40 protein-coding genes, 1 pseudogene and 1 riboswitch are annotated in these 45,116 nt (G+C 58.1%); of the genes and pseudogenes, 13 read left to right on the top strand and 28 right to left on the bottom strand.

Going from position 1 to position 45,116, the window contains the following annotated elements:
• Positions 1–375: 375 nt before the first annotated feature.
• Positions 376–1,131: an SDR family oxidoreductase gene (locus tag HNQ39_RS29350; RefSeq protein WP_184204172.1), complete on the bottom strand. Its 756-nt coding sequence runs from the start codon at positions 1,129–1,131 to the stop codon at positions 376–378.
• A 52-nt stretch (positions 1,132–1,183) separates the two neighbouring features.
• The gene (locus HNQ39_RS29345) at positions 1,184–2,158 is read right to left on the bottom strand and encodes an alpha/beta fold hydrolase (RefSeq protein WP_221290468.1); all 975 of its coding nucleotides are present in this window, start codon (positions 2,156–2,158) and stop codon (positions 1,184–1,186) included.
• 171 nt (positions 2,159–2,329) lie between these two features.
• Here HNQ39_RS29345 and HNQ39_RS29340 point away from each other — a divergent pair, with 171 nt between their 5' ends.
• A complete protein-coding gene (locus HNQ39_RS29340) occupies positions 2,330–2,719 on the top strand; it encodes a winged helix-turn-helix transcriptional regulator (RefSeq protein ID WP_184204171.1) in 390 nt (129 codons plus the stop codon).
• Between the two features lie 142 nt (positions 2,720–2,861).
• On the opposite strand, the gene HNQ39_RS29335 is transcribed toward HNQ39_RS29340, so the two are convergent.
• The 14 genes from HNQ39_RS29335 to HNQ39_RS29270 all read right to left on the bottom strand — a co-directional run bounded on the left by HNQ39_RS29335 (position 2,862) and on the right by HNQ39_RS29270 (position 20,577).
• A complete protein-coding gene (locus HNQ39_RS29335; protein WP_184204170.1) occupies positions 2,862–3,959 on the bottom strand; it encodes an IS1096 element passenger TnpR family protein in 1,098 nt (365 codons plus the stop codon).
• A gap of 14 nt (positions 3,960–3,973) precedes the next feature.
• A complete protein-coding gene (locus HNQ39_RS29330; RefSeq protein ID WP_184204169.1) occupies positions 3,974–5,206 on the bottom strand; it encodes a hypothetical protein in 1,233 nt (410 codons plus the stop codon).
• Between the two features lie 337 nt (positions 5,207–5,543).
• Complete coding sequence (locus HNQ39_RS29325) at positions 5,544–6,500, bottom strand: ParB/RepB/Spo0J family partition protein (RefSeq protein ID WP_184204168.1); 957 nt, start codon at positions 6,498–6,500, stop codon at positions 5,544–5,546.
• Complete coding sequence (locus tag HNQ39_RS29320; protein ID WP_184204167.1) at positions 6,475–7,431, bottom strand: AAA family ATPase; 957 nt, start codon at positions 7,429–7,431, stop codon at positions 6,475–6,477. The genes HNQ39_RS29325 and HNQ39_RS29320 overlap by 26 nt, the downstream gene beginning before the upstream one ends.
• A gap of 889 nt (positions 7,432–8,320) precedes the next feature.
• Positions 8,321–8,620, bottom strand: a complete 300-nt coding sequence (locus HNQ39_RS29315) for a hypothetical protein (RefSeq protein WP_184204166.1) — start codon at positions 8,618–8,620, stop codon at positions 8,321–8,323.
• A 242-nt stretch (positions 8,621–8,862) separates the two neighbouring features.
• Positions 8,863–10,068 carry a DUF5666 domain-containing protein gene (locus HNQ39_RS29310; protein ID WP_184204165.1) on the bottom strand — a complete coding sequence of 402 codons (1,206 nt, stop codon included), beginning with the start codon at positions 10,066–10,068 and terminating at the stop codon, positions 8,863–8,865.
• A gap of 68 nt (positions 10,069–10,136) precedes the next feature.
• Positions 10,137–11,363, bottom strand: a complete 1,227-nt coding sequence (locus HNQ39_RS29305; RefSeq protein ID WP_184204164.1) for a S8 family serine peptidase — start codon at positions 11,361–11,363, stop codon at positions 10,137–10,139.
• Entirely contained in the window at positions 11,356–13,890 is a 2,535-nt protein-coding gene (locus HNQ39_RS29300; protein ID WP_184204163.1) for a CHAT domain-containing protein, read from the bottom strand. The genes HNQ39_RS29305 and HNQ39_RS29300 overlap by 8 nt, the downstream gene beginning before the upstream one ends.
• Positions 13,887–14,393 carry a hypothetical protein gene (locus HNQ39_RS29295; protein ID WP_184204162.1) on the bottom strand — a complete coding sequence of 169 codons (507 nt, stop codon included), beginning with the start codon at positions 14,391–14,393 and terminating at the stop codon, positions 13,887–13,889. The genes HNQ39_RS29300 and HNQ39_RS29295 overlap by 4 nt, the downstream gene beginning before the upstream one ends.
• A 59-nt stretch (positions 14,394–14,452) precedes the next feature.
• A complete protein-coding gene (locus HNQ39_RS29290; RefSeq protein WP_184204161.1) occupies positions 14,453–15,010 on the bottom strand; it encodes an RNA polymerase sigma factor in 558 nt (185 codons plus the stop codon).
• 75 nt (positions 15,011–15,085) lie between these two features.
• Positions 15,086–16,366 carry a hypothetical protein gene (locus tag HNQ39_RS29285; protein WP_184204160.1) on the bottom strand — a complete coding sequence of 427 codons (1,281 nt, stop codon included), beginning with the start codon at positions 16,364–16,366 and terminating at the stop codon, positions 15,086–15,088.
• Between the two features lie 179 nt (positions 16,367–16,545).
• The gene (locus HNQ39_RS29280) at positions 16,546–18,417 is read right to left on the bottom strand and encodes a multicopper oxidase family protein (protein ID WP_184204159.1); all 1,872 of its coding nucleotides are present in this window, start codon (positions 18,415–18,417) and stop codon (positions 16,546–16,548) included.
• 53 nt (positions 18,418–18,470) lie between these two features.
• Positions 18,471–19,910: an ATP-binding protein gene (locus tag HNQ39_RS29275; protein WP_184204158.1), complete on the bottom strand. Its 1,440-nt coding sequence runs from the start codon at positions 19,908–19,910 to the stop codon at positions 18,471–18,473.
• Entirely contained in the window at positions 19,903–20,577 is a 675-nt protein-coding gene (locus tag HNQ39_RS29270; RefSeq protein WP_184204157.1) for a response regulator transcription factor, read from the bottom strand. Before HNQ39_RS29270 ends, HNQ39_RS29275 begins: the two co-directional genes overlap by 8 nt.
• A gap of 171 nt (positions 20,578–20,748) precedes the next feature.
• On the opposite strand from HNQ39_RS29270, the gene HNQ39_RS29265 reads away from it, so the two are divergent.
• From HNQ39_RS29265 to HNQ39_RS29250, 4 genes are read left to right on the top strand one after another with little or no spacing between them, the layout of a single operon-like run.
• Positions 20,749–21,870: a TolC family protein gene (locus HNQ39_RS29265; protein WP_184204156.1), complete on the top strand. Its 1,122-nt coding sequence runs from the start codon at positions 20,749–20,751 to the stop codon at positions 21,868–21,870.
• Positions 21,867–23,441: an efflux RND transporter periplasmic adaptor subunit gene (locus HNQ39_RS29260; RefSeq protein WP_184204155.1), complete on the top strand. Its 1,575-nt coding sequence runs from the start codon at positions 21,867–21,869 to the stop codon at positions 23,439–23,441. The genes HNQ39_RS29265 and HNQ39_RS29260 overlap by 4 nt, the downstream gene beginning before the upstream one ends.
• Positions 23,438–26,536, top strand: a complete 3,099-nt coding sequence (locus HNQ39_RS29255) for a CusA/CzcA family heavy metal efflux RND transporter (protein WP_184204154.1) — start codon at positions 23,438–23,440, stop codon at positions 26,534–26,536. The genes HNQ39_RS29260 and HNQ39_RS29255 overlap by 4 nt, the downstream gene beginning before the upstream one ends.
• Positions 26,533–26,823, top strand: a complete 291-nt coding sequence (locus HNQ39_RS29250; protein WP_184204153.1) for a P-II family nitrogen regulator — start codon at positions 26,533–26,535, stop codon at positions 26,821–26,823. Before HNQ39_RS29255 ends, HNQ39_RS29250 begins: the two co-directional genes overlap by 4 nt.
• 2 nt (positions 26,824–26,825) lie before the next feature.
• Here HNQ39_RS29250 and HNQ39_RS29245 read toward each other — a convergent pair whose 3' ends face one another.
• Complete coding sequence (locus HNQ39_RS29245) at positions 26,826–27,530, bottom strand: VIT1/CCC1 transporter family protein (protein ID WP_184204152.1); 705 nt, start codon at positions 27,528–27,530, stop codon at positions 26,826–26,828.
• 195 nt (positions 27,531–27,725) lie between these two features.
• Between HNQ39_RS29245 and HNQ39_RS29240 the strand changes: the two genes are divergently transcribed.
• The 3 genes and pseudogenes from HNQ39_RS29240 to HNQ39_RS29230 all read left to right on the top strand — a co-directional run bounded on the left by HNQ39_RS29240 (position 27,726) and on the right by HNQ39_RS29230 (position 29,545).
• A complete protein-coding gene (locus tag HNQ39_RS29240) occupies positions 27,726–28,313 on the top strand; it encodes a ferritin family protein (protein ID WP_184204151.1) in 588 nt (195 codons plus the stop codon).
• 19 nt (positions 28,314–28,332) lie between these two features.
• Positions 28,333–28,429: riboswitch (NiCo riboswitch) on the top strand.
• Between the two features lie 291 nt (positions 28,430–28,720).
• Positions 28,721–28,843: pseudogene (locus tag HNQ39_RS30935) on the top strand (QcrA and Rieske domain-containing protein); the annotation flags it as partial.
• A gap of 174 nt (positions 28,844–29,017) precedes the next feature.
• Positions 29,018–29,545: a hypothetical protein gene (locus tag HNQ39_RS29230; protein ID WP_184204149.1), complete on the top strand. Its 528-nt coding sequence runs from the start codon at positions 29,018–29,020 to the stop codon at positions 29,543–29,545.
• Between the two features lie 42 nt (positions 29,546–29,587).
• Here HNQ39_RS29230 and HNQ39_RS29225 read toward each other — a convergent pair whose 3' ends face one another.
• From HNQ39_RS29225 to HNQ39_RS29180, 10 genes are all read right to left on the bottom strand, one after another.
• Entirely contained in the window at positions 29,588–29,911 is a 324-nt protein-coding gene (locus HNQ39_RS29225; RefSeq protein WP_184204148.1) for a hypothetical protein, read from the bottom strand.
• A gap of 25 nt (positions 29,912–29,936) precedes the next feature.
• Positions 29,937–30,350, bottom strand: a complete 414-nt coding sequence (locus tag HNQ39_RS30930; RefSeq protein WP_425503626.1) for an IS1 family transposase — start codon at positions 30,348–30,350, stop codon at positions 29,937–29,939.
• 41 nt (positions 30,351–30,391) lie between these two features.
• Positions 30,392–30,664, bottom strand: coding sequence for an IS1/IS1595 family N-terminal zinc-binding domain-containing protein (locus tag HNQ39_RS30925; protein ID WP_425503625.1), 273 nt, complete (start codon positions 30,662–30,664; stop codon positions 30,392–30,394).
• Between the two features lie 244 nt (positions 30,665–30,908).
• The gene (locus tag HNQ39_RS29210; protein ID WP_184204146.1) at positions 30,909–34,049 is read right to left on the bottom strand and encodes an efflux RND transporter permease subunit; all 3,141 of its coding nucleotides are present in this window, start codon (positions 34,047–34,049) and stop codon (positions 30,909–30,911) included.
• Positions 34,046–35,635, bottom strand: coding sequence for an efflux RND transporter periplasmic adaptor subunit (locus HNQ39_RS29205; RefSeq protein WP_184204145.1), 1,590 nt, complete (start codon positions 35,633–35,635; stop codon positions 34,046–34,048). The genes HNQ39_RS29210 and HNQ39_RS29205 overlap by 4 nt, the downstream gene beginning before the upstream one ends.
• Before the next feature lie 5 nt (positions 35,636–35,640).
• A complete protein-coding gene (locus HNQ39_RS29200) occupies positions 35,641–36,927 on the bottom strand; it encodes a TolC family protein (protein WP_184204144.1) in 1,287 nt (428 codons plus the stop codon).
• Positions 36,928–37,016: 89 nt separating this feature from the next.
• Positions 37,017–38,036: a YncE family protein gene (locus HNQ39_RS29195; RefSeq protein WP_184204143.1), complete on the bottom strand. Its 1,020-nt coding sequence runs from the start codon at positions 38,034–38,036 to the stop codon at positions 37,017–37,019.
• 100 nt (positions 38,037–38,136) lie between these two features.
• Positions 38,137–39,378, bottom strand: a complete 1,242-nt coding sequence (locus tag HNQ39_RS29190; RefSeq protein WP_184204142.1) for a histidine kinase dimerization/phospho-acceptor domain-containing protein — start codon at positions 39,376–39,378, stop codon at positions 38,137–38,139.
• Positions 39,379–40,062, bottom strand: a complete 684-nt coding sequence (locus HNQ39_RS29185; RefSeq protein ID WP_184204141.1) for a winged helix-turn-helix domain-containing protein — start codon at positions 40,060–40,062, stop codon at positions 39,379–39,381.
• A gap of 25 nt (positions 40,063–40,087) precedes the next feature.
• Entirely contained in the window at positions 40,088–40,492 is a 405-nt protein-coding gene (locus HNQ39_RS29180; RefSeq protein WP_184204140.1) for a PepSY domain-containing protein, read from the bottom strand.
• A gap of 452 nt (positions 40,493–40,944) precedes the next feature.
• On the opposite strand from HNQ39_RS29180, the gene HNQ39_RS29175 reads away from it, so the two are divergent.
• Genes HNQ39_RS29175 through HNQ39_RS29155 form a run of 5 tightly spaced genes read left to right on the top strand, consistent with a single transcriptional unit; the run spans position 40,945 to position 44,342 of the window.
• Positions 40,945–41,676, top strand: coding sequence for an SDR family oxidoreductase (locus HNQ39_RS29175; protein ID WP_184204139.1), 732 nt, complete (start codon positions 40,945–40,947; stop codon positions 41,674–41,676).
• 4 nt (positions 41,677–41,680) lie between these two features.
• Complete coding sequence (locus HNQ39_RS29170) at positions 41,681–42,151, top strand: SRPBCC family protein (protein ID WP_184204138.1); 471 nt, start codon at positions 41,681–41,683, stop codon at positions 42,149–42,151.
• Positions 42,152–42,155: 4 nt separating this feature from the next.
• Positions 42,156–42,914, top strand: coding sequence for an SDR family NAD(P)-dependent oxidoreductase (locus HNQ39_RS29165; protein ID WP_184204174.1), 759 nt, complete (start codon positions 42,156–42,158; stop codon positions 42,912–42,914).
• Positions 42,911–43,819, top strand: a complete 909-nt coding sequence (locus tag HNQ39_RS29160) for a sigma-70 family RNA polymerase sigma factor (protein ID WP_221290465.1) — start codon at positions 42,911–42,913, stop codon at positions 43,817–43,819. Before HNQ39_RS29165 ends, HNQ39_RS29160 begins: the two co-directional genes overlap by 4 nt.
• A 40-nt stretch (positions 43,820–43,859) precedes the next feature.
• Positions 43,860–44,342: a DinB family protein gene (locus HNQ39_RS29155; protein ID WP_184204137.1), complete on the top strand. Its 483-nt coding sequence runs from the start codon at positions 43,860–43,862 to the stop codon at positions 44,340–44,342.
• Between the two features lie 97 nt (positions 44,343–44,439).
• On the opposite strand, the gene HNQ39_RS29150 is transcribed toward HNQ39_RS29155, so the two are convergent.
• On the bottom strand, positions 44,440–44,925 hold the full coding sequence (locus tag HNQ39_RS29150; RefSeq protein WP_184204136.1) for a VOC family protein: 486 nt from the start codon (positions 44,923–44,925) through the stop codon (positions 44,440–44,442).
• Between the last annotated feature and the right edge of the window lie 191 nt (positions 44,926–45,116).

Here is a 45,116-nt window from a genome sequence, read left to right as displayed (position 1 = left end):
GATTTCGAGGCTGCTCTGGCTCTACTAGATCCCACTTGTCATCCAACTACACTCCCGGCAAGGATACCAGCTTTATGAAATCGTCCGTACAGTTGCTCAAGCCACTCCATAGCTCTTTGCCACGTCCGGGCGATGCCCACAGCTCCAGGTAGAGCTGCACGTAACTGACAACCCAGAATTTTTGTCTATGTGGGGAGACGTATGATACCACCTCCAGAGAGCGAGCAAGAGGCCCCCGGAAGGTTCCCTGGTGGGCCTCTTTTTTGCATTGCTGGCCCCGAGCTGCGCGGCGTTCGATTGAGACTTGTACGAAAACACCACACTTCTGTGTCAGACTATTGGGAATCTTTGACGGCCCAGTCCTTTCATAATGCTTCAAATAGGCGGATTCGCTATCAGATCGGCATTGAATGCATTGATCAGAGCATGCTCGCCGGGGCCGGGGTTGGCTCGAAGCGGACGAACCGCCTCGACCACAACTTCAGGAACATCCGTTGCGAGCCCTTGCATAGTTTCGTAGATGAACGCATCGACCGGCATGGCGCGGGGATCACCACTCTTCCCGATGAGGTTGGTATCCACCCAGGGCGGTGCGATTTCCTGCACGATCACGTTGGTGTCGCGCAACATGAAGCGTTGGGATAGCGCATAGGAATGCAGGGCGGCCTTGGTGGCGGAATAAACCGCGCTGAGAGCCAACGGAAGGTAGGCTAGGATAGACGTGTTGTAGATGATCGTGGCATTGGGCTGCCGCTTCAGATGTTCGATGAGCGCCGATGTCAGCAGGATAGGCCCTAGCAAATTAGTCTCGACCAAGCGGCGCGAGGTCGCTGCGTCAATCTGACCGGCCGCATTGTCGAAAGGCATGATGCCCGCATTGTTGACCAGCACGTTGAGGGTGGGATAGCGGGCGATCAGGGTTTGCGCCGCCGCCTGGATGCTGACCGAGTCGGCGACATCCAGCTCAATGGCCTCCATGCCAGGGTTAGCGGCCACGACTTCGTCGAGCAGAGCTTTGCGCCGCCCGGCGATGATGACCTTGTTGCCGCGCTGGTGGAATGCTTCCGCGAGGCCGCGGCCAATGCCGGAGCCGCCGCCGGTCACGAGAATGGTATTGTCTTCGAGTTTCATGATGGGTTCTCTGTGGTTCGTTGATAAGTGGGTAGCGGATGCATGAGGCCGCTCAGGCCTTGCGTGTGCCCTTGATGAATGCCGCGATCTGGGTTGCTGCGGCTTCCGGATACTGGTGATGCGGGCCGTGGCCTGTCTTGGGGTAGGTAATCAGACTGACGCTCGGCAACTGGCCGTTGAGGGCATACCAGTTCTCGATCGGGAAAATGATGTCGTGGTCCGCACCCAGATGCAGGATGGGGGTCTTTGTGGTCTTCAAGAAACCGAGGATCTCGTCCGACGGAAAGGCGGGATTGCGCGGTGTGGTCCCGATCTGGCTGATCGCCCAGTCGGCCTGTACGTCCGGGCTGCGGGGAATCTTCTGTGCCATGATCCGCTCGAAGGACCGCTTCGAGGCGGCACGACTGCCCTCGTCTGCGGGTTCGAAGAAGATCGTGGTGAAGTTATCCAGACCGATGCCAGGTACTGCAGCGGCGTCGTAGAACAGTTGCTCCGCCTGCTTGACGAGCTTGCCGGGCGGCGTCGTCGCCAGCAGAACGGCATGGCTGACGTCTTGGCCGAACATCGCCAGATAGATCTGCGCAACGATGCCGCCGATGGACCAGCCCGCGATCACGATATCTTTCAGCCCGAGCGCATCGACCAGGTCTTTGGCGTCTTTCACCATGGCCGCCGGGTTATAGCTTCTCTCCCCAGTGGACAGACCCAGCCCTGAATAGTCGAAGGTCACCACCTGAAATCCTTGCGCCGCGAGGGCGTCAATGAAAGCGGGGTCCCACAGGCCCAGCACACCGCGGAAGCGATTGCACAGCACGATGGGTTTACCGGTTCCAACGGAGCGGTAGGCCAGCTTGCGGCCGCCGACCTCGACGAAGCGCGTTGATGCCACTGCTGAATTCGTGTCCGTCGTGCGTCCGCTCTGCGCATTTGCGTGCAAAGGCAAGGAAACTGCTGCCGCCATTGCGGCACCCGCGACGAGTAATTGACGGCGGGATTTGGAGTCGGGGGCGGGAAAAGAGTCATTCATGTTATTGATTCGCTTTTGGTTTTCGTAGTGTTTTTGAGGCAAATCGAAAGCTTTGCTCTTGCTTGCGGCAAACGGGGTAGCGTGTGCCGAAGCCGAGTCACTTGCAATTCACAAGTCACATCTTACACCCATCACTTGCAATTCGCAAGTAACTAGGCTAAAATTTTGTTCATGAAGAAAAACAAACCATCCCCCTCTTGCCCAGAAGGCTATCGGTCAACGTGTCCGATAGCTAACGTGCTAGACATCCTGGGTGACAAATGGACGTTGCTTGTCGTGCGCGACTTGCTGTTGTCGGGCATGCACCGTTACAGCGAGTTCCAGTCCTCGCCCGAGGCGATACCAACCAATATCCTGGCAGAGCGCTTGAAGCGTCTAGAGGCAGCCGGCCTCGTTAAGAAAGAGTTCTATCAGGACAATCCCCCACGAGCGGAATACTTCATCACCCGAAAAGGAGCCGATCTCGGCCTGGTGTTGCAAGCGTTGGGGGAGTGGGGACATAAGTACATCCCCGGGGTAATCCTCCCCAAGGAGTTCATTGAGCCAGAGATTAGAGATTGACGTCGAAAAAAACGGGCACAAAAATAGAGCACACTGGAGAGTGGAATATCCCCAGAAATTTGTCTGGTAGGTTAAGCGACAGGCTCCAGATTCAAGGTACCAAGAAACCGTTTCTTAAAATGTACATTGTGGGGCGAGGAGATCAGTCGTAGCTAAGCCCTCTGTTCGTCACAGCAAGATCAAAAGCGGTAGGGTCGAAGCTAGGACCGGCCCACTCAAGCCACTCAAATAGTTCCCGCTGAGAAACTGGACTAGAACCACCAGCAAGAGCCGCAAGGATCTCCTGGTAGCTCCCAATACCACCACAGTCCTCAGGAGGCCCGCAGCGCTCACCAGCGAGGCACCGAGGCCACTTCACTTCAGACTCCACACACTCCTCGAGCACAACCTCATGACACCAGTAGTCTCCAAGGTCGTAGACATAGCGTAGCTGGCTTCCCACCTCGGGCAACGCACGAAACAAACTCAACGTCTGATCACTACGATCCGGCCCTCCATCCAGGTCGAGCGCAAACTGGTAGCGAATTCCGTAAGTCAACGCAGCATCGTCCTCCCCAATCGTGAACTCATGCAAGTGGCAGCCCTTCCAAGAAAACGCACTCTGGATCACATGGTGGAGCTGGTGCAGGCTCAGTGAGGCAGGAACCAGCAAACGCCGCCAGATCGGGGGATCTGATTCCTGGATCGTCACGCAAAGCTGGAGGGCATAGCGCGACTCCTCAAGCACGGTGGCTGGGTCGAGTAGTTCACGCGCAACGTTATTAGGCCGGAAGTAGTCTCTCTGACCGGTGATTCCCACTAGGTAGCGTCCCAGGTAGAGCGCGATCTCCTCAGGATGCTCCTGACGCTCTTGGCTGTAGTCAATCACCTGAAGGAACTGGGTCATGGTTCCCATGGTGGCACGGCACCGATCTGCTCCCGTGGGTAGAATCTGAACCTCTCCCATCGCGGCGAGCTCCTGCTCGATGGCCTCCGATGAGATGCAGAGCGCTTCTAGTCGGTGTCGTACGGCTTCCAGGAAGCGCGCAGGCAGTGTCTGTAGGGGCGCGGCGGGGAAGAGTACTGCCAGCCTTGCTCTCTGGCTGATGGCCAGCACCAGGTGCTTTGGGCGGAGAGGAAGGTAGGTTGCATACCAGTCTCCCAGCTTCGCAGTTGACGCCGTAGGGGTGCCGGGCTTGGATTGTTTGGCGGGTAGCTTCAAGCGATCCAAGAGCTTTTTCGTGCAGCGTAGATTCGTCACAGGGGATAGGTTTGTCATAGAGCTTGACCTGCTGCCTTCCACTTTTTGTACAAGTCGCGCCTCTTCTCAGGGCGATCAAAGACGGCTAGGAGGCGCTCTCGGCTCGCCTGGCTGACTTTTCCCATCTCGGCTTCATAGCGCTTGCGCTCGGCCTCACAGAAGCTCAGGAAGGCTTCGTAGGGTGCCCCCCCCTGGCTCTCCAGCACAGCCAGCTCGGCGGCGAGTTCGGTAGCCGTGAGCGGCGGCGCAACCACCTCTGTGATCGCCTCTTGTGGCGCTGGCTCCTCTTCCTCGGCGAGAAGGCTCTCCTCGCCACCAAGTCTATCTTCACCTCCAAAGAGTCCCTGGCGAATGGCATTGCCCACGCCAAGATCAGCCTGCTTCTCCGCAATGGTGGGAACGAAGACTTCACGCTTTTCCAGCTCCTGAACGCAGATCCTGTCGAAGTAGGCTCCTGGGCGGTCTAAGGCTTGCCTTGCATTGCCACTCAGACGCCTTCGTGTGGCTCGTAGAGCCGCGTTCCAGGCTTCGAGCGTTCCTTTCCCTTCCGCGATCTCCCAGAGCTGCTGAAATCGCCGTAGGCTCCCTTCGTCTCCTGTCAGGGCGATGAGCTCTGAGACGGCTTTATCTCGTATGGCATATATGCCCCTTCCCCCCTCGTTGGGCGTTGAGGGAGCTGGGCTTGGTACTTCGGCCTCGCTAACGTTCAACGATTTCTTTACAGATACATCCGTATCTTTCTTTTTCTGGGAATTTCTTTCTTTATATGGGGGGCAATTTTTGACCGGGTCAGATTTTGACCCGGTCAATTTTTGACCCCCTCCCTCATCTCCCTCCCGCAGGGATGTTTTTGGTTTGCTTGGTGCATCGTCAAGGGCTCTGCGTTGACGCTCAATAGCAGCCCGCTGGCGTGCTTCATCACTCCAGCGTAGAGCATAGCGGGCACCACTTGTGGCATAGGTTTCCGCCGTCTCGATGATCAACTTTGCTGTCAAAGCCCCTCGGATACCATCTCGTGCAGAGTTGCGTGAGAGCTTAGCCCGGCGCTGAATATCTGCTACAGACAGCTCTGCCTCAATGCGTTTCTCTCCCGTGAGAGGATCTGTCCAGCCTAGAGTTGCTCGAATGATGGTGGCAACAACCGAGACAACACACGGCGGAAAGTTTGGCACGACGTAGTCAAAGAATTGATTAGGAGTTGGGGTAAAGTTGGCCTCTAGCGGTTGGAAGCCTTCAAAGTCGCTCACGATATCCTCCCTTCTGGAAAGCCTGAGGCTCTCCGTTTCTGTCGTCGAAGTGCAGAAAAATATCGGGGGACATCACACGATGTTTTTTCAACGAGTTGCTTCTGTCGTGGTCTTTCGTCGTACATGGAAAACTCTCGATTTGGGGCAACTTTGTCAATTTGAATTGACAAAGTTGAGGTGCAGGTAGTGGGGCGTGACATCCTTAAGGTTCTCCGTGCTGTCGGGGGACATCCCCCGACAGCTACGTGAGCTCTAAAAACATCAGCGGGGAGGATCGTAATCCTCCCCGCTGATGTTTCAGGGTGTTGTCGATGGCTCGGCCATCTTGCGTTTTGCTTCATTGGTCTGCCTCCTCCGTTTCTGAGGAGGCTGCTTGATAGCTCTCCAGGGCACGAAGGAGCTCCGCGTACTCTTCTTGTTTGAGCTTTCCTGCAGTGATTGCCTGGAGGGTCTTCTGGATAAAGGGACGTGCTACTTTTGCAACGGGGGCTACTTCTGGCTCAGGAGTAGCCTCACCCTTTAGAAGAAACTGGATACGCTCGCGAAGTGCGACAACGGAGAGGCCAAAGCTACCTGTGCGACGACCTTCGGGGCGTGCGGCTTCTTGGGCGAGCTGGATGACTGTCTCTTCGCCTAGTTGGGCCTGGGCACGTTGGAGAGCAATACCGTGGCTACCAGAGAGCCGTCCGGATTCAATCAACGTCGCTATAGACATAGGAAGGCTTGCTAGATGGAACAGATCATGGATGCGAGCACGGCCAAGTCCTACTTCTTCTGCGACTGCTTCCCAGGTAGTGCGAGCATTCTCTTCTTTGCGAATATCGTAGAGCTCTCGCAGAGAGCGCCCTTTCTCGATATCGTTGAGATCTGCACGAAGGATGTTTTCTGCAAGCTGTGCTGCTCGAACTTCGTCATCGCGCAGCTCACGAACTCGTGCTGGAATGCGCACCAAGCCTGCCATACGAGACGCTCGCCAGCGACGCTCCCCACAGACAAGGCGATACTTGCCCAGCGGGAGAACGGGCGGACGTACTAGGATGGCGGAGATAACTCCACGCCTTGCAATATCTTCTGCTAGAGCTCGTAGCTCTGGTTCCTCAAAGGTGCGCCGTGGTTGCAGAGGGTCAGGCTCAATATCATCGAGGAGGAGGTCCCGTGCATCCTCAGGGATACCTGCATGACGACGATCCCCTTCCTCGAGCAGAGCCGATGCCGCCGCCGCTGTCTGTGCAAGTCCAAGAGTTAGCCGCGCGGTACGATCCGATGAGCTAGTTGCCAACGATTTCTGCGACACTTCGCGTCACCTCCTCAGCAAGTTCAAAATAAGGATCTGCCTCTGGCTGGCGCGAGAAAACGATGGGCTGGCGGGCTGCTGTTGATCCATCTACAGCAGTACGCTCTGGGATGACCGTATCAAACATCCGGCGTCCAAAGATTTGGACAGCCATATCGCGGATTGCGGCGGAGTTAGCAGTAATAGTTCGTTGCCGGTTGAGAACCGCTCCAAGGACATGGATGGGATGGCGTGAGAGCTCGGCGCAGCCTTTGCGAGTATTCAGGAGTTGACGAACTCCCTCAAGAGCGAAGGCTCCATCGATAGGGACAAGCAAGGCATCTGCTGCCACCATAGCGTTGATCGAGAGTAGACCAAGAGAGGGCGGTGCATCAATTAGAATAAAGTCGTAGTCACTGCGCACACTATCAAGTGCTTTGTCGAGCTTAAGCTCACGCCCCATAGCACTGTGCAACATCATCTCAGCAGCGGCTAGGTTCAAGTGGGATGGAGCAAGGTAGAGGTTAGGATGGTAGCTCACGCGACGAATGACTTCGGTAAGGGTCTTTGAAGGACCTGCTGCCTCAAATCCAATCACATCTGCGATAGATGATTCAATGTCGTTCCAGAGGACATCCAGACCAAAGGAGCAGTTTGCTTGAGGGTCGAAGTCAATGATCAGGACGCGGTAGCCCTGAGTTGCCAATGCTCCCCCTAGGTTGATTGCCACTGTCGTTTTGCCAACTCCACCCTTTTGGTTGACGAGGGCGATAGTGGCGCTCACCTTACGGCGCTTGCCACCGAGCAGCTCGCGGAGGCGGCTGATATCGTCTGGGGTGTAGATACGCCGATTGCCGATTCGCTTGGAAGGACTAAGGTCTCCCCGCCGATCCATACGACGGAGAGTCTCCGCAGAAACACCAAGCACCTGCGCTGCTTGTGTCGCTGTCAAATCTTCAGTTGTTTTAGCCCTGCTAGCCATATGCTTTTGCCTAATTGAGGGAATGGCTTCCCCTCGCCCTCGGAGAACGAACTCCAGATTGCCTGTCTGGATTGCTAGTCATTATAACTCACACTCTTCTATTTTCTTATCATCTGTGGGAAAAAGAGAGGATTTTTTTTGATGGTTTAGTTTCTGTAACTGAAAACCTTGGTGATGTCGTGGGATATATTCACTGGTTGTTGTGATGTGATTTTTCGTCACCTGATTGCCCCCTTGCCAACGAGGCAACTTTGTCAATTTGAATTGACAAAGTTGATGCTCTGCGGGGAGATTCTCTATTATTTCAGGGGGTATCAGATGAAGTGCCCTGCATCTTCGCTGAGTGTCACCGAGGTCCAGCCCTCGCGCAGGGAGGTCGTGATCCATATCTTGTCGCTGCCAACGTGGGGGAGGCGACGCCAGAGCTTGTAGATGCTACAGGCAAATCTCTGATTCAGGATGCCCTCTTCATTGCTTTGGACTGTTTCCTCGTGCTCCTCGCCGTAGTCTGTACCAGAGACATGGCGCGAGAGCAGCGCCTCAATGGAGGTTCGAGTCTGATCCAGAAAAGTAAGCGCGGACTCTGACGCGGTGACAGTTCCAAGGGGGAATCTTTGGTGGCCCTCACGAAGCCGAATGGGACGATGCTGGAACGATATCTACTAGCCATGGCTTACCACGCGCTGGGTGCCTCTCCCTAAACGCCCGTCGGTTCCGAAGAGCTGATTGGACCTACTAATGGCCCCTGCCATCCGCTTCAAGCCCCTCCTACCCGCCAGAGAAAAATGAAGGGTTGTAAGGAGAGGCCCGTATAGTATTGGAAATTACGCCCATCTCCCCCTGTGGCACTTACCCAGCCTCAGCTACCATCATCCCCGAGAATACGAAGCCAGTACTTGGTATTTGCTTGCGCCTGGAAGGTTGTTGGCAGATCGAAATGGTAATCGTACATCGCGATGCCATTGAAGGTTCCTACAGAAGCTCCTGCTAAGCCAGCCACGTTGTAGGCGGCAAGGGCTGTGTTACCATTGGTATCTGGTGTGGGCACTAGGGGCTGGCTACCCCCTGCGATAGAGGGATAGATGGCGATGTTGAAGTTTTTTGTCGCCGAGGCACTACCACGCCAGTCGATCTTTGCGATATCGGCTGTGGATGTCAACAGGAAGCTGTCCCAGGTGTAGACATCGGAGTCGAGGCCATCGGGGGCAAACCAGGACGATTGGATCAGTGTGGCCCCTACCGTAATGGGGGCTTGTGAGTACAGAACTTGTGACCAACTAGGGCTACCGAGACCGAGCCATAAGACGCAACTCGCAAGAGGTAGAACCTTTTCCACTTCTCCATAGAAGACCTCCTCAGAGGTGCCAGGGAAGCGAACGTCTCCCTGGCACACTGGCTCATCTAATCGTCGTTGCCATCCACTTTCCCATCGCCGTTGTGGTCGTCTTGGTCGTGGTGGCTCTCATTTTCCCAGCCGCCATCGTTGCTCTCGTTCTCAACCTTGGCCTTGGCTGCGGTGAGGGTATTGGTAGCGGCATCGTAGGTGCCCTCGACCTCGACCTTTGCCGCCCCCGTTAGGAGAGCAAAGAACTCCGCCGAGGTCTTTGTGCGGCCGCCGTCGGTGCGGAAGATGGTTGTTGGAGAGGTGACTACGTTGATGGTCGTCACGTTGGGGGCGAAGCCCTTGGCCTTGCGCAGTGTTACCGAGAACGTTCCCGCTGTGGCCGAGACGGAACCGACGCTTCCCTTGATCTCAGGGGCGTGGCTTCCCTCACTCTCGTTGCTGTCCTCGCCAGCTCCCTTGACCTCGATCTTGGTGGCGACCAGTCGGTCGGTTGTTGGGTTGTAGCGCCCCGTCACCTCGACAACCTTGCCATTGTCTAGACTACCGCTGCCGTAGATCGCGGTTGCGGCGGTCGTGGCAACCGTCACGCTCATCCCACGGCCCCGGTTGAGGACAAAGGTCTGGGAGGGGGCGCTTCCGGAGAGCTCGCTCACCGCCCCCTTGTAGTCCTCATGCTCATGGCGGCTGGGGTCGGAGAGGCCGCTATGGTCGCCTTCCACCACCGAGGGCGTGAGCTTGCCGTCTTTCAGGATAAAGTTCGCCAGGTCGAAGTCGATCACCACCGGATCACCTGTACTCCCTAGGGCACGAGGTGCCGGGAAGTTTACCGTCACTTGCGGATGACCCGCGCCATCGAGTGGGAGAGTGCTCGACAAAGGCATCGGTTCTACGACTGTTTTGCCGTGCTCAACTAGGCGCATCTCGGAGCCCAGTGCAAAGCGCACTCCGGTGTAGTTCCCCGCGGGGACACTGGCATCACCGAGAAAAGCGAAGCGGGCTCCGGTTGCATCCCTGAGCGTCTTGAGGTCGATCTGGCGACCCGTGGGATCATCGAAGACCACGATCGGAGCGCCACCCCCTTCGGGAAGCAGCTCCACTTTGTAGATCGTCGCCCAGACCTGGTCGTAGTCCTCGCGGAAGCTATCGGTGGCGAGCACTGCCACCTTACGGGTTCCTGTGGAGCTGCTGCCACTTCCACCGCCGCCACAGCCAACAAGGCTTATCGCTCCTAAAAGTACACAGATCGCTGTCAGTCGTTTCATCGTCTTACTCCAAAATGTAGATTCGCAGTAAGAGAGACCACGTGCCTTAGGAAAAATACAGGCTCTGATTATTTATCTTTTGCCTTCACCAGTGCCGCACGAAACTGAACCAGACCTTTACCGAGCTGCCCGGTGAGTGCTGGGTTTGCCTCGTCAACGGAGAGAGCAGAGCTGCGAATACAGCTCTCGATGTCATCGGACTTCAGCTTGGGATAGCTTGCGAGAATAAAGGCGGCCTCGGCAGCGACGCAGGGAGTGGCAAACGAGGTTCCTGACCAGCGGGCGTAGCCGCCTTGCCACCAGGAGCTCTCCATTCCCGTTCCCGGGGCGACCACATCGACCCAGGGGCCGTAGTTGGAGTACTTACTCTTGGTGCGGTCGCTCTCTACGGCGGCAACAGCAAGGACATGCTCGGCGGCGGCAGGATAGGGGCCGGCCGAGACATTCTCATTGCCTGCGGAGGCGACCAAGATAGCCCCTTTCTCTGCCAGTCCACTAAACACATCATCGAGCACGTCGGAGCGCCGCCCGATCCCACAGCTTAGGTTGATCACCCGTGCGCCATTGGCAAGCGCGTACTCGATTCCTTTGGTGATGGAGAGAAGCGAGCCCACGCCATCGGCATTGAGGACACGAATCGGGAGAATCTTGGCGTCGGGAGCCAGGCGTGCGATAACCCCCGCAACCATCGTGCCATGCCCCATCCCGCGATTGTGGGTTCCATCGGCGACCTCGCCTTCGTCACTGCTACCCGTAATCCCGTTGTAGCCAGGCAATAGCCGACCTTGGAGGGCCGGGTGCGCTCGTGAGACACCCGTATCCAGAACCGCGACAATGATGGGAGCTCCCCCGGCCCGTCCTCGGCCAAACGAGCCGGGAGGAGCGTCGATCATTCCGCGCAGGTTGGTATCGAAGCTGGTTAGTGGGTCTGCCTGGAAGTCGGTGGGGAAGTGGAACGGATCACCATTGGCAGGTTCGGGAGCTAGTACTTCATCGTCGTCCTCGGCGGAGAGCACCTCGGAGTCACTGGAGAGACGTGTCTTGAGGTCGTCGCTTCCGATCAGAGCGTAGATATTGCTTCCCGGAACCTGCTCCTCAACTGTGGCCCCGTAGCGGCTTGCGAGAGCTGTGATGGAGACACCTGTCTGGGGGCGTACCAGAACCGTACTCCGATTTCCCGCTGGAGGTGTTGGAGTCGGTGTGGGTGTGGGACTGGGTGAGGCTCCTCCGCCCCCGCAACCCGACACGAGCGCGACCAGGGCAAGTAGGCCAAGAGCAAGCGAGGGCTTAGCCACAGAACACCTGAAAGGCTGCCCAGTGGTAGGGGTGTGGGAAGTGCATGCGAATCGCTTGCTGGGCACTTCGCAGTGCTCCCGAAGGGGTATGTCCTTGTTTAACTTGCTCATAAAATCTCTCCATCAACAAACGTGTGGTAGCATCATCGGCATTCCAGAGGCTTGCGACAATTGACTGTGCCCCCGCAGCCAAGAACGCACGAACCAGCCCAAATGACTCGCTTCCCCCAACGGTTGTTGCCAGACCGGTTTGGCAGGCCGAGAGGGTGACGGTTTGTGCGGATAGCCTCAATCCGTAGAGGTCGTGGGCTAGAAGCCAGCCATCGGCAAGCTGCAAGCCTGAGAATAGTGGGTTGTCTGCACGGAACAGAGCGTGCGTCGCCAAGTGAATGATTTGGCAGTGCGGCGCAAGGCGCGTGAACGCTTCGCCTGTTGCTGCTTCCCCAAGGCATAGGTGGGGGTCCGAGAAGCACGCCGCAACTTGCCGTGCCTCATCGAGGGCAGCAGGGATCTCTGGGGCATCTAAGCCCATCACCAGTACTTCCGCGTCATGTGGTGACGAGAGCGGCTCGCGCTCCTTCCACAGCGCGATTCCCGTGGCCAGGGTGCACTCGAAGCGCTCGGTGAGTGGCTCGACACCATCCCAGAGGGCCGCGAGTGGGAGCCCTTGGACACTTGAGTGCGGCACGAACACCAGCTTCTCTTTGTTTGAGAGAAGAGGTTTAAGGGGGCGAAAGATTAGGTCGTAAAGCTCGCCTAAGATGCTCTCCACCTCACCCACTCCGGAAGTGCGAGGGCGCTGGAGATGGAAGCGTAGCCGCCGACCAGCAAGGACGAGTGCGCGCTGGGGGCAGAGCTTGGGCAGAAAGGCGATGGGCTCTCCCGCACGCAAGACAAAGGCATGAACGAAGTCGGCGGTTCCGTAGTAGGCGATAAGCGCCTCATCGGGCTTGAGTGCCAGCGTGTCCAGCTGGATCGTGAGGGCGGTCGTGGGGAGGGTAGCACTCTGGTGGAGTTCCTCCTCATGCAGAGCTTGGTGGTAGGTCTCCTCCAGTGCACGGAGGGCTTCGGTTGTCGGAACGCCCCCAAAACGGCGCGACTCGTCGGGAAATCCATTGAGGCGCTGGTAAGCCTCGCTCAGCTCGTGGCGAAGCCTTGCCAGGCGCTCGGAGGTGGGGAGCGCACTAGGGGCTGCCTGCGCCAAGCGCTCCAAGACCAGCCGGGAGCGGGAGCGCTCTAGGACAAGCAGCGCCTCTGCCCGATCCGCGGTGCGCCCTCGCTCCAGGAGCGCATCGATCAGCTCCATGTAGAGCTGGGCTTTATCTGTTAGGAAGGAGACATGGAGCTCTTCGGGGGCGGCGAGCTGGGTGCGTACGGACTCAAAGACAGTTACTGCCTCGCGTCGTGCCTGGATCGCGTCGTTTGGCTTTCCCCGTTGTGCGTAGACCGATGCCAGGGCTCGCCACGCGCGGCACTCCAGCCAGCCACGCGACCAATTTTTGGCCGTGCGTACAATCGCCAGGAGCTTGCGGGGGGAATCACCCGCAAGAAGCAGCCTTGCCTCCGCCGCCCAGCCCTGTTGCCCGGAGCGGACGAAGAGGCGCACCGCTTTCTGTGCCTCCCGTACTTCGCCGGTGACCTGCGCTCGAAGCAGTGCGATTCTCCCCAGGAAGAAGTGGTTTTTCTGAGCGCGAAAGGTCAGCTCTGCGCCCTCGAGGTCATTGAGGGCGAGTGCCGTCTCTCCCAGAGCAAGCCGAACACTCGCCCGCCCGAGCCGTGCCCGCGCTGCCTCGTAGGGAAGCTCAAGCGCTGCGAGTGCTTCGGTGTAGTCGTGGCTGGCTTCGGGGAGGAGCTGGAGGGCGTGGTAGACATCGGCGCGGTCGGCGGTACACTTTGCGGCTTCGAGCTCCATCCCGCTTGTTGCCTGAAATACCGCGCGGGCATGGCTCAGGGCCGTGAGTGCAGGGCCATAGCTGCCCGCGAGAAAGTGGAGGTAGCCCTGGTTCGCCTCGGCCATGGCGGCCAGTGGCTCCAGTCCTTCGGCAAGAAAGCCCTCGCGCGCACGGGTGAGACGCTCCTGTGCCTCCGCGAGCCGTCCGAGACACGAGAGGCAGTTGGCGGCATTGGCCTCAGCACGTGCCAGGAGCGCACGGCTCGCTCGGCTGGCAAAGACCTCTGAACAGATATCGAACTCTGCCAGTGCTTCGGAGTGCCTATCCTGACGGTAGAGCAGGTTGGCGATATTCATCCCCGCCCGAGCAGCGTCTTCTTCGTAGCCAGCAACAAATAATGTCGCGGCAAGCTCACGTCCGAGGGAAATTCCTTCATCTTCGCGTCCTAGCACCCCCAGTGAGTCAATCTTACCGATCAGTAGCTGCGCCTCTAGTACGGGATCTTGTGCAGCGCGGGCACAAGCAGCCACGCGGTCGTAGGCAACGAGCGCCTCGACATGGCGGCCCTGCGCCCGAAGCTGCTGAGCTTCCTGGCGAAGGGAGCCTGCTTGTTGTGCTAGCGATGGCTCACTCATACCTGTCCTACCGGCACCTCCGGGACAACGATACTCATGCCATCGGGAAGCATAAGGCGGACGGCATAGCGGCCCGGTGGGACACTGTCAAAGTGAAGTTCTCCCTTGCCCCGCTCGGTTGCGGCGAGCTCTCCAGGCTCTAGGGTTGCTTGGATCCCTTCGACTGGTACTTCTTCTGACGTGAGAAGCTGGCCGATCAGGAACCAGTCGTCTTGTGCAAAGGGCTCTTGAAAAAGGCGAAAGGTCAGGTCGCCCACTTCAAATAAGAGCTCCCGCGCCTCGTTTGTGGTTGCTCCTCGGGCTGCTGCCAGGGCTTGTGGCCCCCGAAAGCTATCTAAGACCAGTCGGGCGAGCTGGACCAGGCTGGTTTGTTGGTCTGGCTGGGGGGTGTAGAGTCGAAAGAGCTGGCGTGCGCGTGCCACTGCTGACTCTGTGAGGGGCTCTAGAGGGCCTGCTGCCCTCGCCGCTATTAGTCGTGCTTCAAGCTCGGTCTCATCGCTCATGGGTTTATCTTCCTACCTGCTCTAAGAGAGACAGAGAGGCGCGTGAAAAATACAGCACCTTAGTATCCCAGTTTCTCCAGCTCAACGCGCAGGCGCTCCAAGCAGCGTGCCCGGTTTGGCCCGACACTGCCCACAGGCCAGCTGCGCTCCTGGGCGATAGCCTCATAGCTGGGCGCAGGTTCGGTTAGGTAGAGTGCGATAAGAAGCGTCTGGCACCGCTCTCCGAGCTGCTCCAGGCCACGCTCCAGTAAGTGCCGGTCTTCAAGCGCGGCAAGCTGTTTCTCGGGGAGGTCATCGGTGGCCTCTCGCTCCGTGGTAGGAAGCTCGCTTGTGGGCCGCTGTCGCCGGAGCCAGCGGAGTGTCTCCCGCCGCGAGACGGCCATAAGCCAGCCGGTGAGCTTCTGACCCTCCCGCAGGCTTGTAAGGTTCTCCAGCAGCAGTATGCAGACACTCTGAAAGACATCTTCGGCATCCAGCGATGACAGCCCCATGCGCCGGATGGTGGAGAAGATCAGGCCACCGTGCCGACGAAGCAGCTCATCCCAGGCAGCCTCGCTACCTGGGATGCACTCTGCAACTAGCTCAGAATCCGTCAGACTCCGATAGTTTTTACTCAAACCAATCCGCATCTTTTTCCCATTATGGGTTCTATCAAGGCGATTGTGAGAGAACCATGAGAGAGCTAAAACCTCCTAGCGGGGGATGACAGTCACGGTTGCCTTACTGGGGGCTCCTGCCAGGGTGGCACTGACGACTACAGGCGTTGCCGCTATGACGGACCCTGCGGTCAGCTTGAACTCGCCACGCTTCTCCCCGGCGGGAATGAAGACGGAAGGGGGGACACTGAGCACGCCCGGGTTGGCGCTGGTGAGGCTGATCGTGACACCGCCTGCAGGCGCTTTTCCGCTCAGGACGACCTTGCCATCGGCGAGCTCACCGCTCTCCAGGGTGCTTGGATTAACGGTGAACTGTGCGATCTGGAGGCCGGTGGGCGGTGGCGGCGCAGGAGCTGGGTTGATCGTCAGGTTCGCTCCCACCGTTGCCCCATTGAGAGTTGCGCTGAGGTTGGCAACCGTGGTTGCTGCGACCGACGTAGTCGGGATCGCGAAGCTGGCACTGGACTGGCCCGCAGGCACCAAAACAGAGACCGGGACACTCGCGGCCGTGGCGCTGGAGGTAAGGGCGACGCTCAGGCCGCCTGCGGGAGCTGGTGCGTTCAGTGTGACCGTGCCAAGCGACGATGCCCCACCAATCAGGGAAGTGGGTGAGAGGACAAGCGAGGTCGGAAGAATCGAGCTTGGGCTGACATAGTCGGTGTCAAACTGCATCACCACTCCCGCCCCGCCAAAGTAGCCTATCCGGCCCGTCGCATAGCGGTAGTCCGTCATGACGTAGTTGGTGAGATCGCTGGCAGCAATGCAGTCCACCTGTGCGTTCCAGAGGTTCTCGGAGAAGCTGTAGTCGATGACCTCCACCAGGAGATTTCCCTGCCCTGGGGTATAGGAGAACGGCACCTGGAAGGGAATCTTGAAGTCGAAGTTATGCGGACCGCCGTAGTTGGTTAATGTCGTCGAAAACGTGATTGGCCCACTGTAGACCAGAGTTCGATCTGTTGAGCTGGCGTAGTTATCGGCAAAGGTAGCACTGAGACCTGCGACAGTCGTTTTCGTGGTGCTCACGTAGACCTCAACATGGCTCAGAGTCCAGGTATAGGAACCAGTAAAGAGGGACTTGCCAGGCCGGAACGCCAGTGAGCTTAGGGTATGGGTCTCATTGGCCGGCCAGAACTGGGTACTACTAAAGATCTGCTGGTGATGCGTCCCTGCGGCTCCTGCAACTTCCCACTCTGCATTCGCATTGGTATAGATATTTGGAGCAACAATGCTCTGTGCAAAGGCTGCATGGCCAGATCCCGTCAAGCCAAAGGTAAGCAGTGCCCCCAGAACAAAAGCGCGTCGGTTTAGTCGTTTCATCGTATATCCTCTCATCTCAATCACCCTAAGGTGCTGAATTCACGTAAGAGAGAGAGGGAGAGCGAACAAAAATACAACGTCAAGCAGTGTAAAACTACACTCTGTCGAGAAACGATTAGCTTGCCCGCTGGGACATATTGTTTTGTCCCAGCAGGCAAGTAGGTATCTGCGATCGTGAATCAGTGGTTATGATCGTGACCCGAGGAATGGCCATGGCTCGGCATAAAAGGCATCGTCTCCTCAGACATGACAACAAAGGGGCGCATCATCTCATGATCCTCATGCTCTAGAATATGGCAGTGGTACATATACTGACCAGAAAATCCTTCAAATGGAACCGCAATTGAGACTAGCTCACCTGGATCAACGCGCACAGTATCTTTCCAACCGATCTCTAACGGTTGTGATGTGCCCTTAGATATAATGGGGCCTTGGTTCGCAATCTTGCCATCATTGTATTCAAAATTTTGGGGATCAAAACCAGTGCGCCGGAGCATTTGGAACTGCACTAAATGGATGTGAAAGGGATGAGTATCTCCTGTGAGGTTGATGATATTCCATACTTCAGTGGCATTTTCAGCAACCATCCATGGGTTTCCGTCACGGAACATCCGTGCTGTGATCCGATAGTCTACTGAAGGAAGGGGATTTGCTGGGTCGTCAGGATGGATATCTAGAGGTAGGTTCAGCATTCCGTCAGGAGTCGGCGTCTGTGCTGGACCTACCTTTTCCAACTCTAGAAAGGTCAGCATTCCGAAGGTGTTGGTATCTTCAACTAAGGCAACAAGTCGGTGATTATGATGGTGGGGTAAATCACCGTGAGTCAGCGCCTTAAACTTTGATAACGGAGCGGGAAGATCGAGGCGCTGGCACTTCTTGCCCTGCACCCGGAACTCCATCACTTCGGGAAGTACCAGTAGGTCGCTGGGCGCGGTATCCCCCGGTTTAGGAACATATTGATTACCAAAGGGCGAGAGGGCGGTATTCAGAAAACGAAGCTTGGTCCCGGCAGCGACACTGGTAAAATCGATGATCAGATCCACACGCTCTGCAGGTGCGATGACAATCCGCTCAACGGGTCTGGGGGCACCAAGAAGGCCCCCGTCCGTACCAATCTGCTGCATAGTCACGTTCGGTACAGGAGAATTATTCTGATCGACCAGAGCAAGCGCATACGTCCGGGCGTTTGAGCCGTTCAGAAGGCGAAGCCGATAAGGGCCAGGCCGAACGTCGACGTGGGGCCAAACGGTTCCATTCACGAGAGTGTAGGGGCCAAAGAACTCCATTGGGCCTTTATCCCCCGCAGCGTTGAGAGGAAGATCTTGGACGATATGCAGAAGCTCGCCGGTTAGGTCTCCGTTAGCTTTGGTCAGAAAGTTACGATCCTGAATCACCAGTGGCAATTCGAGAGGCGTTTTGGGCGAACGTGCCTTTTTCGTGAGGCCATGCGAGGCGCGAAGGGCGCTCATGACTTTGTCGTCATCGGCATCACGGATAATGTAGAACCCAGCAAGTCCCGAAAAGACATTGAAGCGCGTAACTCCCATGGCATGATCGTGGTACCAGAGAAGAGTGGAGCGCATGTCATTTTCATAGACACACGCCTGTGTTTGACCTAGATGGTGGACATTATCGGTCCAGCCATCGCTGTCGGGGGATGTCTTGCCACCATGAAGGTGCACTACCGTATGAGCGTGGAGATCATCAATATGGGGAGTGATCATCACTTCATCAGCATCGGAGCTCAAGGCAATGCCTGCCACATTGGAGTGCCAGAGATCCTCATCTCCTGGAACTTGCTTAGATCGTGCTGCCGTTAGTGGAATCGTCCCTGTAAGTTGGTTTTTCCACTCCACAGTAAGCTTCTGGCCCCGTCGCACTTCGATTATCGGGCCAGGAGCGGAGCCTTCATAGGTCCATAGCGCTGTGGTATTGGGAAGCTCCGAGTGAAGACGCAAGCGCGTTCGCACCATCGCGATCTTCAGCTTCCCGCGTTTAATGATGAGCTTTTTCGGAACCGTGAGCGAATCTTTGTAAGGGGTCAGTTGCATTTTTCAAATCCTTCAAGCTATTTAACATGATTATTGCAATAAAAACCTTAAGCCTAGGCCGTAGTGAATCCATGCCGAGGGATAGTCACACTAAAACATGCGCCTTTACCTACCACGCTTTCCACAGTGATAGTCCCTCCATGTGCCTCGACGAGCGAGTGAGTAATGGCAAGTCCCAGCCCCAGCCCACCCGTGGCGCGGTTTCGCGAGACATCGGCGCGCCAGAAACGCTTAAAGAGGTGAGGAAGATCCTCGGGGGAGATTCCCGGTCCTTGGTCACGAACGGTGAGAACTGCCATTTTGTCCTGTTCTGTGAGAGTTACCTCAACTTTACTCTCCGTTGGTGCGAAGCGGAGCGCATTGTCGATCAGGTTATCGAGAACCTGTCGCAGACGTGTCGGATCGCCCTGAAGGTTGAGGCTCTCTGGGGTCGTCGGGCAAAGATGAACCTGCTTTTCCGTCGCGTTTGCCTGATGGGCTTGAAGCGCCTGGCCGATCAGCGCGACAAGGTCAACCGGCTCTTTTGCCAGAACCACAGTTCCTGCTTCTGCACGGACGAGGGTCAGGAGGTCGTTGACCAAGACATTGAGACGCTTGATTTCAGGGAGGCAGATACTCAGCGTTCTCTGGTAGGACTCATTGGTTCGAGGGCGACGCAGGGAGACCTCGACCAGGCCCCGGAGATTGGAGACAGGGGTTCGTAGCTCGTGCGAGGCGTCCATGAGAAACTGGCGCTGCGCGTCGATCATTGTCTGGCGCTCGGCAAAGGCGACATCGAGCTGGGAGAGCATCTCATTTAGCCCGTCGGTGAGGCTCACCAGCTCGTCGTCCTGGGAAAGCTGGGGGATGCGCTCATGGAGTGTCTCACCACCAATGTGCCGTGCCCTCTGGGCTAACTCCTCCAGAGGGTCGGTCAGGCGCAGGGCAAGTCGCCGGGCACCCCAGGTGGCTCCCAGTCCACAGGTCGTCAGTGCCAGGAGCAGCGTCGCTCCCAGCAAGCGCAAAGACTGTTCCATGGGGGCATAAGGTACAGCGCAGATGGCGATATAGGGACGGCCTTTCAGATCCTTGAAGGGGTAGTAGACGGCACGTAGTGCTCGCCCATCAAGGTAGATATCCCCAAAAACAGCGAGTCCGCCGCCGGTGCTTTGAAGTGCTTGCTGGTCTAGTTTGGGAAGCTGACGAGGGAGAACATTGGCCGTATGAGCAGCTAAATCCCCGTGCTCATCCCGGATGAGAGCGTATTTTTCATAGCCCGCTGCGCCGTGCAAGACCAGCTTGCTGTCCTCATGGATATGCACTTTTCCGCCGGGGCCATCGAGAGCAGATGCCAGCTCGGCACGGGCAATCCCCAGGAGAGCCCCATCAAGGTTTGCTAGGAGAGCGGTGCGTGCTCCCAGAAAAACGGCCGTTCCTGCAATGGTCAAGACGAGAAGGCAGAGCAGCGTGGTCTGAAGTGTCAGCCGATCTCGAAAGGTCGTTTTTCTACTCACTCTCGACCTCGTGCTTGAAGCGATAGCCTTGACCACGGACGGTCTCGATACGCTCGCGGCCTAGTTTTTGGCGGAGATAGCCGATATAGACATCCACCACATTAGAGTCAGGCTCACTACCTGTCTCCCAGACATGTTCCCAGAGCCTGGTGCGGGTGATGAGGCGCTCGGGATGAAACGCGAGATACTCCAGCATCTGGTGCTCCCGCGCGGTCAGGCTGACAAGCTCGCCGCTCCGCCAGACCTTCTTGGAGTTGGTGTCGATGACAAGCTCACCGAAGGTAAGGATCGGGGGAACTGGCTCACTGAGCGTGCGGCGTAGTAGGGCACGGATACGGGCGAGGAGCTCGTCGAAGGCGAAGGGCTTGACCAGGTAGTCATCGCCACCTTGGTCTAGCCCGGCAATTCGATCCGCCACGTCGTCACGTGCCGTGAGAAAGAGAATCGGGCTCTTGACACCCTCCATTCGCCACTGCCGGCAGAGGGTGAACCCATCCTTGCCGGGGAGCATCACATCGAGGACGATCAGATCGTAGCGGTAGAGCGCCACGGCTTCGTCCGCCTCGTGAGCATCACGGGCCATATCCACCGCGTAGCCTTCCTCAGAGAGTCCCTCCTGAAGAAAGATGCCCGCGGCGATCTCATCCTCAACGACCAAGAGCTTCATGTTTCTCAGGGTACCCCCATTCTATGAGAGGATCGTGAGAGCCTCTCATCTTCCTCTCATAGTTGCCGGGTTAGGATGCCCCCAATGCAAGAAGCGCTTGTCTTTTTACTTCTGACACAGGTAGCCATACCACAAGAGACTCCCGTTCTGACACGAGATGCTGCCATTCAAATGGCGCTCAAATCGCACCCCAAGATGCAGTCGGCACGCCAAGAGATTGCCGCCGCTAAGGAAGGCGTGACGGCAGCACGAGCACTCAGCGCCCCGACATTTTATGTGGCACCCTGGCTGGGGAGCGCCAATGGCACCACCGAGGAGCTTTTCTTTTCGCAGCCGTTGGAGGTCAACGGGGCGCGCGGTGCCCGCACAGCCGTTGCTGTCTCGCGCCTTGCGGTGAGTGCTGCGGGGGCGGATCTAGAGACCCTTAGCTTAGCCCATGCGGTTCGGGTGGCCTACGATGCCCTTGCCTACGCACAGGCACAGGAAGTCCTCGCACAAGAGGCTCTCCAGCTGACGCAAGAGCTCGACCGGGTGACAACGAGACAAGTCGATCTAGGAGCACGTCCCGGAATCGAGGCCACTCAGACCCGGATCGAAGTTTCTAGGGCACAGCAGCAAGTCATTCAGGCGAGCGGCAAGCGCAAATCCGCGCAGGCGGCGCTTGCAGTGCTTCTGGGAAAGTCGCCTGAGGAAGCCCTTCCACCCCTGAGCCCTCTGCCACTCACGGTTGTGCCTCTTGCCGAGAAAGGCGGTCCACGCCCGGAGCTAGCACTAGAGGCCGCCAACCTTCAGCGCTTGGTCAGTGAGGAGAAGCTTGCCCGAACGGAGCTCAAACCCGATGTCTCTCTGATGCTCCGCTCCCAGAACCTCTTTCACCCTTCAGGCCCTGCGGATCGAGGTGCGGCAGTGCAGGTCAACTTCCCCCTCGACTGGGGAGCGAAGCGTGCACGCGTTCGTCAAGTCGCTGCCGCAACGGAGGCGCAACAAGCGCGGCAGAGTGCGCTGACACTCCAGTTCGCACAGGAGCGTGCACAAGCAAAAGCACAGCTTGAGAGCGCTGAGGCGGTTCTGCAGAGCTACCAAGCCGACCTCATCCAGCGCTCAGAGCGGCTCCTCCAGGCCAGCAAGACGGGATTTCAAGCAGGCCAGACCAGCATTACTGCAGTCCTTGAGGCCCAGCGCACCTACCGCGCCGTGCTCGCAGAGCGCCTCGCCGCTGCCTTTGCCTATGCACAAGCACGCACTGAGTGGGAGCGTATTCATCCCACAGCGGATTCTCTGAAAACACCATGAAAAACCACCTCTCTCTTTTTGTTTCGATTGCTTGCCTGAGCGCCCTACTGACCATTCCTAGCGGCTGTGCTCCTAAAGTTGCAGCGCAGTCAGAGGCGGGCCCCGCCCCAAGTGCGCCCGCGACACCTGGCCAAGTCGTGCTGGACTTAGAGAGCCTTGCCCTCGCGCGCTTTACGGTGGAGGCGGTTCAAGAGACCATGCTCTCGGAGAGCCTGACGTTTAACGGGAGCGTTGAGGCTAACCCGAGTAGCCTCGCCAGCGTCAACTCGCGGGTCAAGGCAAAGGTGATTGCGATGAACGCCGAGCTGGGCCAGCAAGTGGTTGCAGGCGATGTGGTCGCTGTTGTCGAGAGTGAAGACCTCCACGGAGCCCAGGTGGCCTACCGGCTTGCCCTAAAGAAAGAGGCGCTTGCCAAAGACAACCTCGCACGGCGCACGAAGCTGGCGAGCTTAGGGGAGTTCGAGCGCCATCATCTGGAGGACTACCAGCAGAGCCTGTCGCAGCTCAGCGCACAGCTCTCCGATACCGAGGGTGAGGTCAAGACCACTCGAGCGGCGCTGGAAGAGGCAAAGAGTGAGGAAAAGTCTCTGGCGGCAGCTCTGGAGCAGGCTCAGACACGCTTAGGTTCTACGCAGGCACGTGCGGCCCGCTCCGAGGCACTGTTTAAGGAGGAGCTTATCGCACGCCAGGACCTAGAGCAGGCGCAGGCGGAGCGTAAGCAAGCGCAGTCCGAGGTCGCTGCTGCCGAGGCACGCGCCGAGCAGGGAGCCGCCCGCACCCGAAGCGCAGCCGCGAAGTGGGAGGCAGCTCAGGCGCACCGCCGAAGTATAGATGAGCAACGCCAGCGCGCGGCGAATGCACTCACCCGCGAGGAGAAAGTCGTCAAGGGCGGCTACACCCGGGACAAAGAGCTGGTTGAGGCGCAGAATGCCCTCCAGCAAGCTCGGATTGAGGTGGAGTCTGCCCTGGATGATATCGAGCTGCTGGGCGGCCAGCCGGGCGATATGCACTCCATCCCCATCCATGCGCCGCTTAGCGGAAGGATCACTGAGCGCCACGCGAGCCTTGGGGAGACCGTCGATATGACCAAGCCGCTCTACACGATCTTCAACGGCACCGAGGTTTGGGTGCAGCTCTCCGTTCCTCCTGCCCAGCTCGGACAGCTCCGGCCTGGAGCACGGTTTACGGTGCGCTCGGAGGCAGTACCCGGCAAGAACTTTTCCGCCACGGTGGTCACGCTGGGGGAGAGCGCCGATGCCGCAACCCGTTTGGTGAAGGTGCGCTGCCGGGTATCAGGTGGGGCGAGTGTCTTACGGCCTGGCATGTTTGTCACAGGGAGCTTGGTTGCGCAGAGTGGGATGCGGGGAACCGCGCTCCCCGAGGATGCAGTGCAGGAAGTGGGCGGCAGGAGTGTAGTCTTTGTCGCGACCGAGAAGCCAGAGATCTTCGTTGCTCGCACGGTCTCGGTGGCGGCGCGGCGCGGTGGGCAAGCCCTGGTTCGCGAGGGCCTTAAAGGCGGCGAGCGCGTGGTCGTGCGCAACGCGGGACTCCTGAAGGAGAAGCTCAAGTGATCGAGGCTATTTTGCGCTTTGCGATTCGGCAGCGGCTCTTTATAGTGATGCTGGGCTTCTTGCTACTAGGGATCGGGGGCTACAATGCCCTCCAGCTCCCCATCGATGCCGTGCCCGACATCACCACAAAGCAGGTTGTCATCAATGCCACCGCAACCGGGCTTGGCCCCGAGGAGATCGAGCGGCAGCTGACCTTCCCGCTTGAGGTCGCGCTTGCCGGAACCCCGAAGCTCAAGGAGACACGCTCGATCAGCCAGTTCGGGCTCTCGCAGGTGACGGTGGTCTTCGACGACGACACCGATCTTTATTTTGCGCGCCAGCTTGTCGCGGAGCGCCTGACCGTGGCCCAGGGGGAGCTACCTCCTGGGGCAACGGCGGAGATGGGGCCGGTATCCACCGGGCTGGGGGAGCTCTCCCACATCAAACTAGAGAACCCAAACCTCTCACTCCGCGAGCGTCGCGCTCTGATGGACTGGGTGGTGCGGCCACAGCTCCTCACGGTTCCGGGGCTTGCGGAGGTGAACCCTTGGGGAGGCACCGTGCGCCAGTGGCAGGTGAAAGTCGACCCACAGAAGCTCCTCGCCTACGGTCTTACCCTACGCGACCTCACGGAGGCGCTGGAGAAGAACAACCAGAACGCCAGCGGTTCCTACTTAGCACAGGGGGCGTCCCAGGCGATGATCCGCAGTGTTGGGATGCTCACCGGACCGGAAGATATCAAGCACGTCGTAGTTGCCGCCAAAGACGGTATCCCCATCACGGTCGGGATGCTGGCGACCGTCGAGGAAGGCGATGCGATTCGGCAGGGGGCGTTCTCGGAAGATGGCATCGGGGAGCAGAGCTACTGTGTCGCCTTGCTTCTCATCGGAGAGAACGGTCGTATCGTGATGCAGGGGGTTGGTGCAAAGCTCAAGCAGATCGAGAAAACACTCCCCGCAGGCTCAAAACTAGTCGGTTTCCTCAACCGGGACGTGCTCATCAATCGCACTTTAGAGACCGCCACGAAGAACCTGACGGAAGGCGGCCTGTTGGTGATCGTGGTCCTCTTTGCCTTCCTACTTCAGCTTCGTGCCGGGCTGATTGTCTCGTCGGTGATCCCACTGGCGATGCTCTTTGCGATTATCGGAATGCGCCACTGGGGAATCTCGGCCAACCTGATGAGCTTGGGAGCTCTGGACTTTGGCCTGATCGTGGATGGTGCCGTGATTATTGTGGAGAATACCGTGCGCCAGCTCGCGGAGCGTCGCCATCACCTACACCGTGACCTCACGGAGGACGAGCGCCAGCACGTTCTCTACGAAGCGGCGCTGGAGGTGCTAAAGCCGTCGCTCTTTGGCATCTTCATCATTATCGCCACCTACCTGCCGATCCTGACGCTTCAGGGGGTCGAGGGCAAGATGTTCCGCCCGATGGGGCTGACGGTGATTCTCGCCCTACTCGGTGCGCTCCTCCTCTCCCTGACCTGGGTTCCGGCACTCTGTGCGTACTTTCTCAAGGTCAAGGAAGAAAAGCCCAACCGAGTTCTGGAAGTCATCGAGCGCTTCTATGCCAAGTTGCTCCAGGGGGCCGTCCGTGCGAGGATGCTCACGGCAGGGCTGGCACTGGGCTTTGTAGTGGGCTGCTTTGCGCTCTTTCCTTTGCTGGGAAGCACCTTCATCCCTGAGCTTGATGAAGGCGCGGCGGCGATCTCGGGCTTCTACGCCCCGGGGACAAGCTTGGAGGAAGTGGTGGATCGCTCGCAGCGACTAGAGACGGCGCTACGCACAAGCTTCCCCGATGAGGTCAAGAAAGTCGTGACCCGTATCGGGCGGCCCGAGGTCGCCACGGATCCCATGCTGATCCACCAGACCGACACGCTGATCGAGCTCTGGCCCAAGGCGCACTGGAAGCGTGCGCGTACCAAAGAGGAGCTGGTGCGGAAACTCTCCGAGCTCACGGATAAGTCGCCTGGCTTTGAGGCGAGCTACACCCAGCCGGTGAAGATGCGCATGGACGAGATGGTGCAAGGTCAGGGGCTACGTGCGGAGCTGGGCATCAAGCTCTTTGGCACCGACAACAAAGTCCTCGCAGAGGTCGCCGCGAAGATGGCTACCATTGTCGAGAAAGTCCGTGGAGCCGCCGATGTCTCGGTCGAGGCCACCGAGGGCATGCCACAGCTCCAGATCGAGCTTGATCGCGCGGCTATCGCCCGGTGGGGAGTCTCGGTAAGCGATATCAACGCCGTGATCGAGACCGCCCTCGCCAGCAAGACCGTCACCAGCATCACAGATGGCAGTCAGCGGGTGGAGGTGAACGTGCGCCTGGAGAAGCCCTTTCGCGATGACACTCAGAAGATAGGCCGTCTCCTCGTCCCTACATCCGCCGGGTCGCAAGTGCCCCTTGGCTCTCTGGCAAAGATCGGCTATGTCAATGGCCCCATTCAGATCAGCCGGGAGAACGGCCAGCGCCGGGTCGTAGTGATGTCGAATGTCCGTGGCCGAGACCTGGGGGGCTTCACCGAGGAAGTGCAGCAACGTCTCCAGAAGGAGATCCACCTCCCGACCGGCTACCGGATGGAGTTCGGCGGCACCTACGAGCAGCTTCAGTCGGGGCGTGCGCGCCTGATGGTGGTTGTCCCCCTGACCTTTCTGGCGGTCTTTGTGATGCTCTTCATGACCCTGGGGAGCCTGAAGCAAGCAGCACTGGTCTTCACGGGGATTCCCTTTGCCATCACGGGGGGAATTCTTGCGCTCCTTGCACGGCAGATGCCTTTCTCGATCTCGGCGGGGATTGGCTTTATCGCCCTCGCGGGGATCGCGGTGCTCAATGGCCTGGTGATGATTACCTTCATCAATCAGCTCCGCCAAGAAGGCCGCTCGGTCGCCGAAGCCGTCCATCAAGGAGCACTAGCCCGGCTCCGCCCGGTTCTAATGACTGCCTCGGTTGCCAGCATCGGTTTCATCCCGATGGCGCTCGCCACGGGCTCTGGGGCGGAGGTTCAGAAGCCACTGGCGACGGTTGTGATCGGCGGACTGATCACGTCCACACTTCTCACCCTCGTGGTACTGCCGACGCTCTACGCCTGGTTTGAGCAAGGCAAGAAAGAGACTTTATGAAACGAGAGATCAAAGCCATTCTCCAGCCCTTCCTGGTTCCGAAGGTGCTCGACGCCCTGCATGAGATCCCCGGCATTCCCGCAGTGACCGTATCGGAGACACGGACGTTTCATCTGGACGGTGGGCACTATCAGCAGGTGGTGCAATCTAAACTAGAGGTTATCGTCCCCGTGGAGCTTCTCGCGCCCGTTATCGAAGCAATTCAATCGCACGGAGGCACGGGCAGACCCGACGAAGGATTCATTGTGGTAATCCCCGTCGAGTCTGTTCTTCCCACGGCTCGATAGGCTTAGCCCCCATGGGAGAAAGCGCGTGCGACTAGAAAAGCGATGGTCGCAGCAACTCCACCAACAAGTAGGGTCTGAATGGCACTCCGAGCTGCGTTTGTCCCCGTGGCTTTTCCTTTGACGCCACCAAAGACGAGTAGGGCAATCGCGGTGATTCCTGCGGACCAGAGTAGCCCAACCTGGGCTTGAGCCACGAAGAAATAGGGCAAGAGCGGGATCATACCACCTACTAAGTAGGAAATGCCAATGGTGAAGGCACTCTTATAGACACGGTGCGGATTGGGCTCCTCAAGACCCAGCTCAAAGCGCATCATGAACCGCACCCAGTCCTCAGGGCGGTGGCGAATGCGCTCCACAAGAATAGCAGCCTCATCGGGAGCCATGCCGTACTCCTGCAAGACGTGAGAGACCTCAGCCATCTCCTTCTCAGGCTCGTCGCGAATCTCCTGGTGCTCTCGTGCCAGCTCACTGTGGTAGTGCTCCGCATCTCCACGGGCAGCTAGATAGCCCCCGAGTCCCATCGCGATGGAGCCCGCCGCCACCTCCGCAAGCCCTGCGGTAACAATCACGGACGATGCAGCAATGGCTCCCGTCAGGCCTGCGGCAAGGGCAAAGGGAACCGTCAGGCCATCGGACATTCCGATAACGACATCACGGACGGCCTCGGTGGAGGTGAAGTGTTTTTCAACATGGGGGGTAGTAGGCATAAGACAGAAGCTCTCCAGGAGTTTAGACTTAACCTATCCTGACCTCTATGAGAGGACGATGAGAGGCTAATCTCAAACCGAAATGCCCCAAATTATGCTCTCATCGTCTTCTCATAGAGGCGGCGTTATGCTTGAGCCATGAAAACAATAAACCGTAACCGACAGATTCCAGCCGCTCTCGCTTTGTGTATAGGAGTGCTCGCGGCGACCCAGAGTGGTGCGCTTTCACAGGCACAGCCGCTGGCTCAGACAAAGGGCAACCTTGAGAAAGCCTATGTGGGCGAGACGACTGCCTGCTCTAAGTATCAAGCGTACGCCCAAAAAGCACGGGCAGAGGGAAAAAAGGGCGTCGCGAGCCTGTTTGAGGCTGCTTCTCAAGCGGAAGCGATCCATGCCAGCAACCATGCCAGCGTTTTGGCGACTCTCGGTGAGGCCAATCCTAAATCTGGCGCATTCTCTGGGAAGGTTGGCTCGACCCAGGCGAACCTGAAAGATGCCTGGCGGGGGGAGACAGAGGAGAAGGATCAGATGTATCCTGCGATGTTGACCGTGGCTACGTCGGAGAAGCAAGTCGGGGCACAGCGTACCTTCCGCTTTGCATTGGCTGCCGAGCGCCAGCACGCAGCCCTCTACTCTGCGGCAATGACAAACCTCAACTCAGGGAAGAAGGATATTGGGCTCAAGTCCTTCTCTGTCTGCCAAACCTGTGGGGCAACGCAGCAGGGCAACGCTCCCAAAGCCTGTGTGACCTGCAAAGGCACTAAGTTCGACAAAATTAAATAACAACCGCCGTTTCAGATGAACGGTGGAACCTCAGATCAAGCGGCTCCCTCCGGTTAAGGGAGTGCAGCTGGGCCTCGATACCGAGGCAACAGGACTTCAAGCCCTGTGGGACTAGCATGTAAATGTTGGCTTCCACAGGGCTTTTTCAGTTGGTTTAAGGAGTTGAAAATGAACGATGAAGTAGAGACGAAGGGCTGTGACATAACGCGCCGTCATGCCCTACAGATCGCGATTCAGGGGAGCCTTGTGCTCGTAATGGCAGGGCTTGGTTCTGGGGAGGCAGAAGCGGCCACCTGGGAGCAGGTTGGCACTACGGGGCAGTTTACGGTGGGAACGCCGCGCCGACTCACTCTCAAGAACGGCCAAGTGATCTTTGTTACGCGGCAGGATAAGGCCTCTCCGCGCGTTGCACCCATGAAGGCGGTGAGGTGCGCTGGGAAGCTAAGCAAAAACGGTTCATCTGCCCGCTCCATGGAGCAACCTTTGCCGTGACAGGCAAAGATCCTAAGGGGGCTGCGCGCGCTCCCCTAGCAACCTACCCGATACAGCTCAAGGGTGCCAGTGTGCAGATAGACACCGCAAAACTCGGTCCGGTGCCAAAGAAGCAGCACCGGGAGGGTGACGATGAGGACGACGAGCATGGCAGAAAACACGAGTCCGGCAAGCGCCGCCGTGACGATGACGAAGAGAGGTAATGACCAACAATGAATCCCGCATACCTTCACCTGGTTCTCAACCACTTGCCCGTACTTGGGACATGGTTCGGGCTCCTGCTTCTGAGCGCAGGCTTTATATTTAAGAGCAACGACCTTAAAAAGGCCAGTCTCGTCGTCTTTGTGCTCTGTGCTCTCGTGGCAATCCCCGTCTTCCTTACGGGCGAGCCTGCCGAAGGAAAGATAGAGGGGCTCCCGGGCGTCTCAGAGGGACTAATCGAAGCGCATGAGGCGGCGGCAAAATTTGCCTTGATCCTCGTCGAGATTCTTGGGACGGCCTCACTTCTTTGCCTTGTGTTTCTCCAGCGGGGCATTCGTGCCGCATCCCTGGTTCTCTTGGGCGTGTGGGGGCTAGCCTTGCTAACCGGTGGGCTTTTTGTCTACACGGCAAAGCTAGGAGGACAGATTCGGCATACGGAAGTTCGAGATCCAGGCTCTAGCGGAGGGGTAGCAGCCAGTAGCAGTGCCCTTGACTCGGGCGAGGAAAATCGTAAAAAGGGCGAGCACGACGATGATTAGCGCGGTGCTGTGGAGGAGGGGAAGCCCCTCCTCCGTGTTGCGTTACTTGCGGGTACCGTAGAGCACGTTGTCAACAACCAAGTAGTTTTTGATATTGGTGGCCATGCTCACACTGTTTATCGGGCCGCTATCAGAAACGAAACCCACGAACTGGAAGCCATTAGATGCTCCGCCGTTGGTGGCAAGTGTATAGCTGTCTCCCGTCGAAAGGTTGATATAGAGAGTGTCTTTCTTATAGAGGCGTGTATTGACATAAGTTGCGACCGCCGTTGGATTCGAGGAAAAGCTCATGGTGAGGTCGTGCTGAGCAGTCATCACGCCACCCGTGCCGTAGTTGAAGAGTATTGGTGAATTGGCGGGATCCACAACGTAGATCGGGAAGTAGCTCCGGTTATCCCTCTGACTGCGTTGATTTCTTCACCCTAGCAGGCCAGCGTTTATGACAGGCTTGATTGTGAGCGATCACCGCGAAGGCAACACGCTTGCGCATACCAGCTGTATCACGAGGACCCGAGGAGCGGCGAACCAGAAAGCTACAACGGTGACGCAGAGAATTATTGACTCCCTCAACCACGCTGGTTCGACCCTCAAATTTGTAACCGATGCGGTGTTGCCAATCCGAAAAGAAAGCCTGATAGGCTCCGTATCCATCTGTGTAGACGAGACGTTTACGGTACGAATCCGGCAGCTGCTCGTAGAGTTGACCCAGCCAGTGCCACTTGCGATCCCCGATTACATAGCCCAGAATCTGGCTGCTATAGCGAGAAACAGCAGTCCAGAGCCAGAGATTCTTGCGTTTGCTGATACACAGCTCATCGATCTCTACCGAGTCCTTGGCAAGGGGAATCAGTTCAGGGAGGTCGGTAGATTTTTTTTAGCGATGTTATTGACGGTCGTCCAACTAACGCCAAAGATGCGCAAGATGACGTTGATAGGCACCCTTTCTTCCAGAGCTGCCTCGATGAGTTTGACTTTCTGTGGATCGACTCTTCTGGGATTTGGGTTAGGGGTGAAGGTCTTTTTGCAGTCGAGGCACCGGCATCTTTCTGTTCCTCCGCGATTGGTTCCATGCTTGACGAGGGCATCGCTGCTGTTGCAATGAGGGCAAGTAAGAGTCATTGTGATCATGGTATTCTTGCCGTGCAAGATTCATGCCAAAGTCAACGCAGTCAGAGGAATATCCTTATAGGGGACATCGGCAGTAGACGTTGTTTGCTGCCGTGCCGAGGCGCTGGTCGCTGTGAAAGCCGCAAGCCCCGCCGTTAGGGAGAAGAGTGCTACTGCGAGGGGTAAAATGGATCGTTTCATAGTTGATACCGTATTACTTTCGTCTTTCAGGGAAGCTCTTGACCGCGTAGCGCTCCTATCCCTGATACCGTTTCCCCCAGAGCGCAGAGTAGAGTGCTGGTGCCAGAACGAGCGTGAAGAGCGTGGACATCGAGAGTCCACCAATCACGGCAATGGCTAAAGGACGCTGAAGCTCGGCCCCCGCACCAATTCCCAGAGCAAGCGGGAAGAGCGTCAGAATGGCCGTGAGGATTGTCATGAGCTTGGGGCGCAGGCGGACTTTCCCCGCGTAGACCAAGAGCTCGTCGAGGGGCATCTTCTCGCGCTGGGCGAGCTGGCGCGTGTAGTCAAAGAGAAAGATGCCGTTCTCCGTGACGATTCCAATGATCATGATCGCTCCGGTGATCGAGCCGATATTGAGCGGGGTATGGGTGATGCTCAGGGCCAGGACCACTCCCGAGAGAGAGGCGATAGCAGCAACAAAGAGCGCAACCGGCTCTTCAAAAGAGCGGAAGTAGAATAGCATCACCAAAAAGACGAGCACGATCACCACACCCAGAATCTCAAGAAGCTGCTGGAATGACTCCTGCTGGCTCTCGTACTGCCCGCCGTATTCAATGATATAGCCGGGCGGGAGCGAGAGGGTCTTGAGCTGGCTCTGGATGTCTTGGATCGCACTGCCGAGGTCGCGACCGCTCAGCTGCGCGGTGACGGCGAGCATGGGGCGTAGCCCCTGGCGCTCCGTCTCTGTGCTTCCCTCGGTGCGCTCGATCTTCGCCAGTGTCGCCAAAGGAACCATCGTCCCACTCGGAGTGGCAATCTGAAGGTTCTGGAGAGAAGCCAAGCCCTCCTGCCGCTTGCCTTGGCTCCAGACACGCACGGGGATCTGGCGCTCCCCGTTCTGGACAATCGTGGTCACCACGTCCCCGTACATCGCAGCGTTCACCGCGGCACTCACCGACTCAGGCGTCATCCCCACCGCGGCAGCTTGCTGCTTGTCCACCTTGAGCTCGATCTCAGGGCCGCTCTGGGTAACACCATCAAACTCATCCACCACCCCAGCCACCGATTTCACGCGCTTGCCCACCTCCGGGGCGAGTGCCTGGAGCTTCTTAATATCATCCCCAAAGATACGCACTTCGATAGGCTTGGGAGCGCCTGCAAGGTCACCGATCAAGTCTTGGAGGATCTGGGCGAACTCGATATCTACCCCAGGGACTTCCTCATGGATCTTGTCGCGCAGCTCGTCCATGATCGCGCCCACCGCCCGGTTGCGCTGCCCGTGGGGCTTCAGGCGCACGAGAAAGTCACCATCGTGCGGGTAGGTCAGGTGGAAGCCCAGCGCCGCCCCAGTGCGACGTGAGTAGGCTTGAATCTCCGGTGTCTCGGCGAGCTTTTCCTCGATCTGGCGGCAGATGCGATCTGTTTCGGTGAGAGAGGTGCCGGGTGGCATCTTATAATCAAGGACAAAGCCGCCCTCGTCCATGTCCGGCATGAAGCCCGTCTCCAGCCGTGTAAAGAGAATGAAGACGCCAAAGAGCGCGGGGATCAGTAGCACAAAAAACGAGACTTTGTTGCGAAGTACCGTGGTCAGAACCCGCTCAAAGACATGGCTCACCACCTGCATCAATCGTCCCTGGGACTCTTCATGATGCTCGCCCGGTGTGGTGCTGGCATTGCCTGATGTAGTGCTGGCATTGCCTGATGTAGTGCTGGTATTACCTGATGTAGTGCTGGTATTACCTGTTGTCTTCAGCCAGCGGGCGGCGAGAATTGGGGCGATCACAACGGCCAGCACGAGCGAGACGGTAAGAGTCAGCACAATGGTCAGCGCAAGTGGCGCGAAGAACTGCCCGGTGATTCCCGAGAGCAGGGTCAGAGGAACGAAGGTCACAATCGTGGACAGCGAGGATGCTCCCATCGCGGGCCCGATCTCCTTCAGGGCGCGCCCCACGGCGTCATGTGCAGCAAAACCATCCTGCATGTGCCGGTAGATATTCTCCACCACCACAATCGCATCGTCTACGACCAACCCCAAGGCAACGGCAAGGGCTCCCATCGTCATGATATTGATGGTCTGCCCAAACAGAGACAGGAGTCCAAAGGTAATCAGAATCGACGCCGGGATGACGGTCAGGACGACTGCCGCCGAGCGAAAGTTACCCAGAAACAGAATCAAAACGAAGGCGGCGAGGGCACCGCCGATGAGAATGGCCTCGCCGACACTGCTCACCGCCTCCTGCACTAAGTCCGCCTGGTCGTAGAAGTACTGGATCTTCGCTCCCGCCGGATAGCTAGCCTGGAGGCGGCTCAGAGTCGCACGGACGTCCCCCGCGATCTTCATCGTGTTGCCATCGGGCTGGCGCAGAACATTGACCAGCACGGCGGTCTCACCGGCTGCAGAAACGGCGATATTTTGTGGTGTGTAGCCACGCACGACCGTTCCCAGGTCGCCGACACTCACGGCGGCGCGGTCTTTCACCGAGACAACAACACTTTCGATCCCAGCGGTATCGGTGGCTTGGTTGACGGAGAGGACGGAAAAGCGATGGTAGCGCTCCTCAAACTGTCCGACCGCCGAGACCGTGTTGCTCGCCTTGATGCTCTCCTCGACTTGGGTTACGGAGAGCCCATGCGCTCGGAGGCGTGCCGGGTCAAGGTTCACCCAGAACTCACGCGCATGGCCCCCCACGATACGCACCTCGGAGACGCCCGGAATCTTGGTGAGCTCAGGCCTAAGGGTATAGAGCGCATAGTCGTAGAGGTCCGACAGATCGGTCTGCTTCGAGGTCAGGCTAAGACCTAAGATCGGGAAGACAGTTGGGCGCATCAGCTCGGTTCGCAGAGAGACACCACTGGGCAGTGTCGGACGCACCTCCGCGAGGCGAGTATTGGCGAGGTTGAGCGTCTCCATCATCGGAGTGCCCCAAGCAAAGTCCGCCGTCAGCTCCGCCGAGCCACGCGAGGTGACGGAGTGGATACGCCGGATCTGGGGGACGCTACTTAGCGCTTGCTCTAGCGGCTTGGTAACCTGCGCCGTGACCATGTCGGGGGGAATATCCCCATAGTCGGCCAGAATCTTGATGCGCGGGATATCAAGCTGTGGAAAGATCGAAGTCGGCACGGAGCGAATCGCCATCACTCCCAAAACGCAGGCGATGAGAACGAGAAAGAGCAGCGCTTTGGCATAGCGCTCTAGGAGGCGAGAGAGGTTCATGGCTTCTTCTCTTCCTCGGTCGCCTTCTTCTCAGGCTCGCTCTGGATGCTGACTTTACCGCCCTCTTCGACCTCGTGTGCTCCTACCGTCACTACGCGATCCCCCGCAGCAATGCCCTCGGTAATAACAACCCAGTCGTCTGCACGAAGTCCTACTTTGACTTTCTTGCGATGGGCGATATTGCTTGTATCCACGACCACAACCGCATCGCCCTGCTCCTCTTCCACTAGTGCGGCGGCAGGAATCGCGATATTGGTGGTGCTTGCCGCGAGAGTGACTATAGCTTTCCCACTCAGTCCTGCACGTAACTCACGTGGAGCGTTGCCCAGGAGCGTGAGCCAAACAACCCCGTTACCACTGCCATCCGTCCCTTGTCCCACAGCACTGACGCGGGCCTTGAACGGCACCTCCCGTAGCGTGTCGAAGCGCAGCTCAGCCTCCTGCCCCGCGCGTAGCTTAGCGAGCTGCGTCTCGGGCACGCCGACCCGAAATCGAAGGTGCCCTGGCTGACCGATCTCCAGTAGGAGTGTTCCTGGCTGAGCCGTATCGCCCACATTGGCAGCGCGACGCAATACGACACCAGAGAGAGGAGCGGTAACACTCAGATACTGAGCACGCACTTGGGTCTGGCGTTTCTGCTCCTCTTTTTGCGCCACATCACTCTTGCCCGCTCGGGCTTGCTCTAGGGCTGCTTGTGCGCTCGCCACTTGGGCTTTTGCCGCGGCAAGCTCCTCGCGCTTACCCGCTTCAGTGAGCTTGATGCTCTCCGCTGCCTTAAGGCCACTCTCCGCCTCAGCGACGCGTGCCTCGGCGACGGCGATATCTTCCTTTCGGCTACCTTCTTCAAGGAGCTTGACCCGCTGAAGTGCCTCCTGGTAGACACCTTCGGCGACCTGCGCCGCGGCCCGTGCCTCTTCCCACTGCCGTTGCGAGACGACTTGCTCGTCCAGAAGACGCTTGGTGCGCTTGAGCTGTGCCTGAGCCGACTGGTTCTGCGCATCGGCTTCGGTGAGAGCGGCACGTGCCCCCGCGATCTCTTGTGGGCGTGAGCCTGCCTTCACCCGCTCCAGCTCACGCTGCGCGGTCGCAAGCGCCGCCTTAGCCTTAGTCAGCTCAGACTGGTTGCCGGACTGGAGTGCGATGAGCTCCCCTTCGGCTTTCTTCACCAGAGCACGCGCTGCCAGTAGGCTCGCCTCCGTCTGACGCTGGGAGAAGCCAACGCGCAGTTTTTCCTGATCCACCGCAAGGCTGGCTTGTGCAAGCTGCGAAGGGGCTTCACCGGGATCTAGCTCCGCCACGACCTGCCCTGCGCGAACAAAGTCGCCTTCCTTCACGGGCATCTGACGAATGCGGCCCACAACCTGGGCACTGATAAGCGTCGTGGAATTGGGCTCCGGCTCGGTAACGCCCAGTAGCTCCACGGTTTCTTTGAGAGGATGGGGACCGGCCGTTGCAACCTGCACCTGAGCGGTGCCCTTTACCTCAGGCTCAGCCGCAGTCTCCCCGGCGGGTTTACTGCGTTTCCAGACAAAAAAGAGGATGCTGGTAAAGGCCACAGCAAGCACGATAGGAATAATTCGACGCAAGGCATTCATCCTTTTTTCTCGTTGCCAAGGGAAAGTGTTGGGGGCTCGTAGCGCATGGGTTGTGTGCTGAGAGGCGCTGGCAGAGCGGCCCCAAGCGCACGCTCTAGGCCCGCCTCGGCAATATTGTAGTCGGTAAGCGCTTTGAGATGGCTCTGATAGGCACTTCGCAGCACGCCCAGAGCATCCAGAACGTTAAGATAGCTGGTCGCGCCTTCTCTATAGCCTGTCTCTGCAAGCTGATAGAGCCGCTGCGCACGCTTTAGCTGCTCCTCCCCTGTGCGAGGAACCAAAACGCGCGCTTGCTCCTGGAGGTAAATAGCCGTTGTCAGATCGAGGAGAACCTGCTGCTGCGTTGCCCCCAAGCTCGCCTCTTTCTCCGCCGTCGCTGCCTGAGCCTCTTGTACCGAGGCACGAAACTGTCCCCGGTCAAAGAGGGGCAGAATCACCCCGACTCGGTAGCTGTTGCCTCCTAGCCAGTTTTGAAGCTGATTATGTGCATAGACAACAGCAAGCTCTGGCTTGCTCGCGGACTTTGCGACCGCGATCCCTGCCTTCTGCGCCACCACGGTCGCGCGTGCGGATTGAACCTGCGGCTGCTCATCAACACTTTTGAGCAGGGCTGCTTTATCGTAGGTCTTCAACGTGACGCTCGCGAGGGACGGCACGGCAAGAGGGGTACTGAGGGGTTGCTGGAGCAGAGTGTTCAGAGTCGCCACTTGAACACTGACGTTGGTTTGGGCGATAAGAAGCGCTTGGCGAGCGTTCTCTACCTCAAACTCGCTACGCAGGACATTGGCGATGGGCACCTCACCTGCCTTGTACTGGGAGTCGGCGAGTCGGGAGAATATCTCTGCAACGCCGAGTGCCTGTTGCGCAAACTCCACCCCCGCCTGGGCAGATTGGAGGTTGTACCATGCCGTTCGAACACGGAAGGTAACCTCTTGCTGGATCAGGCGTAGCTCGAATCGGGGAACGTCAGCCTCATTGCGTGCTTTGGCGGTAAGGGCACTACGCTGGCCGAAGACATTGAGCCGCTGCGTGAGCTGAATATCTTGCCCCGTGGCTCCAGCACCAACACTATCCAGGTTCTTGCTATACCCAATGTCCAGCTCCGGATTAGGCAGAGCGCGTGCCCCCGTGAGCCGCGACTCCGCCTGCACAACACGCTGTTTGGCCGCAAGGATATCAGGATGACGCAGAAGCGCTTGACTGACTGCCGTCTCTAGAGTCAAGGCTTGCGGTTGGGACTGTGCCGACGGGAGGGACTGTGCCAGGGAGGGAGTTCCCAGCATCAGTCCACCAGCAAGAGACAAGAATCCCCATGAAACGGCTACCAGATACCTACTACGCATTTGCCTTCTTTCTGCTCTCACGATTCGAATCAACGACCGTAAACGAGGATCACGGCCGAGCCTGGCTCCATGCTAGGGCGGCGTTGACCTGGTTCGGCGGGCTTGAACTTTGCGGAGATGAGGTAGAGCTTCCCTGTTTTAGGGTCGATTGTCAACGTGCGTGCCCCTGTCTGGGTAGGAACGGTTCCTATCGCCTTGAAGGTCTTTGTCTCGACCAAGGTTAAGGTGCCGTCGGCTCCGTTGGAGCTAAAGGCAAGGTTCTGCTTTGCATCGAACGCAGCCGCATCCGGGCCTTTACCAATCGTCGGGGTGGCGAGCACCTTGCCCGAGTCGGCATCCACCACTGCCATTTTTTCATTGCCACAGACCGCAAAGAGATGCCGATGCGCCTTATCGAACGCGAGACCTGAGGCCTCTTCACCCGGTGCTATCTTCCAGCGGCTCTTGATCTTCAGCCCCTTGGCATCCATTGCGAGAAGCTCGCTGGTGTCCTCGACATTGAAGTAGACCATGCCTTTCTCGTCGGTTACGGCGAACTCTGGCTTTCCGCCCGCAGGGATGGTTGCAAGGACTTTGCCCGTAGTAGCATCCAGCGCCGTGACATCATTGCTAGTGCCATTAAAAGTAAAGACACGGTTCGTCGCCGGATCGTAGAGAATCGCATCGGGGTTCTTGCCCACGGGAATGCGCTGGATCTCTTTGAGGGTCTTCAGATCAAAGACCAGAACGGTGTTCTCGCGACCATTGCTGATAAACCCACGTCCGAGCTTTGGAGCCAGGGCCACCCCATGGACGCCTGGAGTATTGGTGATATCCCCAACGAGCTTGTTGGTGTTCGAATCCATCACCATCACATGAGTGCTGCGGGTGACATAGAGGCGATGGGCATCGCTATCCACCGTGAGGTAGTCCCAGGCTCCTTCGCCACCGACGGCAACCTTGGTGAGCAGGTGGTAGCTGGGAGCCTTTGGCTCCTGTGCCAAAGTGTGGGTTGAAGCAAGGACACTGATCGTCAGTGCAATCGGTAGCAGAGCAAGCAAAGTCTTCATACAGATATTCCTTTTGAGAGCGGCTGTAACTCCATACCCAACAGCCTAATCCCATTTTACGAGCCAATCCTTAGCCTAGTATTAGAGAACCATAGCCTAACTACCAACGGACTTTGGCCTGGAAACTCTGATCCTGACGATGGATTTCCAGAACCCAGCCATAGGCTTTAGCGATCCGGTGACAGAGAGTTAACCCCAGGCCAGCTCCACGGCTTTGCGTTGAGATTCCTGATCCCATAGGCTCCGCGACATTGATGATAGTCAGCTCGGTAGGAGCGTGTTGAAGCGTTACTTGGATGGTCGTCCCTGGTGGCGCATACCGATGCGCATTGTCCAGCAGGTTCCGAACGAGGACCGCAAGAGCTGTATAGGATGACTCGATTTCAACCTGAGGAGACAGCTCCAACTCAATGGTGAGGCGACGCTCTTCTCGCAGGGGAAGGAGCGACATGAGAGCCTCCTCACAGACAGCAGTCAGGTTGACCGTTTCCAATGATTTCTCCAGGTCGCTCTCGCCGAGGCGACTCAGCAAAAGCAGACTTTCTGTCAGGCGAGCCATCCGCTTCACCTCTACCTGAAGATGCCCTAGTGCCTCTTGGTACTCAGAAGTGGCTCTTGGGCGAGACAGAGTCACCTCGATTGTCCCTAGGAGAACCGTCAAGGGAGTTCGAAGCTCATGCGATGCAGCGGCTGCAAACTCTTCGCGTGAGCGAGCGCTCTCTCGCTGGCGAACCAGCAGGGCATTGAGCGTGGTCACGAGCTGGCGAACCTCGGCATCCTGAGAGGTAGGGCTCAAGAGGACCTCTCTGTCACCCTCATCCGCTTCATTCGCCTGGGCAGCGAGTGCTCCGATGGGCCGCAGGGTGCGTCCGATCACAAGTCGTGCCAGGATGCTTGCCAACACCGACAGAACCAGTGAGAGTGCAGCTAAGAGCTGAGCTTGTCGCCGAAGCTGTAGCTCCGTCTCGCTCCAATCCACGCCCAGCACCAGAGTGAACTCCCCTACCTGTGCAACGCGAACACGCCAGCCATCGTTTGTGTCAGGTTTGCGTGGCCAGGGAACAACATTGCGGCGATTCGTCCCCAGAACCTTACCCTGCGCCCCAAAGACCGTCACTGCCACTCGGGAAAAGCGACCATCTTCACGAAGCTCCTCCAGTGCGTCTTTGGGCTCTTTCCACTCCTGACTTAGCTGAGCAGTTGCATTCTGCAGGAGCGTCTCCGTCTCGCGCTCCGCCTGTGCGCGGAGAAGGAGGGTCGCTGCAAGCCAGAGTGCAATCCCAAGCCCCATAAAGACGAGCGCAAAGGACAAGGTCAGGCGCGAGCGTAGCGAGGAAAGCACCTACAGACTCCGATCTTGAAAGATATAGCCAACACCGCGCATTGTATGCAGCAGAGGCGTCGCGAAGTCCTTATCGATCTTGCTACGCAAGTAGCTGATGTAGACGTCTAGGACATTGCCCGTCCCCCCAAAGTCATACTCCCATACATGTTCAAGAATCTGGGAGCGGGTCAGCACGCGCCCCGCATTACGCATCAGGTATTCCAAAAGCCGGTACTCCGTCGCGGAGAGCAACACTGCCTTCTCTCCTCGAATCGCCTGCCGCGTCGAGGAATCCAGAGTAAGATCGCCAACGCGGAGGACGACAGGAGCACTTGGGGGGATAGTTCCTCGCCTCAAGAGGGCGCGCATTCTCGCCAGAAGCTCTCCAACCTGGAAGGGCTTAACCACATAGTCATCTGCCCCTGCATCTAGCCCCTCGATCTTATCTCGGGTGAGATCCCGAGCCGTGAGGATCAGTATAGGAATGGTAAGCCCTGCTGCCCGAGCGCGACGGCAAATCTCAAGGCCATCCAGGGTAGGAAGCATCACATCGAGCAGAAGAATGTCCCATGCTTCTGTCCGAATTCGCTCCCACCCCTGGAGACCGTCTTGTTCGTCGTGTGCTGTGTAGCCCGCTTCAACAACCGCTTGACGCAGGAACCGCACGACGCCAGGGTCGTCTTCAACGATTAAAACTTTCACCAGCGTTATTGTGACGCCTATGTGCCTATTTGCCTCGTTTTACCTTGACAGGCTTCTCGTCTTTTTCGCCCTTCTCATCTTTTTCCGGCACGGCTTTGGCTTTTCCAAGGGCAACATTCAGGGCGCTGGTCAGCTCCTTGCCTTCATCTTCAGGTGTTGCCTCTTCGGTAGCGCCCACTTTTCCGGTCGCGGCATCTACTTCCACCTCGGTGATCTTCTTACCCTTGATAACAATCACGTCATAGATGTACTTGCCCCCCTCGGAGATATAGGTTGCGCTGAACGCCTTACCGCCCTTTTTTGCCTCTGCCGCCTTAATCGCGTCCCATGGTCCAACGTGCTTTGGACCACCAGCCTGTGCCTGGGTTAGAGAACCGATCCCAATGGCAACAACCAGTGCGGCAATTCCGAAAGTAATGTTCTTGTTCATCTGATCTCTGGGCTCCTTAGACCCTAAGTTCATTTTGACATCGGTTTATAAGAAGAGCCTTTGAGATTGCTGAGAACAAGATTAGAGATCGTTTTATGGCTAACGTAAAATGGTCGATCTCGCGACCTAGACTATCCCCAGAAAAGCGAAGGTTTATTACGTACGCTATCTCTTGAGAAGCGTCAGCGATGCCAGGTGCGGGAACGTGGTTGAATTCAGGGGACGGATACAAGTCGATTATCGGCACGTCTTCTTAGATGAAGTCCACAGAAGGATGCGCTGTAGCTCTAACGCTTGCTTCGCCCCGACCATACAAAGCCCCCGCGCTCCATCTATCGGAGGGGGCTTTTCCGGCGCGTTAAAATAGTTTGACCGTTGTTTGACTCTTTTTCGGCTCCTCATCCGTCTTGGCTATAGAGACTAATCATCATACGCACTGGGGGCAAATCAACATGAATGCATTGAAAATCAAGGGAGCGGTTGCTCTCGTCACGGGCGCAAACCGTGGGCTCGGGTATGCCCTTACGGAAGAGCTTCTGGATCGGGGGATAGCGAAAGTCTACGCTGCCGCGCGCAACCTCGACACTCTGGGCTTCCTCAAGGAGGAACGCGTGGTTCCACTCAAGCTGGACGTGACCGACGAGAGCCATACCTTGGACGCCATCCAGGCGGCGGCGGATGTCGAGATCGTCTTCAACAACGCGGGACTTGCGCTTTCCTCGACGATCCTCGGCCCGGAGAGCGTCGCTGAGGCCCGCAAAGAGATGGAAGTGAACTTCTTCGGCCCGCTCAGAATCATCCACACGTTCGCTCCCGCCCTAGCCCAAAGCGGGCGAGGCGTCGTCAATATCGGCTCTCTCGCTGGCCTGGCGAGCGTGCCGTTCATGCCGACGTACGGCGCGTCGAAGGCGGCGCTCCACTCCCTCACGCAGGCGGCCCGCAGTCTCTTCGGGGCGCAAGGTACCGCAGTTCACGGCGTTTATGCGGGGCCGATCGATACCGATATGGCGCGAGGGCTGGAGATTCCGAAGGCCTCCGCTCGCGAGGTCGCCGCCGCAATTCTCGACGCCGTCGAGGCCGGGGTCGAGGATATCTATCCCGATGCCTTCGCGGAAAGCTTCGCGGCCCTGTACGAATCCTCTCCCAAACGCGCGGAGAAGCAATTTGCGGCGATGGAGCTATAGAATCATGGCTAACACAGATTACAGGAAGAGCATTCTGGTTGAAAAATCGCCTCAAGAGGTCTTTGCAGCGATCAACAACGTCCGCGGATGGTGGTCTGAAGAGATCGATGGAGATACTGATCGTCTCGACGCTGAGTTCGATTTTTCCTATCGCGATATCCATCGAAGCGCGCAGAGGATTACGCAGTTTCTTCCCGGGAAGAAAGTCGTCTGGCTCGTGTCACGCTCCTTCCTTAGCTTTGCGAAAGACAGCGGCGAGTGGGACGGAACGACGATCGTATTTGACATTTCTCCGACGAGCGACGGAACGGAGCTGACATTTACCCACGTCGGGCTCGCGCCGGAAATAGAATGCTTTAATGACTGCTCCAAGGCTTGGGATTTCTTCGTGGACGACAGCCTTCGGAGCCTCATTGTCACTGGGGTCGGCAAGCCCAACCACAAAGAAAACCGAATCGAAGAAAGCCAAATCTGACATGATGAACCTCAAGGGCGCAAGAGTCGTGCTGACGGGTGGAAGCCGCGGGCTCGGTCTGGGGCTGACGGAGGCGCTGGTCGCGCAGAGCGCGGACGTCACCGTGGTCGCTCGCGATCTGAAGTCTCTTCAGTCGGTCGGCGACCGGCTCGGCGTCGCCGTAGTCTCCGCCGATGTGACCGATGAGCAAGCCGCGCATCGAATTCTTGACGACGTTCGCCCCGCGCTTCTGATTCTCAATGCGGGCGCGCCTCCGCCCATGGAACGCCTGGATAGAATCTCCTGGAAGGACTTTTCCGCCACGTGGGAGCACGACGTCAAGGCGAGCCTCTTCTGGTTACAGGCCGCGCTCCGCGCCCCGCTCGCGCCTGGAAGTCGCGTTCTGGTCGTGTCGAGCGGGGCGGCGGTGAATGGCTCACCTCTCTCCGGCGGCTACGGCGGGGCGAAGCGGATGCTGTGGCTGATGGCTCGCTACGCCCAGGGCGTCTCCGATCAGGAGGCGCTCGGGATTCGCTTTCAGGTCATCGTTCCCCAGCAACTCGTTCTCGGAACGGGAGTCGGCGATGCTGGAGCCCACGCCTACGCGGACGCTTTGAGCCTCACCCCCGAGGCGTTCGTCGCCCGCTTCGGCGCGCCGCTGACCCCCCTGCGGTTTGGGCAGCTCGTTCTCTCGGTCGTCGGGGACGGGCCTGTCGAAGAGGGGTTCGCCTTCGGCGTCACGGCGGAGGGGGGCGTCCGGGTTCTGGAGGAGGTCGCCGCGTGAGCGAGGAACGTACTCGGCCGTCCTCGGAGCGCCATGCTGAGTTTCTGGCGCAGGCCGACGCGCTTCGGCCCGAGCTGCACCGCTACTGCGCTCGTTTGATGGGCTCGGTGATTGAGGGGGAAGACGTCGTGCAAGATACACTCGTCCGCGCTCTGGTAGCGCTTCAGGATCGAGAGAGCAAGGAGCTGCCGTCGCTCCGTCCCTGGCTCTTTCGCATCGCCCATAACCGCGCCATCGACCTTCTCCGTAGCCGGGGTGTCCGCCAGACGGAGCCTATCGAGAGCGCATTGGAGACGCCTGATCCAAACAGCCCCGATCCTCTGGAGACGCTTCTTCAGCAGGAGGTGCTAAAGACCGCCGTCTCTCGCTTCGTCGAGCTGCCCCTCCCTCAGCGGAGCGCCGTCATTCTGAAAGACCTGCTGGGGGAGTCTCTGGCTGATATCGCGAGCTTGCTCGATCTGTCGGTGGATGCGGTGAAGGGGCATCTGGCGCGAGGGCGGGCGAGCTTGCGCGAAGCAAATCGAGGCGCTATGGCGTCGCCGCCGGTCAGCGCGGAGCCTTCCGCCGCCGTAGCGAACTACATCACACTGTTCCACCAGCGCGATTGGGACAGCCTTCGCGCGCTTCTCGCCAGCGACGTGAAGCTCAAGCAGTCGTCGTACCCGCTTCGCGTCGGGCCGAAAGACGTCGGGATGTTCTTCTCAATCTATGCCCTCTGCGAGAGCATCCGGCTTGTTCCAGCGCTTCTGGAGGGGCGCGAGGCGATTGTCGTCTATGAAGATCCCCACTCCGAGACGCCCAGCCATCTCATGTGGCTCGAGTGGCGCGACGGGCAGATCGTCTACATTCGCGATTACCGGTACGCCTCCTACATCGTCGACGACGCGGAGCTCACACTCCTCTGATCTCACCCTTGAATCTGTTCTCGAAAGGAACTAAAAAACCATGGACTCAATTGCTAATACGGCTCAAAGCCACGTTCGGGCCGCCAGCGAACGCGTGATTCACCTGATGTCTTTCGTCCCGGACGATCGGCTTAGCTGGGCACCTTCCCCAACCTCGCGGTCGTTTCTTCAGGTAGTCGCGCATATCGCTTCGACGAATCGGGCGTTTGCCCAGATCCTCTCAGACGAAATGCCCGAGGAGGTGCCTTCTCCGGACGATTTCTTCCGCGTTCTCCGCGTAGCGGAAGAGCGCATCACGACTCGAGAGGACGCGATCGCTGATTTCACGGAGTCCACTGAGGAACTGAGAAAGGCCATGTCTTCGCTAACGGCGGAGAACATCGCCACCGACCGGCGGAGTCCCTTCGGCCCGATGCCGGCGCAGGCCTGGCTCGACATCGTACAGGGTCATATTGAGGGGCACCGCGGCCAACTCGAATTCTTGCAAACGCTTTGGGGCGATCTGGATCAACACCGCTCGTAGGGGCGGGGAGGCACGACAGCCGAACGGAAGATCTACGAAGACGCCCCGCCGAAACAGATCGGTGGGGCGTCTCCTCTAATTTACTTCTACGCGACCGTCAGCCGCGTCGCGCCGCTTCGATGGTCGCAACATCAATTTTGGTCATCTGCATCATCGCATCGAAGGCACGTTTGGCGACAGCGGGATCGGGATCGGTTACCGCTTCGGATAGGGAGATCGGCGTGATCTGCCAGGATAGTCCCCATTTATCTTTACACCAGCCACAGGCACTCTCTTGGCCGCCATTGCCAACAATCGCATTCCAGTAGCGATCTGTTTCCTCTTGGTCGGCGGTGGCGACTTGGAAGGAGAAGGCTTCGCAGTGCTTGAACACAGGTCCACCGTTGAGCCCGAGGCAAGGAATCCCCATCACGGTGAACTCGACCGTCAGTACATCGCCTTGCTTGCCCGCGGGATAGTCTCCTGGAGCGCGATGCACCGCACTGACGGCGGAGTCGGGAAATGTCTCTGCGTAGAATCGTGCCGCGTCCTGGGCGTCTCCGTCATACCACAGACAAATTGTGTTTTTTGCTGGCTTTGCCATTTTCCTGTTTCCTTCTTGATGAGCTGCCTCGGTGAGTGGCACACAAGGTACTCTCAGTGGGGCTTTGGCTTTTACTCCGCGCCAAGTTGCCGAACCGGGGCGACTTTAGTTTTTCGGGCAAAACATACGCTAAGGAATCCCATCTTGGCCCCCAGGTAAGAATTGACGATAGAATCGGTGCACCACAAAAC

Origin of the sequence: Armatimonas rosea (assembly GCF_014202505.1) — a bacterium.
In the GTDB taxonomy this organism is placed as follows: Bacteria; Armatimonadota; Armatimonadia; order Armatimonadales; family Armatimonadaceae; genus Armatimonas; species Armatimonas rosea.
Note: the sequence above shows the minus strand (reverse complement) of the source record. Positions and strands in the feature narration are given on the sequence as shown.

Bases quoted from the DNA above. Each gene is read 5' to 3' on its own strand.
- HNQ39_RS29280 (WP_184204159.1), bottom strand. From the start codon at position 18,417: ATGCAACTGACCCCTTACAAAGATTCGCTCACGGTTCCGAAAAAGCTC.
- HNQ39_RS29260 (WP_184204155.1), top strand. From the start codon at position 21,867: ATGAAAAACCACCTCTCTCTTTTTGTTTCGATTGCTTGCCTGAGCGCC.
- HNQ39_RS29170 (WP_184204138.1), top strand. From the start codon at position 41,681: ATGGCTAACACAGATTACAGGAAGAGCATTCTGGTTGAAAAATCGCCT.
- HNQ39_RS29175 (WP_184204139.1), top strand. From the start codon at position 40,945: ATGAATGCATTGAAAATCAAGGGAGCGGTTGCTCTCGTCACGGGCGCA.
- HNQ39_RS29265 (WP_184204156.1), top strand. From the start codon at position 20,749: ATGGCGCTCAAATCGCACCCCAAGATGCAGTCGGCACGCCAAGAGATT.
- HNQ39_RS29180 (WP_184204140.1), bottom strand. From the start codon at position 40,492: ATGAACAAGAACATTACTTTCGGAATTGCCGCACTGGTTGTTGCCATT.
- HNQ39_RS29250 (WP_184204153.1), top strand. From the start codon at position 26,533: ATGAAACGAGAGATCAAAGCCATTCTCCAGCCCTTCCTGGTTCCGAAG.
- HNQ39_RS29200 (WP_184204144.1), bottom strand. From the start codon at position 36,927: ATGCTGGGAACTCCCTCCCTGGCACAGTCCCTCCCGTCGGCACAGTCC.
- HNQ39_RS29300 (WP_184204163.1), bottom strand. From the start codon at position 13,890: ATGAGTGAGCCATCGCTAGCACAACAAGCAGGCTCCCTTCGCCAGGAA.
- HNQ39_RS29155 (WP_184204137.1), top strand. From the start codon at position 43,860: ATGGACTCAATTGCTAATACGGCTCAAAGCCACGTTCGGGCCGCCAGC.
- HNQ39_RS29340 (WP_184204171.1), top strand. From the start codon at position 2,330: ATGAAGAAAAACAAACCATCCCCCTCTTGCCCAGAAGGCTATCGGTCA.
- HNQ39_RS29195 (WP_184204143.1), bottom strand. From the start codon at position 38,036: ATGAAGACTTTGCTTGCTCTGCTACCGATTGCACTGACGATCAGTGTC.
- HNQ39_RS29270 (WP_184204157.1), bottom strand. From the start codon at position 20,577: ATGAAGCTCTTGGTCGTTGAGGATGAGATCGCCGCGGGCATCTTTCTT.
- HNQ39_RS29350 (WP_184204172.1), bottom strand. From the start codon at position 1,131: ATGAAACTCGAAGACAATACCATTCTCGTGACCGGCGGCGGCTCCGGC.
- HNQ39_RS29165 (WP_184204174.1), top strand. From the start codon at position 42,156: ATGAACCTCAAGGGCGCAAGAGTCGTGCTGACGGGTGGAAGCCGCGGG.
- HNQ39_RS29345 (WP_221290468.1), bottom strand. From the start codon at position 2,158: ATGAATGACTCTTTTCCCGCCCCCGACTCCAAATCCCGCCGTCAATTA.
- HNQ39_RS29310 (WP_184204165.1), bottom strand. From the start codon at position 10,068: ATGAAACGACTGACAGCGATCTGTGTACTTTTAGGAGCGATAAGCCTT.
- HNQ39_RS29210 (WP_184204146.1), bottom strand. From the start codon at position 34,049: ATGAACCTCTCTCGCCTCCTAGAGCGCTATGCCAAAGCGCTGCTCTTT.
- HNQ39_RS29245 (WP_184204152.1), bottom strand. From the start codon at position 27,530: ATGCCTACTACCCCCCATGTTGAAAAACACTTCACCTCCACCGAGGCC.
- HNQ39_RS29285 (WP_184204160.1), bottom strand. From the start codon at position 16,366: ATGAAACGACTAAACCGACGCGCTTTTGTTCTGGGGGCACTGCTTACC.
- HNQ39_RS29230 (WP_184204149.1), top strand. From the start codon at position 29,018: ATGAATCCCGCATACCTTCACCTGGTTCTCAACCACTTGCCCGTACTT.
- HNQ39_RS29150 (WP_184204136.1), bottom strand. From the start codon at position 44,925: ATGGCAAAGCCAGCAAAAAACACAATTTGTCTGTGGTATGACGGAGAC.
- HNQ39_RS29295 (WP_184204162.1), bottom strand. From the start codon at position 14,393: ATGAGCGATGAGACCGAGCTTGAAGCACGACTAATAGCGGCGAGGGCA.
- HNQ39_RS30925 (WP_425503625.1), bottom strand. From the start codon at position 30,664: ATGACTCTTACTTGCCCTCATTGCAACAGCAGCGATGCCCTCGTCAAG.